Genomic DNA, 41,233 nt, shown 5'->3' on the forward strand with positions numbered 1-41,233 from the left:
GCGGCCCACCGCCAAGCGGAGCGTCGAGGGCCTGATGAGGGCCGGAGTCCGCGTCGTCATGATCACCGGTGACCACCCGAGCACGGCCGAGGCCATCGCCGCCGAGATCAACGCCGTCAACGGCGGCCGGGTCATGACCGGCCCCCAGCTCGACGAGGTGGACGACGGCGCGCTCGAGGAGGTGCTGCGGGACGTCACGGTGTTCGCCCGGGTCACGCCGGAGCACAAGGCGCGCATCGTCGCCGGGCTGCGCCGCATGGGCCGGGTGGTCGCCGTCACCGGCGACGGCGCGAACGACGTGCCCGCCATCCGGCTCGCGGACGTGGGCGTGGCCCTCGGCTCGCGCGCCACCCCGGCGGCCCGCGCCGCCGCCGACATCGTGGTGGTGGACGAGCGCATCGAGACCATCATCGACGCGATCGTGGAGGGCCGGGCGATGTGGGGGTCGGTCCGCGACTCGCTCGGCATGCTGCTCGGCGGGAACATCGGCGAGATCGTCTTCACCCTCGGCTCCAGCCTGCTGACCGGCCGCAGCGCGCTCAACACCCGCCAGCTCCTCCTCGTGAACCTGCTCACCGACATGCTCCCCGCCATGGCCGTGGCGGTCCGGCCGCCGGGCGCCGCCGACCCGGACCGGCTCCTCACCGAAGGGCCGGAGGCGTCGCTGGGCGCCGCCCTGACCCGCGACATCCACCTGCGCGCGATCACCACCGCCGCGGCGGCCACGGCGGCGTGGCTGCTCGGCCGGACGACCGGCACGCGGGGGCGGGCCGACACGATCGGGCTGGTCGGGCTGGTGGCGGCGCAGCTCCTGCAGACGCTCGCCGTGGGCGGGCGGGACCGGCTGGTCATGCTGGCCTCGCTCGCGTCGCTGGCCGTGCTCGCGGTGATCGTCTCGGTGCCGGGGCTGAGCCGGCTGTTCGGGTGCCGCCCGATCGGTCCGCTGGGGTGGGGCATAGCGCTGGGCTGCGCCGCGGCGGCCGTGATCGTGGAGCGGGCCCTGGAACGGGGCCTGGAACAGGGTCTGGAACGCCTGCCCCGCCTGAGCGTCCCTCCCGGCCGGCCGACACCCACGCCGAAGCCCGGGCCCGTGCCCGCCTAGGAAGGCTCCGGTCCGGACGCATGCCGGGCCGGTCATCGCGCGTTCACCCATCGGACACGTAAGATGCCACCCAATGCCAGATTTGTGGTGAAATCTGGCAGTAAATCCTGTTCTCCCCCGTGAGGTGTCTGATGTCCGACTTCCTGGCCTCGCTGCTCGCCAAGGCGGCGATCATGGCCCTGGAGGCGCTGCTCACGCGGCTCATCCACGCTCTGATCACCACGTTCGCCCGGACCGCCGGTGTGACGTTCCTCCAGAACGCCGCCGCGCGACCCGCCTGACGACTCGCCCACCCCGCCCGAACGGCGGCGTGTCGCCGCGCCGACCCCCGTCCCGTGTCGCTACCGTGAGCGGATCGTCTCCGCGAGACCGGTCAACTCGGCACGATCTACCCCTGTGGTCTGATGGAATCTAGTGCTGTGAGTGGTCAGACCTGGCGGTTGGTGCGGCGCGGGAACACGAGGTCCGCCGAGCCACCTGTGCTCGATGAGCACCAGCGTGCCGTGGTCGCCCACGGGAGCGGGCCGCTGCTCGTGCTGGCCGGTCCCGGAACAGGCAAGACGACGACCGTCGTGGAGTCGGTGGTCGACCGCATCGAGCGCCGGGGCATCGACCCCGAGCGGGTGCTGATCCTCACCTTCAGCCGCAAGGCCGCCGGCGAGCTGCGCGAACGCGTCACCGCCCGGCTGCGGCGCACCACCCGCACGCCGCTGGCGCTGACCTTCCACAGCTACGCGTACGCGCTGCTGCGCCGCGAGGCCGTGCTGGCCGGCGAGCCGCCGCCCCGGCTGCTGACCGGCCCCGAGCAGCTGCTGGAGATCCGGCGGCTGCTCCACGGCGAGCTGGAGGACGGCGCGACGCAGTGGCCGCCCTCGCTGCGCGAGGCGCTGAAGACCCGGGGCTTCGCCGAGGAGCTGCGGGACTTCCTGTCGCGCGCCTTCGAGCGCGGCCTCGACGGCGAGCGCGTCGAGGAGCTCGGCCGGCGGTACGGGCGCGACGACTGGGTGGCGGCCGGCGGGTTCGCCCGGCGCTACGAGAGCCGCTTCGACCTCGACCCCGAGCCGGTGCTCGACTACGCCGAGCTCATCAGGGCGGCGGCCGGGCTGCTGGCCGACCCCGACGTCCAGCGCAGGGAGCGGGCCGCGCACGACGTGGTGTTCGTGGACGAGTACCAGGACACCGACCCGGCTCAGGAGCTGCTGCTGTGGCAGCTCGCGGGCGAGGGGCGCGACCTGGTGGCCGTCGGCGACCCGGACCAGTCGATCTACGGGTTCCGGGGCGCGGACGTGCGCGGCATCCTGGGGTTCCCGCAGCGGTTCCGCACGCGCGACGGCCGGGACGCCCCGGTGCTGGCGCTGCGGGTCTGCCGCCGCAGCGGCGCGGGCCTGCTGGAGGCGACCCGCCGCGTCGCCGCCCGCCTCCCGGCCGCCCCCCTCCCCGACCCGGCCCCCGTTCCGAAGGCTCAGGACGCACCGGAGCGGGCGCGGGCTCACGGGCACCGCGAGCTGCTGTCCCTGCCCGACGCCGACCCCGGCGACGTGCGCGTGCTGCTCGCGGACAGCACCAGCCAGGAGGCCGCGGTCGTCGCCGACACGCTGCGCCGGGCCCACCTCGTCGACGGCGTGCCCTGGCACCGGATGGCGGTGCTCGTGCGCTCGGCGATCCGCCAGGTGCCGCTGCTGCGGCGCGCCCTGGTCAGCGCGGGCGTGCCCACGATGGTGGCGGGCGACGAGGTGCCGATCGCCCAGGAGCCCGGCGTACGGCCGCTGCTGACGATGCTGCGCGTGGCCCTCGACCCCGCGACGCTGGACGAGACGGTGGCCGAGGAGCTGCTGATCGGCCCGCTGGGCGGCACCGACATGATCGGCGTCCGGCGCCTGCGCAGGGCCCTGAAGATCGCCGAGAACGAGGCGCACGCCCTGGGCGAGCACCCCCAGGAGGCCACGGAGGACGACGCCGGCGAAGGGCCGCGCACGTCCGGGCAGCTCCTCGTGGCCGCGCTCCGGGACACCCGCGAGCTGACCCGCGTCGAGCCGCACATCGCGCTGCCCGCCGAACGCGTCGCCAAGCTGCTGGTCACCGCCCGCGAGGCCGTGCGCGAGCAGGGCACCGCCGAGGACGTCCTGTGGGCGATCTGGCAGGCGAGCGGCCTGGCCGAGCGGTGGACCGAGCTGAGCCTGACCGGAGGCGCCCGCGGGGCGCAGGCCGACCGCGACCTCGACGCCGTGGTGGCCCTGTTCGACCACGCGGCCCGGTTCGTGGACCGGATGCCCAGGGCCGGGGCCGAGGTGTTCCTGGACGACCTGGCCGCGCAGGAGATCCCGGGCGACACGCTGGCCGACCGGGCGCCCGACGGCGACGCCGTGCGCATCCTGACCGCCCACCGCTCCAAGGGCCTCGAATGGGACGTGGTGGTCGTCGCCGGCGTGCAGGAGGGCGTCTGGCCCGACCTGCGGCTGCGCGGGTCGCTGCTGGGCGCCGACGACCTGGTGGAGCTGACGGAGGGGGCCAGGCCGAACGCCGCGTCCCTGGCCTCCAAGCTGCTGGCCGAGGAGCGGCGGCTGTTCTACGTCGCGGCGACGCGGGCGCGGCGCAGGCTCGTGGTGACGGCCGTGGGCGGCGAGGACACCGACGAGCGGCCGTCACGGTTCCTGGCCGAGCTCATGCCGGGCGCGGTCGAGACGGCCACGGTGGACGACCGGGCGCGCTGGCTGAACATGGCGGCGCTGGTGGCCGACCTGCGCAGCGCGGTCACCGACCCGACCCGGCCCGCGAAGGTGCGCCGCAAGGCCGCCCAGCAGCTCGCCCGCCTGGCCGCCGCCGGGGTGCGCGGCGCCCACCCCAACGAGTGGTACGCCCTGACGACCATGACCGACGACCGGCCGCTGAGCTGGCCGGACGACACCGTCAGCATCTCGCCGTCGGCGGTCGAGAGCTTCACCAAGTGCGGGCTGCGCTGGCTGCTGGAGACGGCCGTCGGGGCGGCGGGCACCAGCACCGCCCAGGGACTCGGCACGATCATCCACGCGCTGGCGGTGCTCGCCTCCACCGACCTGCCGAACGAGGACCTCCTGAGCCGGCGGCTGGACGACATCTGGCACGAGCTGGACTTCGGCGGCGCCTGGTTCAACCGCAAGCAGCGCCAGGTCGCCGAGCAGATGATCGGCAAGTTCCTGCGCTGGCACAAGGAGAACCCGAGGGAGCTGGTCGCCCTGGAGGAGGCGTTCGTCGCCACGGTCGGCGACGGCGTCCAGATCAAGGGCCGCGTCGACCGGGTGGAGCGCGACTCCGACGGCCGAGCTGTGATCATCGATCTGAAGACCGGCGGTTCCAAGCCCCGGCCGGGCGAGCTGGACCGGCACCCGCAGCTCGGCGTCTACCAGCTCGCCGCGCTGCTCGGCGCGTTCGCCCGCCACGGCATGACCGAGCCGGGCGGCGCCGCGCTGGTGCAGCTCGGCAAGGCGGGCGGCCGCAACGACGCGCTGGAGCAGCGGCAGGGCGCGCTGGCCGACGACGCCAACCCCGGCTGGGCGGCCGACCTGGTCGACACCGTGGCGACCGGCATGTCCGGCCCGTTCTTCCAGGCCAAGGCGAACGACGGCTGCCGCACCTGCGCCGCCAAGGCGAGCTGTCCCGTCAACGACAGCGGAGGCCAGGTGTGCTGACCCCCGTCGAGCTGGCCGGGAAGCTCGGCATCCTGCCGCCCACCCCCGAGCAGGCCGGCGTCATCGAGGCGCCGCTCGAACCCATGGTCGTGATGGCCGGCGCCGGCTCCGGCAAGAGCGAGACCATGGCCGGCCGCGTCGTCTGGCTGGTGGCCAACGGCCTGGTCAAGCCGGGCAACGTGCTCGGCCTGACGTTCACCCGCAAGGCCGCCGCCGAGCTGGCCGTCCGCGTCCGGGAACGGCTGAACGGCCTGGCCGAGGCCGGCCTGGTGACGCCGGAGATGCTCGACGAGGAGCCCACCGTCTCCACCTACCACGCCTACGCCGCGCGCCTGGTCACCGACCACGCGCTGCGCGAGGCGCTGGAGCCCACCATGCGGCTGGTCACGCCGGCCGTGTCCTGGCAGCTGGCGTCGCGGGTGGTGGCCGGATACGACGGGCCGATGGACCGCGTCGAGCTCGGCCCGCCGTCCGTGACGGCCGCCGTCCTGGAGCTGGCGGGCGAGCTGTCGGAGCACCTGCGCGGCTCGGGCGACGTGCGCCGGGTGGGCGACTGGCTGCGCGAGCTGCACGGGCGGCTGCCCGGCCGGGTCACGCAGGCCCAGCACCGGCCGCTGAACGTCCAGGCGGCCAGGGAGCAGCTCCTGCCGCTGGTGGAGGCGTACGAGCGGCTGAAGCGGTCGCGGGAGGTCATCGACTACGGCGACCAGATGGCCCTGGCCGCCCGCATCGCGGCCAACCACAAGGAGGTCGGCGAGATCGAGCGCTCCCGCTTCGCCGTGGTGCTGCTCGACGAGTACCAGGACACCAGCCACGCCCAGCTCGTCCTGCTCAGGAGCCTGTTCGGCGGCGGGCACCCGGTCACCGCGGTCGGCGACCCCTGCCAGTCGATCTACGGCTGGCGCGGCGCCTCGGCCGGCAACCTGCGCCGCTTCCCCCGCGACTTCCGCACGGGCGCCGGCGACCCCGCGCCGGTGCGGCAGCTCAGCGTCAGCTTCCGCAACGGCGACCGGGTCCTCGACGTGGCCGCCCGCGTCCAGCTCCCGCTGCGCATGGAGGCCCGCGAGGTGCCCGTCCTCGTGCCCGGCCCGAACCGGGTCGACCGCGGCCGCGTCACCTGCGCCTTCCACGAGACGGCCGAGGACGAGGCCCGGTGGATCGCCGACGGCCTGGCCCGCATGATCGGCAAGGACACCGCCCCCGACGGCATGCCGTGGGGCGAGGGCGAGCGCAAGAAGACCCCCGTCATCCAGCCGCAGGACGTGGCGATCCTGGCGCGCAAGCGCTCGCAGTTCCCGGCGCTGCGCAAGGCGCTGGAGGAGCGCGACATCCCGGTCGAGGTGGTCGGCCTGGGCGGCCTGCTCACGGTCCCCGAGGTCACCGACATCGTCGCCACGCTGCGCGTCCTGTACGACGCGACGGCGGGCGACGCGCTGGCCCGCCTGCTGGCCGGGCCCCGCTGGCGGATCGGCCCCGCCGACCTGCGGGTCCTCGGCCAGTACGCCCGGGAGCTGAACCGCGAGACCCGCCAGGGCCGCTTCGAGAGCGACCCGCTCGACCAGGTGGTGGCCGACCTGGCCGAGGAGCGCGGCAGCCTGGTCGACGCGCTCGACGAGCTGCCCGACCGGGAGGAGTGGCTGGAGGCGTTCTCGCCGCTGGCCGCCACCCGGCTCGTGGCGCTGGCGCAGGAGCTGCGCCAGCTCCGCGCCCACGTCGGGCAGCCGCTGCCCGACCTGATCACCGAGGTGGAGCGGCGGCTCGGCCTCGACATCGAGGTCGCGGCGCGGGGCGGCACGGTCAGCGCGTTCGCCGCCCGCGCCGACCTCGACGCGTTCCTCGACGCGGCGTCCCGGTTCGCGGGCGACTCGGAGGACCCGACGCTGGGCGCGTTCCTCGCCTACCTCCAGGCGGCCGAGAGCGAGGAGTTCGGGCTGGAGGCCGGCAGGGTCGGCGACAGCAACAGCGTCAAGCTGATGACCGTGCACGCCTCCAAGGGGCTGGAGTGGCCGATCGTGGTCGTGCCCGGCCTGTCGCAGCTCGTCAGCTCCAGGGGCACGGTCGCGACCGGCAGCATGTTCCCCGCCACCCCGGTCACCAACAGCCGCTGGACCGAGAACCCCCGCAAGCTGCCCTACCCGCTGCGCGGCGACGCCGCCGACCTGCCCCGGCTGAGCGGCCTGACCAAGGAGGACCTGGCCGGCTTCGACGAGAGCTGCCGCGAGCGCGACCTGATGGAGGAGCGGCGGCTGGCGTACGTGGCCGTCACGCGGGCCCACTACCACCTGATCGCCTCCGGCTACCGGTGGGGGAGCGCCACCAGGCCGCTGGAGCCGTCGGACTTCCTGCTGGAGATCCGCGACACCGCCGACAAGGTGGCCTTCTGGGCGCCCGACCTGGAGGAGGGCGCGTCGAACCCGCTGCTGGCCGAGCCGGCCGCCGCCGTCTGGCCGGTCACCCCCGAGGGCCTGCGCTACGAGTCGGTCCTCGACGGCGCCCGCCTGGTGGAGGAGGCGCTGACCGGCACGCTCGCCCCGGCCGGTGACGAGCCGCTGCGCGCGTTCGACGAGGAGCGGGTGCGCGCCTGGGAACGCGACACCGACCTGCTGCTGCGCGAGCGGGAGCTGCACCGGCGGCGCACCGCCACGACCGTCGAGCTGCCGTCGAAGCTGACCGTGTCGTCGCTGGTCACGCTGGCCGCCGACGCCCGTGAGCTGGCCCGCCGGATCCGCCGCCCGGTGCCGGTCAAGCCCGCCCCGCTGGCCCGCCGCGGCACGTCGTTCCACCGGTGGCTGGAGACCCGCTGGGACCAGCAGCGGCTGCTCGACGACTTCGACCTCGACCTGGTCGAGGAGGTCGAGGAGGCGGACGTGCGGCTGGCCGAGCTCCAGGAGCAGTTCGAGCGCAGCGAGTGGGCCGAGCGCCGGCCCCTCGACCTGGAGGTGCCGTTCGAGACCATGATCGCCGACCGGCTGGTGCGGGGGCGGATGGACGCGGTGTTCGAGCTGCCCGGCGGGCGTTACGAGGTGGTCGACTGGAAGACCGGCCGGCCGCCCAAGGGAAGGAAGGCCCGGGCGGCGTCGGTGCAGCTCGCCGCGTACCGGCTGGCCTGGTCGCACCTGGCGGGGGTGCCGCTCGACCACGTCAGCGCGGCCTTCCACTACGTGCGGGCCAACCGGACCGTCCGCCCCGTGGACCTGCTCGACGCCGACGGCCTGGTGGCGCTCATCGAGGCCGTGCCGGTGAGTCAGGCCGGCCCGGAGGTCAGCCCGTCAGATGACGGAACTCCGGGTGAGGGTGCATGAGGAAGTCGTGGTGGGAGATGTTCCAGGCGTAGGCGCCGGCCATCGCGAACACCACCACGTCGCCGACCCGCACCGAGGTGACGACGTCGCGGGCGAAGACGTCCTTGGGCGTGCAGAGCTGCCCCACCAGCGTCACCGGCTCGTCCGCCACGCCCTCCCCGCGGCCCTGCGGCAGCACCGTGAACGGCTGGTCGTGGCCCTTGGTGACCGGCGTGCGCAGGTGGTGGGTGCCGCCCAGCAGCACCGCGTACGCCCGGCCGCGCACCCGCTTGACGTCCACGACACGGGTCGCGTAGAAGCCGCAGTACGCGGTCAGCGCCCGGCCCGGCTCGATCCGCAGCCGCTGCCCCGGCCGCCGCAGCCCGGCCAGACCCGCGCCGTACTCCTCCCAGCCGAACCTCGCCTCCGGCGCGGCGTAGTCCACGGCCATGCCGCCGCCCAGGTTGATCTCCTCGTACCCGTCGCCGAGCGCGAGCAGCAGGGCGGCCAGGCGCAGCAGCTCGGCCGCCTCCAGGCCGCTGGCCAGGTGCGCGTGCACGCCGCGCTGCCGTACGCGGCCGGTGAACAGCGGCAGGCACTCCGCCACCCCGGCCTCGTCCATCCCGAACGGCCCGCTCATCGTCAGCGCGGCCCCCTCGACCGGGAGGCCGGGGTTGAGCCGCAGCAGCACGTCGGCCTCCAGGCCGGTGCCGAGCAGGCGGCGCAGCTCGCCGGGCGACTCCACGTGCAGGCGGTGGTGCGGCAGCCGCAGCTCCGCGTCGGTCTTGCCGGGCCCGCCGAGCGCCAGCGGCTTGCCCGGGAACAGGGCCGACACGTGGGCGTGCTCGCCGGCCGACGACACCTCGAACCCGTCGACGTGCGGTTCGAGGACGCGCAGCAGCCGCGGGTCGGGGTTGGCCTTGACCGCGTAGTACAGCTCGACGCCCCGGAGCGCCCGCCGTACGGACCGGGCGTGGGCGTCCAGGCCGGGCAGGTCGTACAGGTACGCGGGGGTGTCGCCGAGGCGGGCGGCGGCCTCGCGGACGCGGGCGGGGATCATCAGGCGGGCGGCGGCCTCGCGATCGGGGATCATGCGAGCGGGTTCGCGATCGGCACGTAACCGGCGGCCCGGTCGGCGGCGCGGGCCCAGCGGACCCCGAGGTTGGCCTTCGCGGGCAGCGGCGCGCCGGCCAGCAGGTCGGGCAGGGGCAGCGGCCGGCCCAGCCGGTCGGCCTCGGCGGCGAACACGGCGCGGGCCGCCCGCCACAGCTCGCGCAGCAGCTCGTCGCCGCCCCGCGCCGCGACGGTCGCGGCCACCTCGGTGAGGTGGTTGACCAGCAGGCAGTAGACGACCCGGGCCCAGCCCCGCTCGGCGTCGTAGGTCAGCGCCCCGGCCACCCGGGCCGGCAGCCCGGTCAGGTCGTGGCGGCCGGCGACCAGCTTGGTGCCCTCCAGGTCGCGGAAGACCGCCTCGCGCGGCACGCCGTCGGGGCCGAGGCCGACGAGGACGTTCTGCAGGTGCGGCTCCAGGACCACGCCGTGCGTGAAGAACAGGTCGAGCACGGGCGGCGCCACCGCCGACACGTACGCCGTCCACCACCCGAGCGGGTCCCGTTCCATCGCGTCCGTCCCGTACGGCGCCGGCCCGCCCGCGGCCGGGTCCACGGCGAGGGCCGCCGCCAGCACCGGGACCACGCCGGGCGAGCACACCCGCCACGGGCTGTCCCGGACGATCACCCCGAGCCCTTCGAGCAGGCCCGTGCCGAGGGCGGCCGAGCGGTAGCCCGGCTCCCGCAGCCAGCGCGTGCCCGGGAACACCGCGCTCACCTCGTCGAACACCGGCCCGAGCCGCGAGGTCAGCTCCACCGCCCCGGCCAGCTCGTACCAGGCGTTCTTCCGGACGCAGTTGGTGATCCGCACGTCGAGGCTGAACTTCAGGCACACCCCGGCGTCGGCCGCGTAGACGGTTCGTACCGACGACGTCGGCGACACCAGCGGGCCCGGCCCGAGGTCGGCCAGCGCACCGCCCAGCGGGGGACGCAGCAGGCCGAGCTGCCACGGGTGGGCGGGCAGCAGCCGGTGCCCCGCCGGCGCCTCGCCCAGGGCGTCGAGGGCGGCGACGTCGCCCTCCTCGGCGAGCGCGTCCTCGCGCACCGCGAGCAGCCGCAAGGGGAAGCGGGCGTGCGTCTCGGGCGCGTACCGCGTCCACTCCTCCGCGTCGCCGGCGCGGGCCTTCGGGCTCGGATGGAACGGGTGGCCGAACACCAGCGCCTGCTCGGAGGCCAGCCACGGGTCGGCGGGCGGCTCGGCCACGGCCCGCGCCCGCAGGATCGCGGCCACCGCCTCCCTGCTGGCCGCCACCTGCCCGGCGAACTCCTCGTTGGCCGCGCCGTCCGTCCCGGCGCCGCGCAGCTCGGCCTCGGTCAGCCGGACCAGCTCCCCCGAGGTCAGCGGACGCCACGCGCCGTGCTCCAGCCGCTCCGGCGTCCCGTCGAGGCGCAGCGCCGCGCCGCCGCGCGTGCGCGCCCGCAGCAGCGTGCCCCCCACCCGCAGCAGCACGTACGGCGGCGCCGGCCACACCAGCCCGCGCGGCCCGGCCACCTCCCGCACGCAGCAGCGCAGCAGCGCGGCCAGCGTCGCCTCCTCGGCCGGGGAGCTGGTCGCGCCGAGGACCAGACCGTGCATTCAAGCTCTCCTCAGGTAGTTGGGCCCGCTGGTGCCGTAGAACTTGTTCACGTCGCGGGCGCCCGACCGCTCCTTGGCCACGAGCGTGCCGGCGGTGATCATCGACTTGCCGGTGAGCCGCGCCGCCTCCAGCGTCCGGGCCCGCAGGAGCCGGGCCATGGGGTCGTCGCCGTGCTCGGCGAGGGCCGCGGCCAGCGTGTCGCGCAGCAGGGCGGCGGCCTGCCGGTGCGGCAGGGCGCCGAAGACGACGGCCGCGGCGGCCAGGTGGAGCGTGATGGTGACGAAGACGTCGGCGAGGGCGTGCGGGTCGTCGGTGAGCATGCGCCGGTCGGTGAAGGCGGGCGGGTCGATCCCGGCCGCGGCCAGCCGCGCGGGCGAGGCGAGCAGCCCGTCGTTGTCCTTGACGAGCAGCTCCAGCCGGCGCTCGCGCAGGACGAGCGCCAGGTTCTGCTGGTGGGCCTCCAGGGCTACGCCGTAGCGGACGAACAGCCGCACGTTCCACCCGAGCAGCAGGCGCAGGTACGCGGGCAGCACGTCGCCGCCCAGCCGCTCCTCCAGCCCGGCCAGGACGCCCGGCGCGTTGAGCGCGGCCACGGGCACGACCACGCCCTCGGGCAGCCGCCGCACCATCCAGGCGAGGTACTCGTGGCCCGCGTGGGCGTGGGTCTGCTCGTCGGCGACCAGCACGCCCGGGTCGGCCAGCCGGCGCAGCAGCAGCTCGGCCCGCGCCCCGTCGCCGAGCGTGCCCGGCTTGATCGAGCGCCGGTTGCGGGCGCCGAGGGTGCTCGTGGGGAGGGGCAGCTTCAGGTGGGTGCGGGGGGCGACCTCGACGGTGCGCATGGACAGGGTCGGGCGCACGGTCAGCCACGGCTCGTCCAGCAGCCGCACTCCGTCGATCCGCGCCACCTCGCCCGCGGTCAGCGGGTGCACGGGGAAGAGGGTGGTGTCCGGGCCGGGGGAGGGGAACGGGGGCGCCACGTCCGGCGGCAGCTCAGCCGAGCCCGGGGCCAGCAGGGAGCGGGGCACCGCCGCCCAGCGCAGCTCGAAGGCCGGCGCGAACTCCGGCGCGTACGCGACCAGTTCCTCGGCCGACAGCCCGAGCCGGGCCCGGGACGTCGGGTACACGGGGTGGTCGGCGAACGCCGCCAGCGTCTCGTACGACGGCCCCCCGGCCAGCACCTCTGTGGCCCGCTCGTCGTGCAGCTCCCAGGCGGCCAGGGCCTGGGCGCACTCCTCGGCGAAGACGGCCACTCCCTCGGCGTCGGCCGGGTCGGCGATCATCGTGAGCGTGTCGAGCACCTCGGCCAGCGTGAGCCGTTCGCCGGGCGCGACCACGAAGTCCTGGAACAGCGCGCCGGCCGCCAGCCGCACCACCCGGCCGCCGGCCAGCGTCAGCGCGACGCCGTCGCGGCTGTTGCGGGTGACCCGAGCCGACAGGCGGCCGTAGTCCTCGCGCAGCAGCGCGTTCAGCACCCGCGCCGCGAGCTCCGCCTCCCGTCCCCGTTCTTCGGGGGGTTCGCCGGGGCCGCTCGTCCGGTCGTGCGTCACCCGTTCGTGGACGGCCTTCACCCGGTCCCGCACGGCCTTCATCCGGCCGCCCACCCCCTTCACCCGATCACCCACGGCCGGGTCGCCCGGTAGCCGCCGATGGCCGCCTCCACGCGGTCGCGGTCGGGGCCCACGGCGCGGATCACGCCCAGGTAGTCGCGGTTGGTGTGGGTGCGTTCCACCACCTCGCCCTTGGAGCGCAGCGGCCGGTGCCAGAGCCGCACGCCGCCGGAGACGACGGTCTCGGCCCCGGGGCCCGACACGATCGTGCCGGACCGGTCGGCCACGACGCTGACCGCGCTGCCGTACCCGGTGCCCGCCGGCGCCTCCGGCAGGGCCGACAGCGGCTCGCCGAGGTGGACCCGCAGGATCCACTCGAACAGCGGCACCCCCAGCACGTCGGCGAGCAGGAAGTCGCAGTGGTCGCCGATCACCCGGTAGTTGACCTCGACCAGGCGCGGGCCGTCCGCGGTGAGCACGTACTCGGTGTGGCACGCGCCGAACCCCACGCCGAGGGCCCGCAACGCGGCCAGCACGTGCTCGTGCGGCCCGTCCGGCGCCCAGTCCAGCCGCTCCTCGACGAAGTGCGGCAGCGGCCCCAGCGTGGTCGCGAACCCGCCCAGCACCCGCGTCCGCGACCCGTCGCCCAGCGTCTCCAGCGTGCGCAGCGGCCCCTCCAGGTACTCCTCGACGACCAGGGCCTCGCCCGGCCGCCGCCGCCTGACCTCCGCCACGGCCGCCGCCAGGCCGCTCTCGACCAGCAGCACGTCCTCGCTGGCCACGCCCTCGCGGGGCTTGACGACCAGCGGGTACGGCAGGCCGTCCGGCACGGGGTCGCCCGGGGCCAGCCGTACGGACCGGACCCGTTCGACCCCCGCCTCGGCCAGCGCCCGGCGGGTCAGGAACTTGTTCTTGGCCGACACGCACGCCCGCCAGTCCTTGCCCGGCAGGCCGAAGTAGGCGGCGGCCAGGGCGGTCTCGGCCTGCAGGTGGTCGGAGTTGGAGAAGATCGCGTCGGGCCGGCCCAGGGCGGCGATCGCGTCGATGAGCGCGCGCGGGTCGCGCACGTCGCAGCCGACGGCATGGGGATGCCGGTCGGGGCGGTCGGTGAGGATCGTCACCTCGCAGCCCAGCGCTCGGGCGGCCGGGAGGAACCCGTCGGTCACCGAGTCGGTCGGCTTGAGAGCGGTCAGGTACAGCCGCAACGCGTGGCACCCCCGGGTGATCAGGTAAGGCTAACCTAACCGCAGATCCTAGCCTCTCGGAGATCACTTCCGAGCCGGTACGTCGCAACCTCAGGCTAACGCCGGGGTCATAGGATGACATCCGGAACTTGGAAGGGTGGGGCCGTGGAGACGAGAGCGGAAGAGCAACTGATCGGACCGCTGCTCCTCGCACGCGGCACCATCGACCGGTCGTCGGCGCTGCGCGCCGACGCCGCGTGGCTGGAACGTGCCTGGGCCGCGCCGACGACCCGGGTGCTCGTGATCCAGGACGGGCAGACCCTGGTCCGGCGCACGGGCGACGAGGTGCGGGCGGTGCTGTTCGGCCCGGACGAGGCGCCGCCCGGCGAGCGCTACCTGCTCGGCGTCGAGGGCGACGTGGCCTACTTCGCGGTCGCGGCGCCGCTGCCGGGCGCGGCCACCGGCGACCTCAACGGCCGGGTCACGGTCCCGATGAGCCTGCTCGACGCGCCCGAGGGCGAGACCGTCGCCGCCGGCCTGCGCCAGGCGGGCGGCCTGCTCGGCGACCGTGACGCGGGGCTGCTCGTCTACGCGGTGGCGCTGGAGGCGTGGCACTCGGCCCACGAGCACTGCCCCCGCTGCGGCAGCCGCACCGAGGTGCGCGCGGGCGGCCACATCCGGGTCTGCCCGCGCGACTCCAGCCAGCACTTCCCGCGCGTCGACCCGGCCGTGATCATGCTGGTGCGCGACCGGGACGACCGCTGCCTGCTGGCCCGCGGCCCGCAGTGGCCGGAGGGCCGCCTGTCCATCCTGGCCGGCTTCGTGGAACCGGGGGAGTCGCTGGAGCACGCGGTGATCCGGGAGGTGGCCGAGGAGGTCGGGGTCCAGGTCGCCAACCCGCGCTACCTCGGCAGCCAGCCCTGGCCGTTCCCGCGCAGCCTCATGCTCGGCTTCTTCGCCGAGGCCCTGACGACCACGCTCACGCCCGACGCCGAGGAGATCGCCGAGGCCCGCTGGTTCTCCCGCGAGGAGCTCGCCGAGGCCCTGGCGTCCGGCGAGGTGCGCCTCCCGCCGCCCGTCTCCATCGCCCGCCGCCTCATCGAGACCTGGTACGGCGAACCCCTCACGGGCGACTGGTAAGCCGTCGCTACTTAGCGTAGATTCGAAGACACCTTCGGTAGCGAGAGGCTAAAGTCATGGCCATGAACGACTCTCACATGCAGGAGATCCTCGATCTCGAGCGCCAGAAGATCGCCATCCAGCACTCCGCGGCTGAGGCGCGTATGGACGTCAAGATCGAGGCCTCCGAGAAGCGCATCATCCACGCCGTCACCAACGCCATCACCGATGCGGTCGTAGAGCTCAAGAGGGAGATCATAGGCGTCCGCGTCGAGCTCAAGAGCGAGATCGCAAGTGTCCGCACCGAGCTCAAGCAGGAGATCGCGAGCGTCCGCACCGAGCTCAAGAGCGAGATAGCGGACGTCCGTAGGGAGCTCAAGAGTGACATAGCCCGCCTGGAGCACAAGCTCGACTGCCACGCCCACTAGACGAGGACCTGGGTGAATCTGGCACCCAGGTCCTCAGGACCAGTTCTACCACTGTCCTTCGTCTCTCGGCAGAGCAGGGACGAAGGACAGTGCCGGTCAGGCCGCTTCGAGCAGGGCCTTGACCTCGCGGGCCGACGGGTTGGTGCGGACGATGCGGCCCGACGGCGTCTCGATCACGACCGTCGGCACGGTCTGGTTGCCGTTGTTGACGCTCATCACGAACTCCGCCGCCGCGGGGTCACGCTCGATGTCGACCTCTGTGAACGGAATGCCCTCCCGGGTGAGCTGCGACTTCAGCCACTTGCAGGGCCCGCACCACGTGGTGCTGTAGACGGTGAGCGCCATGTCGGACGAATCCCTCCAAGGTCAAGGAGACGGGGCGCTCCGTTCAACACGGCCGGGCCCGCGCTCATTCCTCGCCGGCGCCACCTCGGGTCAGAGCTGGCCGCCGAGCCGGTCCGCGATCCACTGGTGCACCTGCTCGGCGATGCCCGGCAGCCGGTACAGCGGCGCGCTGTGCGCCGTGCCCGGCGCCGTGACGACCGTCACCGGCACCCCGACCTGGCCGAGCATCTGCTTGAGGAGCTGGCTCTGCGCGGGCGGCACGAACTCGTCCTCGGAGTGGACCGTCAGCATCGGCGCGTCGTGGCGGCTGGCGTGCCAGGCCACCTCCATGCTGGCCCAGACGCGCGAGCAGCGGCCCTTGGGCTCGCAGCCGCCGGCCAGCTTGATCGCGGCGGCGCGCAGCCGGCGCTTGTACGGGTCGGTGGAGACGGCGCCGTCGGTGTAGGCGCGCAGCGGCGACACGATGGGGGACAGGCCGACCACGCCCTTGAGCCCGTTCATGCCGTCGCCGTACGTGCCGACCGAGGCCGCCAGGTGACCACCGGCCGAGAAGCCGACGATCACGAAGTTCTTCATGTCGAAGCCCCAGCGCTCGGCGTGCTTGCGGGCCAGCTGGATGGCCGCCAGCACGTCGGTGCGCTGCGCGGGCCAGGCCGCCTGCCCGGAGAGCCGGTAGTTGAGGTTGAAGACGGTGTAGCCGAGGTCGGCGTAGCCGCGGGCGATCGTGGTCATCTGCCGCTTGTCGCCGGCGGACCACCAGCCGCCGTGGATGAGGAAGATCCCGGGCCGCTGCTCGCCGTCCGCCTTCCACCAGACGTCCATGTCCTGGCGGCGCTGCTCGCCGTACTCGACGGTCTCGTACGCGAGGGTGGGCAGCGCGGACGGGTCGGGCGTGGTGACCGGACCCGGTGTCGGGTCCTTGGCCACGACGGCGGGCCCGGCGACGGCCGTCACGGCGGCGGCGGGCGCGGCGACGGCCGAGGTGGTGACGGTGACGGTGGCGAATGCGAGCGCCCCCACGAGAACCGCTGTGCGCACGGTCTTCCTTTCCCCCATGCACGTGGTCGGCCCCATTGTGAGGGAAAAGACCAGTTCTTTGCATCTCGGTGACGTTGAACGGATGACGGCCCGCATGTTGCCAGAATGGGACGGTCAGCGCCACCGGCTGGGAGGATTGACAGGTGAGCAGCGTGGACGACGTCCTGTCCGGCCTCGACCCGGAGCAGCGCGCGGTCGCCGAGGCCGTGCGCGGCCCCGTGTGCGTTCTGGCTGGTGCGGGCACCGGCAAGACCCGCGCGATCACCCATCGCATCGCGCACGCAGTGCGCAGCGGGGTGGTCGACGCGCCGAGCGTGCTGGCCGTGACATTCACCACACGGGCGGCCGGCGAGCTGCGGCAGCGGCTGCGCGCGCTGGGCGCGCCGGGGGTGCAGGCGCGCACGTTCCACGCGGCGGCGCTGCGCCAGCTCACCTACTTCTGGCCGCGGGTGATCGGCGGTGAGGCGCCGTCGGTGATCGAGTCCAAGCTGCCGGTGCTGTCGGAGGCGTGCCGCCGGCTGCGCCGGGGCGCCGACCGGTCGGAGCTGCGCGACATCGCCTCCGAGGTCGAGTGGGCCAAGGTCACCCAGATCGGCCCCGAGGACTACGTCGCGGCGGCGGCCAAGTACCACCGCACCCCGCCGGTGCCGGCCGAGGAGCTGGCCCGGCTCTACGACGCGTACGAGCAGATCCGGCGCGAGCGGCACCTGGTCGACTTCGAGACGATCCTGGAGCTGACCGCGGCGGTGATGACCGAGCACCAGGAGGTGGCGGCGCAGATCCGCCAGCAGTACCGCTACTTCGTCGTCGACGAGTACCAGGACGTCAACCCGCTGCAGAAGCTGCTGCTCGACACCTGGCTCGGCGGGCGCGACGACCTGTGCGTGGTCGGCGACCCCAACCAGACGATCTACTCCTTCACCGGCGCCACGCCCCGCTACCTGACCGGGTTCGCCGTCGAGTACCCCGACGCGGCCGTGATCAAGCTGGTGCGCGACTACCGCTCGACCCCGCAGGTGGTGGACCTGGCCAACCTCGTCATCGCCAAGGGCCGCTCGCCGCACCGCCTGGAGCTGGTCGCGCAGCGGCCCGACGGACCCCGGCCGGGCTTCCACGAGTACGACGACGAGCCGGCCGAGGCCGCCGGGGTCGCCCGGGCGATCAGGAAGCTGCTCGACCAGGGCGTGCCGTCCCGCGAGATCGCCGTGCTGTTCCGCACCAACTCCCAGTCGGAGGCCTACGAGGAGGCCCTGGCCAAGGCGGAGCTGCCGTACGTGGTGCGCGGCGGCGAGCGCTTCTTCGAGCGCCCCGAGGTGCGCCAGGCCGTCGTCCTACTGCGCGGGGCGGCCCGGTCGGCCTCGGAGGAGCCGCTGGCCTCGGAGGTCCACCACATCCTCGCCGGCCTCGGCCTGACCCCGGCGCCGCCCGGCGGCGGCAAGGCCCGCGAGAAGTGGGAGTCGCTGCGTGCGCTGGCCGACCTGGCCGAGGACATGGCGGCCGACGGGGCCGACCTGCACGGGTTCGTCGCGGAGCTGGAGCGGCGCGCCTCCGAGCAGCACGCGCCGCCGGTGGAGGGCGTCACGCTGGCCTCCTTGCACGCCGCCAAGGGCCTGGAGTGGGACGCGGTCTTCCTGGTGGGCCTGACCGACGGCATGCTGCCGATCGTCTACGCGGAGACGCCCGAGCAGATCGAGGAGGAGCGCCGCCTTCTCTACGTGGGCATCACCCGGGCCCGCCGGCACCTGGCCCTTTCATGGGCGCTGTCGCGGACGCCCGGCGGGCGCAAGGGGCGCCGGCCGTCCCGCTTCCTCGACGGCCTGACCGGGCGCGCCTCCTCCGCCGCCGCGCGGACGTCGGCCCCGCCGCGCGAGCGCCGCCAGGTGGCCGCTCCGGTGAGCTGCCGGGTCTGCGCGAAGACGCTCGTGGCGGCGGCCGAGCAGAAGCTGGGCCGCTGCGCCACCTGCCCGGCCGACTACGACGAGGAGCTGCTGGAGAGCCTGAAGGCGTGGCGCACGGCCACGGCCAAGGAGGGCAAGATCCCGCCGTACGTCGTCTTCACGGACGTGACGCTGCAGGCGATCGCCGAGCGGGTGCCGCGCACCGAGCAGGAGCTGCTGTCGATCGCCGGTGTCGGCCGGGTCAAGCTCGACCGGTACGGCGAGGCTGTTCTGTCCTTGTGCCGCTCCGCCTCATGACCGACCCGGTTTGGGGGAGAGCTGGCCGACAAGTCAGACTTGCCGTACCAAACTTGCTCATCCTGAGGGGGACCCGTGAACGAGGCGCTGAAGGAGCTGCTCGACCTGCTCGACCTTGAGCAGATCGAGCTCGACATCTTCCGCGGGCGCAGCCCCGAGGAGCGCATCCAGCGGGTCTTCGGCGGCCAGGTCGCCGCGCAGGCGCTCGTCGCGGCCGGCCGCACGGCGCCGCCGGACCGGGCGGTCCACTCGCTGCACGCCTACTTCATCAGGCCCGGCGACCCCTCCGTCCCGATCGTGTACAACGTCGAGCGGGTGCGCGACGGGCGCTCCTTCACCACGCGCCGCGTCGTGGCCATCCAGCACGGCAAGGCCATCTTCACGATGTCGGCCTCGTTCCACATCTTCGAGGAGGGGCTGGAGCATCAGGCGTCGGCCATGCCGGAGGTGCCCGACCCCGAGACGCTGCCGACGTTCCAGGACCGCATGCACGAGCTGGTGGGCGACCGGCCGGAGTACCGCGACTGGCTCTCCCGGCCCCGGCCGGTGGACGCCCGCTACGCCACGCCGCTGACCTGGGAGGCGCACCGCAACCCCGAGCTGCGCAGCGCCAAGACCAACGTGTGGTTCCGCTACGACGCCGACCTGCCCGACGACCCGCTGCTGCACGTGGTGCTGGCGGCCTACGCCTCCGACTTCACGCTCGTCGACACGGTGCTGCTCGCCCACGGCATGGCGTGGGGCGCCTCCGACCTCCAGGGGGCCTCGCTGGACCACGCCATGTGGTTCCACCGGCCGTTCCGCGCCGACGACTGGCTGCTGTACGCGCAGCAGTCGCCGTGGGCGGGAGGGGCCCGGGGGCTCGCGCGCGGTGAGATGTTCACCGCGTCCGGTGACCTTGTCGTGTCCGTCGTTCAGGAGGCGATGATCCGTGTCACGAAGTCGTGAAATCGCAGGTAGAAAATAGGTTGCCGGTTTCTGCGTTCCCGGTTTAGGGTCATGGTCAAGCAAGTCGGACGGTCCTGTCCGGCGATCCCAAGACGGAGGTGAGTCCCAGTGATCAGCATCAACATGTCGGCCACGCAGTGGCTCGCTTCCGCGTGCCGTGACACGGTGCGGCTCGCCGATGGGCCGGCCAAGCTGCGGCAGGAGAAGTCTGCCCGCAGCCAGGCTCCCGTCTACGCGCGCGTCCACCTGGGCGCCGCCGCCCCGAGTGCCCCGGCCTTCGCCGCAGGCGCCGACGTGCCGACCCAGCAGATCACCAAGGGTGGAATGCGCGGTCCGCAACCCTGGAGGGATGCTCCGGTCACAACCTGACCGGCACAGAGCAGCCCCCAGGCCGCGGATCCGCATCAAGGATCCGCGGCCTTCTTGTTTGTCCGTGATCCCCGACCACCTACGAGGTGCCCGACCAAGATCAACAGGATCGAATCAAAGGAGACACAGATGGGGGCCAAGACGATCATGGACCTGATCGACGAAGCCAAGATCCCCTGTCGTACCGACCCTGACCTGTGGTTCGCCGAATCGCCGCAGGACGTGGAGTTCGCCAAGGCGCTCTGCGGCGGCTGCCCCATCCAGAAGGCCTGCCTGGCCCGCGCGCTCGAGCGCGAGGAGCCGTGGGGCGTCTGGGGCGGCGAGCTGATCCTCCGGGGCGTCATCGTGCCCCGTAAGCGGCCCCGCGGGCGTCCCCGCAAGCACCCGGTCGCTGCCTGACACACCTTTCCGCACCGAAGTACTTCACCAGAAAGCAGACAAAGCAATGAGCATCGGAATCATCCACAGCCTCGAAGTGCCGCATCTGAGCCATGACCTGGTCAATGACCGAATACAAACCCTCCACCGTGAGGCGGAGGAGCAGCGGCTGATCGCCAGCGTCCAGCGTGTGGAGCGGGCGCGGCGACAGGTCCGGCGAGCCAACGACCGGCTGCGCAGGGCTCTGAACCGCCAGGTGTGACGCGGAGATCCTGCCGCCGGCGCAGGATCTCCCGTCCATGCCGGGCCGCCGCATGGACCTCCCGTCCATGCGGGGCCACCCCAGGAATGACCGGGGCCGGGCGCGAACCGTCGCGCCCGGCCCCTCCCCGTCTCTCCGCTGTCAGAAGTAGCGGGACGTCAGATCCGTCGTCGGCCACGTCCTCACGGCGCTTGCGGCCTGCCCGAGGATCGGGTCGATCGAGTCGAAGTCGGGGCTCCCCGTCTCCTCGCGCCGATTGAAGATCGCGCAGTAGCTGATGCCGTTCTGGATGCGCGCGAAGAAGCTGAACGTGCCCGGCATCGACCCGGTGTGCCAGGTGTTGAGCGTGCCCACGTTGTTGTTGCGCACGCTCCACCCGAAGCCGTACCAGGAGCCGTTCGCGTTCATGCCGATCTCCGGCTTGGCGAAGATCCGCGACAGCGACGTGGAGTTGAGCACCGTCCCGGCCTTGTCGAAGACGAAGCCCCACTTGACGATGTCCACGGCCGAGGCCAGCCAGCCGCCGTTCGCGTCCTGGTTGGGCATGTTGAACCCGCCGTACGGGTACGGCACGACGGTGCCCGAGTCGTCGAGCACGGTCTTGTTGGTGAACTTCGAGCTGTAGACGACCTCGCTCGTCCCGGTCTCCGCCAGGAGGCTGCGGCCCAGCTTCATCCGGGTGATGCCGGCCGGCGCCAGCAGCTTCTGCTTGACGTACGCCTCGTAGCTCATCCCGGACACCTTCTCGATGATCCGGCCGAGCAGCATGTAGCCGTAGTTGCTGTAGGCGTACTTCGTGCCCGGGTCGTAGTCGAGCTTCCTGGCCGTGGCCCACTTCATGATGTCGGCGTGGTCGATCGGCAGCGAGATCCCGAGCGAGGCGGCGATCGTGTGGTCGGCCCAGAGCTGGTCCGGCGACACCGCGCGGTCCCAGCCGCCCAGGTGCTGGAGCAGGCGGGTCACGGTCACCTGGGCCAGCCGGGGGTCGGCGTCGGCCGACAGGCCCAGCAGCGTCGTGACCGGCGCCGTGAGGCTCAGCTTGCCGTCCTGGGCGAGCCGGGCGATGGCCGCGCCGGTGATGTTCTTGCTCAGGCTCGCGATCCGGAACAACGACGTCGGCTGCACCATGGAGATGAACCGGGGCCTGCCGGGCAGGATCTTGCTGTACGTGCCGTAGCCGCGGGCCAGCAGGATCTTGCCGTTCTTGGCGACCGCGAGCTGGGCGCAGCCGATCTCCCGCTCGGTGACGTACTTCTGCATCGCCTGGTCGAAGACGGCCAGTGAGCTCGGCACGACCCCGGTGGCCGGCAAGGAGGACGCCGCCCGCGCGGGCTGCGCTCCGAGCGCGATGGCGGGCACCGCCGCGGCACCTGTCTGGAGCAGGCGTCGTCGGCTCAACGTAGTCATATTGTCCCCTCTTGCCTCAACTGCAACATCGGGGACCTTTACTACCACCTTTCGGGCGATCACCCGGAACCGGCGTAGGATCCCGGGGTTCGCCGATCATCCCCGGCCCGAAGGGATCTCTGTCACGTGACCACGCGACGCCTCCTGCCGCCGCCCACGGCGCGGCTCTCCTTCCGCGAGCTGACCCCGGACGACCTCGACGACATGGCCGCCCTGCTGGGCGACCCGGAGGTGATGCGCTACTACCCCCGCACCCGCACCCGGGAGGAGTCCCTGCGCTGGATCGAGTCCAGTCAGCGCAGCTACGCCGAGCACGGACACGGGCTCTGGGCGCTCACGGTGCGCGAGACCGGCCAGTTCGCCGGCAACTGCGGCCTGACCCGGCAACCGGTGGAGGACGAGGTTCTCACCGAGGTCGGCTATCTGGTCCCGGCCGCGCTCCAGGGCCGGGGCTACGCCACCGAGGCCGCCCTCGCCTGCCGCGACCTCGCGCGCGACGTCCTCAAGGTGGACCGGCTGATCTCGATCATACACCCGGACAACGTGCCCTCCCAGCGCGTGGCCGAGAAGCTGGGGCTCACGCGGGAGCGCACGGCCCTGTACCACGGCCTGCCGCGCAGCATCTATTCGACGACCTTCGGCGAAGGCTGACCTCGCACAGGGAATGCGGACGCGCGCAAAAAACAGAGGCCCGGAGACAATTCTCCGAGCCTCTGTCAGTGGTAGCGGGGGCAGGATTTGAACCTACGACCTCTGGGTTATGAGCCCAGCGAGCTACCGAACTGCTCCACCCCGCGTCGTTGTGTTTCCAGATTATCGGCAGGGCTGTGCGGTGGCAAATCAACACCGAAGCCGCTTTCCCGGATAGCCCATATTTCACGTATTTGTGTGACGTATCACATCAAGCGGTTCGAAGCGGGGGGCTCGCGGCATCCCCGGCCGGGTAGGGGCCGCGGCGGAACCGATCACCGGAAAAAGCAGAGGCCCGGAGGAAATCCTCCGGGCCTCTGATCTGGTAGCGGGGGCAGGATTTGAACCTGCGACCTCTGGGTTATGAGCCCAGCGAGCTACCGAACTGCTCCACCCCGCGTCGGTGTGTGTCTAAAGACTATAGGGATCGCGGGGCAGTGGCAAATCGCCGGCGCCACGTGGCGGCTACGTGCCACCTTGCGGGCTCGCCGAGGCCGACCCCGTGGGCGTCGAGCTCGGCGAGGGCGAGGGCGAGGCGGAGGCCGAAGGCGTCGCCGTCGGCGCCGGGGTGCCCGTGGGCGCCGGCGCCGTGGTGGGCACCTGGGCCCCCAGGCCCTGCAGCGCCTTCAGGGCGTCGTCCAGGCGCTTCTGCGCCTTGCCGTACGCGTCCCAGTCGGGCGGGCTGGCCTTCAGGGCGTTCTGGGCGTCCTGGTAGGCCTTCTGCGCCGTGGTGATGGCCTGGGCGAGAGCCGACGTCTGCTGGTTGGGCTGCGACTGCTGCGGTTGCTGCTGGTTGGGCTGGGTGTTCTGCTGCGTCTCGCTGAAGACCTGCGCCAGCGCGTCCTCCAGCTTGTCGCCCGAGCCCACCTTGTTGCCGAACGCCACCAGCACGCGCCGCAGGATCGGGTACGGCTCCTGGCCGGTGCCGGCCTTGGTCTGGACGTACACGGGCTCGATGTAGATGAGCCCGCCCGCGTAGGGCAGCGTCAGCAGGTTGCCGTACCGGACGTTGGCGTTGCCCAGGCCCAGCGGGCCCAGCTCGCCGGAGAACTTGTTCTGGAAGTTGTTCTGCGCCTGGCCCGGACCCGGGATGGCGGTGTTGGACGGCATGCGCAGGATGCGCAGCTTGCCGTAGTCCTGGCCCCAGGTGGAGCCGGCCGCCATGAACGCCGCGAGGTTCGGCCCCTCCTTGGGCACGAACGTCGTCGTCAGCGAGAACGACGGCTTGGCGTCCTGGACCGGCATCGTCGTGGTCAGGTAGTACGGCGGCTGCTTGATCGACTGGTTGCCCTGCGACGGGTCGCTCGGGACGTTCCAGAAGTCCTGGCCGTTGTAGAAGGCCGAGGCGTTGGTGATGTGGTAGCGCGAGAGCGTGTAGCGCTGCACCTTGAACAGGTCCTCGGGGTAGCGCACGTGGCTCAGCAGGTCGGGGCTCATCTTCGAGACCGGCTGCAGGATCCCGGGGAACGCCTTGCTCCACGTCCGCAGCACCGGGTCCTTCTCGTCCCAGGCGTACAGGGTGACCGTGCCGTCGTAGGCGTCGACCGTGGCCTTCACCGAGTTGCGGATGTAGTTGATCTTGTCCTGGGGCTGCTGCGCGACCACGCGCCGGTCGACGGCCGTGTCCCGGGTCATGTCGCCCAGGCTCTCGCTCTGGGAGTACGGGTACTCGTTGGAGGTCGTGTAGCCGTCGATGATCCAGGTGACGCGCCCGTTCACGACCGCCGGGTACGGGTTGCCGTCGAGGGTCAGGAACGGCGCCACCTTCCGGACCCGCTCGCGCGGGTTGCGCTCGTACAGGATCTTGGAGTTGTCGTTGATGTCGCCCGACAGCAGGATGTTCTTCTCGCCGTACTTGGCCGCGTAGACCAGCCGGTTGACGAACGAGCCGACCGGCACGCCGCCCTTGCCGGCGTAGGTGGTGTTCTTCTGGCCGGTGCCCCCGGTGTCGGGGTAGTCGAGCTCCTGCGGCTTGCTCGGGTCGCCGCCGGCGATGACGTACTCGCTGGAGTTGATCTCGCCGAAGTAGACGCGCGACTCCTTCAGCCCCGTAGAACCGGCCAGCGGGCCGGTGACCGGCATGTCCTTGGCGTCGTAGGCGGGCAGGCCGCCGGGATCGACCTCGTTGCCGGGCGCGGCCACGATGCCGTAGCCGTGGGTGTAGACCAGCGCCTGGTTGATCCAGTTGCCCGGGCCGTCGGGGGAGTTGAGCAGCTCCCGCACGCCCACGACGTGGTCCACCAGCTTGCCGCTGGCGTCCTTGTAGCGGTCGACGTCGAGCTGGTCGGAGAAGCCGTAGAAGCCGCGGATGCGCTGCGTCTGGTCGAACGTCGCCGACACCAGCGCCGGGTCCAGCAGGCGCACGCCGCTCACCGACGCGTCGCCGTCGGTCTTCACCTTGGCCGGGTCGGACTCCGCGGAGTACTGCAGGATCTCGGCGTCGTCCACCCCGTACGCCTCACGGGTGGCCTTGATGTTGCGGTCGATGTAGGCCGCTTCCTTGAGCTGCTGGTTGGGCTTGACCTGGAACTGCTCGACCAGCGCCGGGTAGACGCCGCCGATCAGCACCGCCGACAGCACCAGCAGGCCGAACGACACGCCGGGCAGCATGCCGCCGGGCCGCACCACGCCCGCGAAGAACAGCGCGGCGCAGATCAGCGCGATGATGGCCAGGATGGTCTTGGCCGGGAGGACGGCGTTGACGTCGGTGTAGGACGCCCCGTCGACGTAGCCCCGGTCGGAGAACACCAGCCCGAACCGGTCCACCCAGTAGGCCACGGCCTTGAGCAGCACGAACACGCCGAGCAGCACCGACAGGTGCACCCGCGCGGCGCGCGAGGCGTGGACACCGGGCGACTGGAGCCGGAACCCGCCGTACAGGTAGTGCGTGATCGCCGCCAGGACGATCGAGATGATCACGGCGGTGAACAGGAAGTTCAGCACCATCCGGATGAACGGATAGTCGAACATGAAGAACGACATGTCCTTGCCGAACAACGGGTCCGTCTTGCCGACGGTCGCCCCGTTGGCGAACTCCAGCCACGTCTGCCATTCCCCCGCGATGGAGGAGCCCGCGAACAGCGCGAGCATGCCCATGCCGACAATGAAGATCAGCTTGCGGTGGGGGTCGAGCGCCATCCGGTAGCGGTCGGCGCCGCTGCCCCCGCCGAACACGGCGGGCCCGAACATCGGCCGGGTGCGGTAGGCCAGCAGCATGTTGCCGCCCACGATGCCGACCATCAGCACCGCCCCGATGAGGAACAGCACGATCTCCGTCAGCAGCACACCGGAGAACACCGAGGTGTAGTCGACCGAGTCGAACCACAGATAGTCGGTGTAGATGCCGGAGAAGAGGAAGAACAACGCCACGATCGCCACGAGCGCGATCGCGACGGGCAGGAGCAGTCTCGGCCGGCGGGGCAAGCGCATCGCCCGACCGGCTCCTGGGGTCCGGAAGCTCAAGGCCAACCCCTCGTCGTGGTGAACAAACGGTCCGTGTCTGGCAACCTACACCGCTGTGCCAGCCCTTCGACTAACGCACGGCGATCGGCGGAAGTTTCATCAGGCGTCATCCGGCGGAGCAGGCCGGCACCTGTCCCTTACCCGTGCGGAGGGCGTCCAGAGCCTGCACCGCCTCATGCAGTGAAGTGGCCTTGACCAGGCGCAACCCGTCGGGAACGGCCTTCATGGCCTCCGCGCAGTTGTCGGCCGGCGTCAGGAAGACGGTCGCCCCGGCCTTGCGCGCGCCGACCATCTTCTGAGCGATCCCGCCGATCGGGCCGACCGCGCCGGACGGGTCGATGGTGCCGGTCCCGGCGATGTCCTTGCCGCCGGTCAGCTCGCCCGGCGTGAGCTTGTCGAGGATGCCGAGCGAGAACATCAGCCCCGCGCTCGGCCCGCCCACGTCGCCCACGTTGATCTCGACGTCGAACGGGAACTTGTACTTCGCCTGCATCACCATGCCCACGACGGTCTTGCCCCCGGCGCCCCGCACGGTCGGCACGGTGACGTCGAGCTTCTCCTGGCCGCGGGTGATGGCGAACGTCACCTCGCGGCCGGGCTCGACCGCCTTGACCGCCTCGGAGATGCCCTCCACGTCGCTGACCGGCTTGCCGCCGACCGCGGTGATCTCGTCGCCCTTGCGCAGCCGGCCGTCGGCGGGCTTGCCCTTCTCGGTGGACACCACCGACACGGCCGTGCCGTACGGGATCTTCAGCTCCGTGAGCGCCGCGGCCTTGGCGTAGTCCTGCGAGTTGGCCATCTCGACGGTGTTCTCCTCCTCGACCTGCTGCTGCGAGCGGGTCTCGGGGAAGATCGTCGACTCGGGCACCACGGCGACGGTCGGGTCCAGCCAGCCGCGCAGCGCGGTCAGCAGGTCGATCTGGCTGCTCGGACCGCCCTGGTAGGCGACGGTGACGAGGTTGAGCCGGCCGCTGGTCGGATAGGTCTGCCGGCCGGTGATGGTGATCACCGGTTTCTTGTCGACCTCGCCGATCGTGTTCTCGGTCGGCCCCGGGCTCAGCACCACGTACGGCACCTTCATCACCGCGCCCATGACGCCGAGCGAGAGCACGAGGAAGCCCGCAACCAGCAGGGTCAAGGCGCGACGCGACATGGAGACGAGCTTATTCGCAGGCGCCGACCCACTCGGCCGAGCCGTCGGCGAACACCTGATGTTTCCAGATCGGCACCTCGGCCTTGAGGTCGTCTATGAGTCTGCGGGAGGCGGCGAACGCCTCCCCGCGGTGCGGCGCCGTCACGGCGACGATCACTGCGATGTCGCCCAGCTCCAGGTCGCCGACCCGGTGGACGGCCGCGAGCGCCGTGACGGGGAAGTCGGCCGCGACCTTCTCGGCCACGCGCCGCAGCTCGGCCTCGGCCGTCGGGTGCGCGGAGTAGGACAGGCGGGTCACCGGCTTGCCGTGGTCCTGCTCGCGTACGGTGCCGACGAACAGCGTCGTTCCCCCGGCCGCGTGGTCACCCACGGAGGCGAGCACCTCCTCCACGGACAGCGAGGTGTCACGTATGCCGAGCAACCGGATGACGTCCACGACGAAAGCCTACCGAACCGGTCCGGCCCTCACCGGCGGCACACGCGCCGGATCTGCGGACACCGCCGGGTCACTGGCGGCGTCTGCACCGGGTGGGCACCGCCGCTCATCGGCGGCGTCCGCGCCGGACTCCGTGGGCACGGCCGCTCACTGGCGGCGCTTGCGGCGGACCTGGCGGACGATGGCGGCCGTGCCGATGACGGCGACCGTCGCGCCCGCCGCGGTGAGCGTCGCCTCCTTGACCGGCAGACGCCTGCCGACCACGGTCGTCGCCTTCTCGCGCAGCTCCAGCAGCTGCCGGAACGCGGCCTCGTTGGTCCACGACGGCTTCCAGCCCGCCTCGCGCAGCCGCGCGCAGTCGACCACCCACGGGTAGACGACGTAGTGCAGGTCGGTGGCCGGCGCCGGGGTGATGCCCAGCCGGTGCAGCCGCTGGGCGGTGCCGAACGTCAGCCCGGCCGGCAGCTCGAACCTGCGCAGCCCCGACAGCTCCTCGACCTGCTCCTGCTCCAGCCAGCCGTCGGAGCCGACCCCGACCACCCCCGTCACCACGCCCCGCGCCGCCAGTTCCAGCGCCGACACCAGGTCGTCCACGTGGCAGAACTGCCAGCGCGGCGAGCAGCCCTTGACCGTCAGCAGCCGCGGCGACTCGAAATGGCGCGTGATGACCGTGTCGACGCCGGGCCCCACGACCGCCGCGGGCCGCAGCACCGTCACCTCCAGGCCGGGATGGCTGCGCAGCGACCGCCGCGCGAGCGCCTCGATCTCCAGGTAGTCGCCCACGACACCCGTGTCGGGCTCGGCCGCCACGGCGGCGTCCTCCGGCAACGGGACGTCGTTCTCCGGCGCCGCCCCGTACACCATCGCGCTCGTCACGAGCACCACCCGCCGCACGCGCGCGGCGGCTGCGGCCGTGAGCACGGTCTGCGCGGCCCTCAGGTTGTACGCGCGGCGCTCACGCGGGTCGGAGTCGACCGCGTAGTCACCGGCGAGGTGGACGATGACGTCGATGTCGGAGATGCGGTTCGCCAAGAGCGGATCGCGGACGTCGATGACTCTCCAGGTCGCCTCCCGGACGTCGCCGCGCTCCTCGTCAATGGCCACCACCCTGCGGAAATCCGCGGAGGATACGAGCCTTGCGAGCAGCTCGCGGCCCAGCCCTGAGGCCGCGCCCGTGACGGCGACGACTGGTTGGCGCGGGCGTTTCGAGGTAGGCACCAGGTCCTCACTTTGCACTGATCCGCCGCAGGACGACTAACGTGGCGGATGTGGACTCCTCCATCCTGCACGAGGTAGAGCGGTGACTGACCTGCCAGGTCGCGAAAACGACCCCAACGAAAACCCGTTCGCCATGTTCGGCGACCCTGAGCAGATGGCTCAGGCGATGCGCCAGTTCGCCGACATGCTGTCGGCGCCCCAGGGATCCGGCCCGGTCAACTGGGACATGGCCAAGAACATCGCCCGGCACGCCGTGGTGGCCGAGGGCGACCCCAGCGTCATGGAGGGCGAGCGCCGGCAGATCGTCGAGGCCCTGCGCCTCGCCGACCTGTGGCTCAACGAGGCCACCACGCTGCCCAGCGGCGTCGGCGCCCCCGAGGCGTGGAGCCGCTCCGAGTGGATCGAGAACACGATCCCCGTCTGGCGCACCCTGTGCGAGCCCATCGCCGCGCGCATGGTCGAGACCATGGGCGGCGCGCTCGGCGGCTCGGGCCTGCCGCCCGAGGCCCAGCAGATGGCCGGGCCGCTCATGGGCATGCTCAAGCAGATGGGCGGCATGATGGTCGGCCAGCAGATCGGCCAGGCCCTCGGCTCCCTGGCGCGCGAGGTGATCGGCACCACCGACATCGGCCTGCCGCTGTCCGACCGGGCCGCGCTGCTGCCCGGCGGCATCGCCTCCTTCAGCCAGGGGCTGGAGCTGCCGTCCGACGAGATCCGCATCTACCTGGCGCTGCGCGAGGCCGCGCACCACCGGCTGTTCCAGCACGTGCCGTGGCTGCGCGCCCACCTGCTGGGCGCGGTCGAGGAGTACGCGCGGGGCATCACGGTCGACACCTCCGCCCTGGAGGAGCAGATCCGCGGGCTCGACGTCAGCAACCCCCAGGCCATCCAGGAGGCTCTGAGCGGCGGCGCGCTGCTCAAGCCCGAGGAGACCGAGCGGCAGAAGGCCGCTCTGGCCCGCCTGGAGACCGCGCTCGCCCTGGTCGAGGGCTGGGTCGCCACCGTGGCCGGCCAGGCCGCCGAGGGCAAGCTGCCCTCCGCCGGCGCCCTGGCCGAGACCGTGCGCCGGCGCCGCGCCACCGGCGGCCCGGCCGAGCTCACCTTCGGCACCCTCGTGGGCCTCGAACTGCGGCCCCGGCGGCTGCGCGAGGCCGCCGCGCTGTGGGAGGCGGTCCGCGAGGCGCGCGGCGTCGACGGGCGCGACGCGCTGTGGTCCCACCCCGACCTCATGCCGTCGGCCGACGACCTCGACGACCCCGAGGCGTTCGTCCGCGGCGAGTCGGCGTGGGACATCTCACAGCTCGAAGGCGGGCAGGCAGAAGGCGGGCAGGAAGCGGCGAAGGACGAGGAGAAGGGCGAGGACGACCAGAAGTGAGCCTGCACGGCGACGCGGTGGCCGTCCTGTCCGGCTGGACCGCGCCCACCGCCGAGGAGGAACGGCTCCGCGTCGGGTTCCTCGACCACCTGCGTGACCACGACGACGCGATGCTGCGCGCCTGCGTGCCCGGCCACCTCACGGCCACCACGGCGGTGCTGTCGCACGACGGCGGGCGGGTGCTGCTCACCCTGCATCCCAAGGCCGGCATGTGGCTGCCGATGGGCGGCCACTGCGAGGCGGCCGACTCCTCGCTGGCCGCCGTCGCCCTGCGCGAGGCCACCGAGGAGTCCGGCATCCCGGACCTTGAGCTGCTGCCGGGCCCGCTGGCGCTCGACCGGCACGAGGTCTGGTGCCACCCGCCGCGCAGCTGGCACCTCGACGTCGAGTACGCCGCCGTGGCGCCGCCCGGCGCCGAGGCGGTCATCAGCGAGGAGTCGCTGGACCTGCGCTGGTTCCCCGTGGACGAGATCCCGGAGCTGTCGGACGAGGCCACCCGCCGCCTGGCGGCCCGCGGAAGGGACACTCTCCTGTCACGCCTTACACCGCGTTCACAGGTATCCGGCTAGAGTCCGTACCGTTCCACGCCTGCGGCGTCCGGCCCGGATTCGGAACGCTCCAAAGGGGAAGATGTGGGGATCTCAGCCGACAGCACCGTCGGAGGCACGATCGTCACCGCGGCCAAGCGGCGCCGCCGGCTGCCCGCCGCGCTGACGTGGCTGGCCGTGACGCCGTTCGCGGCGTGGGCCGTGACCAGGGTCGCGGGCCTCGAACGCGGCTCGCTGCCGACGCAGCTCATGACCGCCACGCCGTACGCCGCGGCCGGTTCCCTCGTCCCGCTCCTCATGGCCGCGCTCGGCCGCAGGCGCGCCGCCACCGCCGTCGCCCTCGTCGCGACGGCCGCCCTCGGCGCGAGCGTCCTGCCCCGGGCACTCGGCACGGCCGACGCCACCCCCGGCCGGCCGCTGCGGGTGCTCACCCTCAACATGCTGTTCGGCCGGGCCGACCCGTACGCCGTCATGGACCTGGTCCACCGCCTCGACCCCGACGTGCTGAGCACGCAGGAGCTCACGCCCGGTGCCGTCGAGGAGCTCGACACGCTGGGCCTCAAGGCCCTGATGCCGCACCGGGTGCTGCAGGCGGAGTGGAGCGCCACCGGGAGCGGCCTGTTCTCCAAGCACCCGCTGGAGGCGATGCCCGAGCTCGCGCCGACCGTCGGCCACCACATGCCGGCGGCCAGGATCGCGCTGCCGGGCGGCGCGGCGATCGAGTTCGTCGACGTCCACCCCTACCCGCCGCTGGGGCCCCAGGCCGTGGAGTGGAGCGAGGCCCTGGGCCGGCTGCCGTCGGCCTCCAAGGACGTGGTGCGCGTGCTGGCCGGCGACTTCAACGCCTCGCTCGACCACGCGCCGATGCGCGGGGTGCTGTCGCGCGGCTACAAGGACGCCGCCGACCAGGTGGGAGCCGGGCTGGTCCCGACGTGGCCGGCCAACAAGAAGGTGCCGCCGATCATCACGATCGACCACGTGCTGGTGGACCACCGGGTGGGGGTGCGCGAGGTCAGCGTCCACACGGTGCCGGGCACCGACCACCGTGCGGTCTTCGCCGAGCTGGCCGTACCCTGACGCGCGTCGTGGCATGTGCACGGCGGGTCAGGCGGGAAACAGGGGCCCGGTCAGGGGAGCGAGGACAGACCTGACCCGGACAACAGCGCTCGGGTGTTGTCCCACCCCTCCAGCCCCGGATCGAGCCGCATCAGGTCGTCGGCGGTCCGCAGCCGGTGCCAGCCCGGCACCGTGGCCACCATCCGCCTGCCCGGCGCCGCCGCGCGCAACGCAGCGACCGGTTCGTCGTCGTCGAGCCCGGCACCCGCCCACGCGGGCATCGGCAGCCCGAACGCCATCGCGACCGCCCCGCCGCCGTCGGCGGGACACACGCTCACCAGAGCCCGGCCCAGCTCGCGGAACAGCTTGCCGATCAGCAGCGGCGGCAGGTCGGGCGCGTCGGCGGACAGCACCACGGCCTGGTCGCCGTCTAGCCGCCCCGCGATACCCGCCAGGGGCTCGTCCTCGGGCACCTCGATCACCTCGGTGCCCGGCCACACCAGGTGGTCGAGCCCCGGAACGCAGGTCACCAGGACGGGCGTCACCAGGTCGAGACCGGCGACCACCTCGTAGGCGTCCTCGGCGAGCGCCTCCAGGAACTCCCTCGGGTCCACGTCGTCAGGGGCAGCCGCGGACATGCTGCGCCGTACGAGAACCGCGGCTGTCCGCCTCAACACTCCTCCGGCGGGGTCTGGGCGGCGGCCGAGAAGCCCTCCAGGAACCCGCGCGCCCGCTCGGCCCGCGGATACTGCTCCACCAGCCTCCAGAACGCGGGGCCGTGGCTCGGCACCAGCAGGTGCACCAGCTCATGGATGATCACATAGTCGATCACCCATTCGGGCAGGCCCTTGAGCCGGGTCGAGATGCGGATCGTGCCGTTCTCCGGGGTGCAGGAGCCCCACCGGTGCTGCTGGTTGTCGACCCAGCGCACGCTCGCCGGATCGGCCTTGCCGTCGAGGAACTTCGCCGACAGCTCCCTGGCCCGGGCGAGCAGCCCCTCGTCGGTCGGCCTCCTCCGGCGCTCCCTGGCCGCAAGCCGATCGAGCATCCGGCTCACCCATTCGTCCGCGTCTTGACCGGTCAGCCAGGCGGGCAGGAGCACGATCGTCTTGTCGCCGTCGCGGTATGCGGAGACCGTACGCCGGCGACGAGAACTCCGACGGACCTCGACTGTCTCGGGGGGCACATATGCACGTTAGCCGACACCGGCGAAATTCCACAGAGGGCAGTGCTTGTTTCTCCTGGTCAGATGATTAAGACCCGGTGAATTTGGGCACGCGCCTTTCCCGCCGCGCCGCCAGGCCCTCCATCAGGTCGGCGGAAGCCATGGTCACGGGCTGTGCGAGCGCCTCCCAGCGCAGCGCGGCCTCGAGATCCGCGTGGCCGGCGGCCAGCGCGACTTTGGTCAGCCGGGTGGCGACGGGAGCGTTCCTGATGATCTCTCCCGCCACGGCGGACACTTCCGTCATGAGGTCAGCTCGCGGAAATGAACGATTTACCAAACCTTTAATCTCCGCTTCCCTGCCCGAAATAGCCCGCCCGGTCAGCAGCATCTCCCGCGCCAGCGCGACGCCCGCCCTGGCGGGCAGCAGGTACGTGGCGGCCATGCCCGGGTGCAGCCCGAGCGAGGTGAACGGCGCCAGCAGCCGGGCGTCGTCGGCCGCGTACACGAGGTCGCACGCCAGCGCCAGGCAGAGCCCCGCGCCGACGGCCGGCCCGTTGACGGCCGCGATCGTCGGCACCTCCAGCGCCGTGATCGACAGCCAGGAGCGGTAGAACTCCAGCATCCGGTCGCGCAGTTCGGGGACGGGCTCGACGTTCCGCTCGCCCAGCCACGACAGGTCACCGCCGGCGGAGAACGCGGACCCGGCCCCGGTGACGACCACGCAGCGCACGTCCCGGTCGCGGACCAGCTCGGCCATGGTGGCGCGCCACTGCTCGGTCATGCCGTCGGTCATGGCGTTGCGCCGGTCGGGACGGTTCAGGGTCAGCCGCACGACACCGTCGGGGTCGCGCTCGACGAGAAGCTCACTCATGCGGGGAGCGTACGACGGCGGGGCGGTCGCGTCCGAGGAGTGGGAGGAGTGCGTGAGATCCCGCTTCTGACGGCTGCCCTTCGCTTGTCCGTCGCTGTAACGCCGGACTTCGGCGGATTGGAGCGCGGACCACGCCGTGCCCGTGGCGATTCGTCAACGGGCGCTCAAGGAGGGGGCGCGCCCTCTCCGGGCAGCCCCTTCGGACAACATTCCGCGCAACGCCGGGGGAAGTCCGGCGGCCCCACAGCATTCCGCACGACCCGGGGGAGCGGCGACCTCACACCCGCAGTGCTTTCCAGGCCCTCCTCGCTGTCCTTACTGTCCTTGCTGTCTTCCTCTTCCTCCACGTTTTCCACAACCGCCGTCCCACCTCGCCGACTTATCCACAGCCTGCGAGAACGCGGCACCCGAAGCGACCGCGACGTGGAAACCTTCCGCCCATGAGGCCACGTGTGAAGCCCGCCCTCCGCCGCATCCTCCGCGACGAGCACACCCTGCAGATCGGGGCGCACCCCGCCAGAGCGGTCATCCTGACCGGTCTCACCGCCCCGGTCCGGCGATGGCTGGCCCTGCTCGACGGCACGCGCGACATGCGGCAGGTGCTGCGCGCCGCGTCCGCGGCCGGCCTGGACGAGCCGATGGCCCGCGCGCTGCTCGACCAGCTCATTGCCCGCAGGGTGCTCCACGACGCCTCAGCTGACCACGTGTCACTGCGCGGGCTGTCCCTGACCGAGCGCGACCGGCTGGAGCCTGACGTGGACGCCCTCGACCTGGCGTCCGCGGGCTCCGACGGCGGCTCCGCCGCGTTCGCGGCGAGGAGACGAGCGCGGGTGCGCGTCTACGGAGCGGGCCGGGTCGGGGCGCAGATCGTCACCCTGCTGGCCTCGTGCGGAGTGGGCGACATCCGGGTGTTCGACCCGGGCCCCGTCCGACCCCGCGACCTCACGCCCGGGGGCCTGACGTGGAGCGAGCTCGGCCTCAGCCGCCAGGGCGGCGCCGTGGCCACCGCCCGCCGCCTCACCTCCGGCGGCGCTTCCCCAAGCCGGCAAGCGAACGGCACACCGAGCCGGCAAGTGAACGGCGCTCCGAGCCAGGAAGCGAACGGGACGCCTGGCCAGACAGCGAGGGGGACGCCGCCGTCGAACAACCCTCCGACGGCCGGTCGCCCCACCCCCACCCCGCCGATCCCGAGCCGGCGGGGCCCGCACCCTCGCGCGAAGCACATTTCCTCGACCACCGTCCCCCCTCTCGCCCGCCCGAAGCAGACGAGCACACCTTCTCTCCGACCCGGCGACCACCCACCAACGGCAGCCGGATTCACTCAGCCCCCGAACCCGCACCCACCATCGGCCCCGGCCCAAGACAACGCACCATCAGCCCGCGGCCAAGGCGACCCACCCAAGGTTGGCCAGCCCGACGATCGCCCACCAACGGCACCAGACGACGTCCACGCCCACCCCGCCAGCCCAAGAAGGAGCCTCCAACCGGCGCGAGATCACGCCCGCCCCCACCCGACCATCACCCCGCCGGCCCCTCCCGGCACCCCGTCCACCCTGGTGCAAGCCGGCGGCCCCTATCTCGGCGACGGGACGCACCGCCCCGACCTCGTCATCCTGGCACCCGTCGACCCGCTCGACTTCGTCCTGGTCAACGAGCTGGCCGAGCTGGGCATCCCGCACCTGCTGGCCTCCGCGTTCGAGGGACACGGGTCCGTGGGGCCGCTCGTCCTGCCGGGCCGTACGGCGTGCCTGCACTGCCTCGACCTGACCCGGCGCGACCGCGACCCCGGATGGGCGATGGTGACGGCCCGCCTCGGCGGCTACCCGCCAGGCGAGCTCGCCTGCGACACCACCCTGGCCACGGCCGTGGCCGCCGCCGCGACAGGCCACGCGCTGGCGTATCTGGACGGCCGCCCGTCCGCTGTGACGAACTGCACAACCGACGTGACCCCCGACGGACGCTGGTGCAGCGCGCCCTGGACGCGTCATCCTGAATGTCGTTGTATGCGAAACAATCCTTATTCGCTAAGAATGGTCGTGTCGCCCGAGGGCGACTGAGGTGTCCCGGCGCCGACCGTCGAAAGGGGGAGCGGTTTCTCGCCGAGAGAGGCCGCGCATCAGTGTGAGCGATCTTCCGCGCCGCGCCGTCACGCGCTCCGCCAAGCTGGCCACCCTTCCTCTGGGGTTCGCCGGCCGCGCCGCCCTTGGACTCGGCAAGCGGATCGGCGGCAAGCCGGCCGAGACGGTCGCCCTGGAGATCCAGCAACGGACGGCCGAGCAGATCTTCAAGGTGCTCGGCGAACTCAAGGGCGGAGCGATGAAGGTGGGACAGGCTCTGTCCATCTTCGAGGCCGCCCTGCCCCAGGAGATCGCGGGCCCCTACCGTGCCACCCTGACCCGGTTGCAGGAGGCGGCGCCCCCGCTGCCCGCGGCCACCGTTCACAAGGTGCTGGCCGAGCAGCTCGGCGACGACTGGCGCGACCACTTCATCTCGTTCGACGACAAGCCCACGGCCGCCGCGTCGATCGGCCAGGTTCACCGGGCTGTCTGGCACGACGGCCGGGAGGCCGCCGTCAAGATCCAGTACCCGGGGGCGGGCAAGGCGCTGCTCGGTGACTTCGCCCAGCTCGCCCGGCTCGGCAAGCTGTTCGGGGTCATGCTGCCGGGCCTGGACATCAAGGCCGTGCTGGCGGAGCTGCGCGAGCGCATCGCCGAGGAGCTGGACTACCTCCGCGAGGCGGAGGCGCAGCACGCCTTCGCCCTGGAGTTCATGGACGACCCCGACTTCCACGTCCCCGATGTGATCGCCGCCAACGAGATGGTGCTCGTCAGCGAGTGGATGGAGGGCACGCCGCTGTCCCGGATCATCGCCGAGGGCACCAAGGAGGAGCGCGACCGGATGGGGCTGCTGTTCGTCCGCTTTCTCTTCTCCTCGCCGTCGCGCGTCGGCATGCTCCACGCCGACCCGCATCCGGGCAACTTCCGCATGCTGCCGAACGGCAAGCTGGGCATTCTCGACTTCGGCGCCGTCAACCGGCTGCCGGACGGCTACCCGAAGGCGTTCGGCCAATTGACCCGGATCTTCAACCAGGGCGACATGCAGACCGTGGTCGACGGTCTGAGGGAAGAGGGCTTCATCCGCCCGGAGATAGAGGTGGACCCGGACGCGTTGCGCGCGTTCCTCGCCCCGTACGTCGAGCCCACGGCGGTGGAGGAGTTCACGTTCAGCCGGGAATGGCTCCAGGCGCAGGCCGCCACCGCCACCGACCTGCGCCCGACGAACGTGGTGCGTCAGCTCAACCTTCCGGTGTCGTACGTCCTCATCCACCGTGTCCACGCGGCCGGTGTCGGCGTCTTGTGCCAGCTCAACACGACGGCCCGGTTTCGCGACGAGGTCATCCGCTGGGTCCCCGGCTTCGCGGACGACCCGAACGACGAGGCCCTCGCCATCGGCTGACCCGACGCCCGCGTGCGGGGTCGCCGAATCTGCCCGGACCCCGGGTCCTGACGCCCGGCAGACCGACGCCGCTCGTACAGCGTGGGAACCACCGAGCTCAGCGGGAAGCTTCGCCGAACACCTCACACCGCCCGAAAAGTCAGTAGATAGCGCCAGAACAACAGCCGCCTGATCCGCGCCCCGGGCAGCAGCGTCGCGGCCTCCCCCTTGACTTCCGCCAAGGTCATGCTCGGCGCAGCCACCGGCGCGTCGACCTCCGGAGCGGGACGTCCGATCAACGCGAGCCGCATCGCGGCGTTGGCGGGGATGGCCAGCAGGTCGAACAGGTAATCCGAAGGAGCGCTCGCCCGGTAGCACCCCAGCACGGCCAGCACCCCGCCGGGCGCCAGCGCCGCCCTCAACGTGCGTACGGTGTCGAACGGCACATGGTGCAGGCTCGCCAGGCACGAGATGTAGTCGTAGCGGCCGGGTTCCAGCTCCATGGTCGTGATGTCGCCGTGGATGTAACGGATGCCTTGCCCCGTCGCGGCGTCGATGACGGCCTTGTCGGGATCGACCGCCTCCACGTCCAGCCCTCGGGCCGCGAGCGTCCGCGCGAATCGCCCCGTTCCGCACCCCACGTCGAGCGCCCGGCGGGCTCCGGGAGGAATCTGCCTGGTCAGCAAGGAGTGGTAGTGATCATTGTGGTTGAAGGCCATCCGAAGATTGTCCAGGCTTCGCGTCGCGCTGGGGCGTTCTCGCGATGAAGGGATGAGCGGCGAAGCCCTTCACAGGTGACCGGCGTGCCGCCCGACTGCGCGAGTTGCCCCTGGTGCGTGAGCTGCGAGCAAGGTGAGCCCCGAACCATGCGACCGGTGCGCGGAGCCGAACGTGCCACCTGTCCGTGAGGTGCAGACGTACCTGCGAGGTGAAGACCTGCGTGCGGGGTGAAGGCGCGGAGAAGTCGGCGCCCGCGTGCGACACCCTCGTCATGGACGTGGCGCCTGCTGGACGGCATTCTCCATCCAGAGCCGTCCAGATCCTGCGCCTTCGGGCTGTACCTTCGGGCTTGCTCCGCCGTCGGCGGCATGTCCTCGGAATGGGGTTGAGCTGCTTCAGCACTACCTGATTACATGATTACGTGACAGATGAGACAGTGCCGACCCTCTTCGAGTGGGCGGGCGGAACGGAGGCGCTGGAGCGCCTCACGGAAGCTTTCTACGCGCAAGTCGTGAAGGACGATCTGGTCGGCCCGCTGTTCCGGCACATGGATCCTGAGCACCCCCGCTATGTCGCGATGTGGCTGGCGGAGGTGTTCGGCGGTCCCGACCGCTACACGAAGGAGCGCGGCGGTTATCCCCACATGCTGTCCATGCACCTGGGCAAGGCGATCACCGAACCACAGCGGCGCCGCTGGGTGAGCCTGCTCATGGACGCCGCCGACGAGGTGGGCTTGCCGGACGATCCCGAGTTCAGGGCGGCGTTCGCCGGCTACATCGAATGGGGAACCAGGTTGGCCCTGCACAACTCCCAGCCGGACGCCGAACCGATGAAGAGCGCACCGGTGCCGCGATGGGGCTGGGGCGTCGCGCCGCCGTACCAGCCCTGAGAGACCGACGAGGTCGAAGGTTCAGCCCACCCCGCCCCGATCGTCTTCCTCGAAGTACGATCGGGGCTCTTCCAGCAGGTCCACGTGCGCGTCGGACTCACGCGGGTCCTCCTCGTGGACCCAACGCGAGATGCCGCGCGCGACCTCGTCATCGATCTCCGCGATGCGATGCCGCTCCGGGAACCTGTCGCGATACATGGCGACCCACGATTCCTGTACGTCGTCGCCCATGTCATGGCTGATTTCGTAGAGTTGCTCGCTCATGGCACTCACGCTCTGATGATCATTGTGGCGGCCCTTTGGACGGCCCAACCGGTGAGGAGCAGGCCGAAGATCGTCTCCCCGGCGCGCATCCAGAGGGCGGATTGGGCGTCCGCGTAAATCACTACGCCAACCCACATTAGGCCGAATATCCCCACAAAGGCGACTGCCGCCCAATTCAACCCTCGCTGCCACATACGCGCAGTCTGACAGCACTAGCACCAAGGGTGGGTATGTGCGAAGTCGTCATCCAGTCACCCCGCGAGGGCGCCTCACACAGCTTCCGCCGTTGGTCACGGCGGGCTGAGCGCCCCCTCCGGATGTGAACGGCGTGACGGGGCACGCATCCTGGACGCCCGGCGGGGGCGAGTTCCGTTGCCGATCTGGTGCCGCAGCCCGGAAGGACTGAGACGCCATAGCCTCGCGACGGCCAGGCCCGTCCAGGACAAGCACTGCCTGCCGCAACCGAGCAGCGTAGACGGGGGGATGCGCGCAACCGCTCAGCAGGTGACAACCGATGGCGTTGACCGTGCAGCGCAGGCGGGCGCCCACTCAAGAGCTAAGTCGAGGCCCCGGCCGGTCACCGGCGCCTTGCGGAAGCTCAGAACTCTTCACGGGAGCTCGGGCACTTCGCGGACGCAGCTGGCGAACCGGGCACGGAGTCCCTATGGCCGTCCATGACAGGCCGGGACGTAGCGCACACATGAGTGCTGTTGCCGGGCGAGCGCAGAGACGGCGGCAGCCGGTCGCGAGGGGCGGGCCGTGGGTGGACCTGGAGGTGTTCGGGACCGGGCTGGAGCGGTTCGAGCGAGCATTCGGCGATGCGCTGAACGCGCTCGTGCGGGTGGCCGGTCAGACAGGAACGATGGCCGATCAGAGCGCAGCGGCGGCCGGGCGGACGGGATGGTGGTTGGTCGGCACGACGCCGAGAGTCCGTCAATGGTCCGAGGTGCCGGCCCAGCCGATCAGGCGGAGTAAATGGTCCGTCAGACGCGAGCCCAGCCGATCAGAAGGAGTCGATGGCCCTTCAGACGGCAGTACGGCCGGTCAGCGTGAGTCGATGTCCGTCAGGCGACAGTACGGCTGGTCAGCAGGGGTCGATGGTCTGCGGCAGCTGCTGCCGGTCGGCGGGAAGTCCGTGACCGGTCGGTGGGAGAGGCTGCTCAGTGGGACAGCCGTCGGCCGGTGCCGACGCACCGGCGCAGGCGCATGCCCTGGGGGCGCTGCCGCTGACCGTTCTGCTCCAGGCAGGCGAGCAACGCCTCGGCCGCCCGCGCGTCGGACAGGATGCGCTGCACCGCCTCGCCCTCCTCGGGGAGCTGGCCGTGCTCGGCGAGCTCGTGCTTGAGGAAGACCAACGGATCGGGCGAACCGACCGTGTCGGCCGCCACGGTGGCGCGCGCCGCGGTGAGGAGACGCAGGTAGTACGTCCGCAGGATGGCCTCACGCATGCGGACGTGCTCCAGGTCGTCGATCAGAGTCCGGGCGACCCGCAGCAGGTCGCCGCCGTGGGTCGCCTCGTCGGCGAGGAAGGCGCGGATGTCATCGAACTCCGAGCGGGTCATGGGGGACACCTCCGAGGGTGCAGAGTGCTCGTGAGTACTTCGTACCGTCACGCGATTGCGAATGGGTTGACGTCGGCTTGCCGCGCGACCAAGCCGGCCCGTCATCCGAACAGGTGAGGTCATGCCGAGGTTTGAGTGACCTGAGGGGAGGGAAGGACCATGTGATTACCCGAGTGGCGCGAAGCAGGCGCTCGGGGCTGCTAGAGTTGTCCGCGCAGGGCGGCCAGGGGCTCGAGAGAGCCTCGGAGATGCCCGGCAACTCCCCTCATCTTCTGGCTCGGTCCGGACGATTCGCATGTGTCTGGATCGGCTGGTAAGTTAGAGGGGTTGCCCCGGAGACGGGGTGCGGTCGGAATTCCGAAAGCGCCGAATTTGACAGAGAATACGGTCGCTGAAAGAATAAAGACACAACGAACGAAACGAAACGAAAAGCGC

Annotated in this window: 35 protein-coding genes and 2 tRNA genes (1 of these 37 running past the window's edge); 18 read left to right on the forward strand and 19 right to left on the reverse strand. The window is 72.0% G+C overall.

What is annotated here, in order from left to right:
- From HT134_RS47390 to HT134_RS41140, 4 genes are all read left to right on the forward strand, one after another.
- Positions 1 to 1,102 carry the 3' portion of a cation-translocating P-type ATPase gene (locus HT134_RS47390; RefSeq protein ID WP_175605916.1) on the forward strand. 3,914 nt of this gene lie to the left of the window's left edge, so 1,102 of the gene's 5,016 nt are visible here — the last part of the coding sequence; its start codon lies off the left edge, out of view; it ends in the stop codon at positions 1,100 to 1,102.
- Positions 1,103 to 1,233: 131 nt separating this feature from the next.
- Positions 1,234 to 1,383 carry a hypothetical protein gene (locus HT134_RS41130; protein WP_175605917.1) on the forward strand — a complete coding sequence of 50 codons (150 nt, stop codon included), beginning with the start codon at positions 1,234 to 1,236 and terminating at the stop codon, positions 1,381 to 1,383.
- A gap of 198 nt (positions 1,384 to 1,581) precedes the next feature.
- The gene (locus HT134_RS41135) at positions 1,582 to 4,767 is read left to right on the forward strand and encodes an ATP-dependent helicase (RefSeq protein WP_312888820.1); all 3,186 of its coding nucleotides are present in this window, start codon (positions 1,582 to 1,584) and stop codon (positions 4,765 to 4,767) included.
- Positions 4,761 to 8,069 (forward strand): ATP-dependent helicase, encoded by a 3,309-nt coding sequence (locus HT134_RS41140; protein ID WP_175605919.1) that lies wholly within the window; start codon positions 4,761 to 4,763, stop codon positions 8,067 to 8,069. The genes HT134_RS41135 and HT134_RS41140 overlap by 7 nt, the downstream gene beginning before the upstream one ends.
- Here the strand turns inward: HT134_RS41140 and HT134_RS41145 are convergent.
- Genes HT134_RS41145 through HT134_RS41160 form a run of 4 tightly spaced genes read right to left on the reverse strand, consistent with a single transcriptional unit; the run spans position 8,029 to position 13,486 of the window.
- The gene (locus tag HT134_RS41145; protein ID WP_246366445.1) at positions 8,029 to 9,141 is read right to left on the reverse strand and encodes a type III PLP-dependent enzyme domain-containing protein; all 1,113 of its coding nucleotides are present in this window, start codon (positions 9,139 to 9,141) and stop codon (positions 8,029 to 8,031) included. The genes HT134_RS41140 and HT134_RS41145 overlap by 41 nt on opposite strands.
- Positions 9,138 to 10,733, reverse strand: coding sequence for an IucA/IucC family protein (locus HT134_RS41150; RefSeq protein WP_175605920.1), 1,596 nt, complete (start codon positions 10,731 to 10,733; stop codon positions 9,138 to 9,140). The genes HT134_RS41145 and HT134_RS41150 overlap by 4 nt, the downstream gene beginning before the upstream one ends.
- Positions 10,734 to 12,344: an IucA/IucC family protein gene (locus HT134_RS41155; protein ID WP_312888821.1), complete on the reverse strand. Its 1,611-nt coding sequence runs from the start codon at positions 12,342 to 12,344 to the stop codon at positions 10,734 to 10,736.
- Positions 12,341 to 13,486 (reverse strand): ATP-grasp domain-containing protein, encoded by a 1,146-nt coding sequence (locus HT134_RS41160; protein WP_175605921.1) that lies wholly within the window; start codon positions 13,484 to 13,486, stop codon positions 12,341 to 12,343. Before HT134_RS41160 ends, HT134_RS41155 begins: the two co-directional genes overlap by 4 nt.
- A 144-nt stretch (positions 13,487 to 13,630) precedes the next feature.
- Between HT134_RS41160 and nudC the strand changes: the two genes are divergently transcribed.
- Positions 13,631 to 14,605: an NAD(+) diphosphatase gene (gene nudC, locus HT134_RS41165; RefSeq protein ID WP_312888822.1), complete on the forward strand. Its 975-nt coding sequence runs from the start codon at positions 13,631 to 13,633 to the stop codon at positions 14,603 to 14,605.
- A gap of 62 nt (positions 14,606 to 14,667) precedes the next feature.
- On the forward strand, positions 14,668 to 15,012 hold the full coding sequence (locus HT134_RS41170; RefSeq protein WP_175605923.1) for a hypothetical protein: 345 nt from the start codon (positions 14,668 to 14,670) through the stop codon (positions 15,010 to 15,012).
- Positions 15,013 to 15,108: 96 nt separating this feature from the next.
- On the opposite strand, the gene HT134_RS41175 is transcribed toward HT134_RS41170, so the two are convergent.
- Complete coding sequence (locus HT134_RS41175) at positions 15,109 to 15,357, reverse strand: mycoredoxin (protein WP_175592642.1); 249 nt, start codon at positions 15,355 to 15,357, stop codon at positions 15,109 to 15,111.
- Positions 15,358 to 15,447: 90 nt separating this feature from the next.
- Positions 15,448 to 16,395, reverse strand: coding sequence for an alpha/beta hydrolase (locus tag HT134_RS41180; protein ID WP_312888823.1), 948 nt, complete (start codon positions 16,393 to 16,395; stop codon positions 15,448 to 15,450).
- 152 nt (positions 16,396 to 16,547) lie between these two features.
- Between HT134_RS41180 and HT134_RS41185 the strand changes: the two genes are divergently transcribed.
- From HT134_RS41185 to HT134_RS41205, 5 genes are all read left to right on the forward strand, one after another.
- The gene (locus HT134_RS41185) at positions 16,548 to 18,590 is read left to right on the forward strand and encodes an ATP-dependent DNA helicase UvrD2 (RefSeq protein ID WP_175605963.1); all 2,043 of its coding nucleotides are present in this window, start codon (positions 16,548 to 16,550) and stop codon (positions 18,588 to 18,590) included.
- A gap of 75 nt (positions 18,591 to 18,665) precedes the next feature.
- Positions 18,666 to 19,538 (forward strand): acyl-CoA thioesterase, encoded by an 873-nt coding sequence (locus HT134_RS41190; protein ID WP_175605925.1) that lies wholly within the window; start codon positions 18,666 to 18,668, stop codon positions 19,536 to 19,538.
- Between the two features lie 108 nt (positions 19,539 to 19,646).
- Positions 19,647 to 19,907 carry a hypothetical protein gene (locus HT134_RS41195; protein WP_175605926.1) on the forward strand — a complete coding sequence of 87 codons (261 nt, stop codon included), beginning with the start codon at positions 19,647 to 19,649 and terminating at the stop codon, positions 19,905 to 19,907.
- Between the two features lie 129 nt (positions 19,908 to 20,036).
- A complete protein-coding gene (locus HT134_RS41200; RefSeq protein WP_175605927.1) occupies positions 20,037 to 20,306 on the forward strand; it encodes a WhiB family transcriptional regulator in 270 nt (89 codons plus the stop codon).
- Positions 20,307 to 20,352: 46 nt separating this feature from the next.
- The gene (locus HT134_RS41205; RefSeq protein WP_175605831.1) at positions 20,353 to 20,547 is read left to right on the forward strand and encodes a hypothetical protein; all 195 of its coding nucleotides are present in this window, start codon (positions 20,353 to 20,355) and stop codon (positions 20,545 to 20,547) included.
- A 141-nt stretch (positions 20,548 to 20,688) separates the two neighbouring features.
- On the opposite strand, the gene HT134_RS41210 is transcribed toward HT134_RS41205, so the two are convergent.
- On the reverse strand, positions 20,689 to 21,954 hold the full coding sequence (locus HT134_RS41210) for a serine hydrolase domain-containing protein (protein WP_175605928.1): 1,266 nt from the start codon (positions 21,952 to 21,954) through the stop codon (positions 20,689 to 20,691).
- A gap of 126 nt (positions 21,955 to 22,080) precedes the next feature.
- Here HT134_RS41210 and HT134_RS41215 point away from each other — a divergent pair, with 126 nt between their 5' ends.
- A complete protein-coding gene (locus HT134_RS41215) occupies positions 22,081 to 22,605 on the forward strand; it encodes a GNAT family N-acetyltransferase (protein WP_175605929.1) in 525 nt (174 codons plus the stop codon).
- 69 nt (positions 22,606 to 22,674) lie between these two features.
- Here the strand turns inward: HT134_RS41215 and HT134_RS41220 are convergent.
- The 6 genes from HT134_RS41220 to HT134_RS41245 all read right to left on the reverse strand — a co-directional run bounded on the left by HT134_RS41220 (position 22,675) and on the right by HT134_RS41245 (position 28,916).
- Positions 22,675 to 22,751, reverse strand: a tRNA-Met gene (locus tag HT134_RS41220).
- Positions 22,752 to 22,967: 216 nt separating this feature from the next.
- Positions 22,968 to 23,044, reverse strand: a tRNA-Met gene (locus HT134_RS41225).
- A gap of 65 nt (positions 23,045 to 23,109) precedes the next feature.
- Positions 23,110 to 26,073, reverse strand: a complete 2,964-nt coding sequence (locus HT134_RS41230; protein ID WP_175605930.1) for a UPF0182 family membrane protein — start codon at positions 26,071 to 26,073, stop codon at positions 23,110 to 23,112.
- A gap of 139 nt (positions 26,074 to 26,212) precedes the next feature.
- Complete coding sequence (locus tag HT134_RS41235) at positions 26,213 to 27,259, reverse strand: YlbL family protein (RefSeq protein WP_175605931.1); 1,047 nt, start codon at positions 27,257 to 27,259, stop codon at positions 26,213 to 26,215.
- Positions 27,260 to 27,269: 10 nt separating this feature from the next.
- A complete protein-coding gene (locus HT134_RS41240; protein WP_175605932.1) occupies positions 27,270 to 27,695 on the reverse strand; it encodes a molybdenum cofactor biosynthesis protein MoaE in 426 nt (141 codons plus the stop codon).
- A 147-nt stretch (positions 27,696 to 27,842) separates the two neighbouring features.
- Positions 27,843 to 28,916: an NAD-dependent epimerase/dehydratase family protein gene (locus HT134_RS41245; protein WP_175605964.1), complete on the reverse strand. Its 1,074-nt coding sequence runs from the start codon at positions 28,914 to 28,916 to the stop codon at positions 27,843 to 27,845.
- Positions 28,917 to 29,046: 130 nt separating this feature from the next.
- Here HT134_RS41245 and HT134_RS41250 point away from each other — a divergent pair, with 130 nt between their 5' ends.
- From HT134_RS41250 to HT134_RS41260, 3 genes are all read left to right on the forward strand, one after another.
- Positions 29,047 to 30,288: a zinc-dependent metalloprotease gene (locus tag HT134_RS41250; RefSeq protein WP_217708987.1), complete on the forward strand. Its 1,242-nt coding sequence runs from the start codon at positions 29,047 to 29,049 to the stop codon at positions 30,286 to 30,288.
- Positions 30,285 to 30,857, forward strand: coding sequence for an NUDIX hydrolase (locus HT134_RS41255; RefSeq protein WP_175605934.1), 573 nt, complete (start codon positions 30,285 to 30,287; stop codon positions 30,855 to 30,857). Before HT134_RS41250 ends, HT134_RS41255 begins: the two co-directional genes overlap by 4 nt.
- Positions 30,858 to 30,920: 63 nt before the next feature.
- The gene (locus HT134_RS41260; protein ID WP_175605935.1) at positions 30,921 to 31,913 is read left to right on the forward strand and encodes an endonuclease/exonuclease/phosphatase family protein; all 993 of its coding nucleotides are present in this window, start codon (positions 30,921 to 30,923) and stop codon (positions 31,911 to 31,913) included.
- Between the two features lie 50 nt (positions 31,914 to 31,963).
- Here HT134_RS41260 and HT134_RS41265 read toward each other — a convergent pair whose 3' ends face one another.
- From HT134_RS41265 to HT134_RS41275, 3 genes are all read right to left on the reverse strand, one after another.
- Positions 31,964 to 32,566, reverse strand: a complete 603-nt coding sequence (locus tag HT134_RS41265; RefSeq protein ID WP_217708957.1) for a hypothetical protein — start codon at positions 32,564 to 32,566, stop codon at positions 31,964 to 31,966.
- Positions 32,563 to 32,940, reverse strand: coding sequence for a M48 metallopeptidase family protein (locus HT134_RS41270; RefSeq protein ID WP_312888825.1), 378 nt, complete (start codon positions 32,938 to 32,940; stop codon positions 32,563 to 32,565). Before HT134_RS41270 ends, HT134_RS41265 begins: the two co-directional genes overlap by 4 nt.
- A 205-nt stretch (positions 32,941 to 33,145) precedes the next feature.
- Entirely contained in the window at positions 33,146 to 33,928 is a 783-nt protein-coding gene (locus tag HT134_RS41275; RefSeq protein WP_175605938.1) for an enoyl-CoA hydratase/isomerase family protein, read from the reverse strand.
- Positions 33,929 to 34,368: 440 nt separating this feature from the next.
- Between HT134_RS41275 and HT134_RS41280 the strand changes: the two genes are divergently transcribed.
- Both HT134_RS41280 and HT134_RS41285 read left to right on the forward strand, forming a co-directional pair.
- On the forward strand, positions 34,369 to 35,985 hold the full coding sequence (locus tag HT134_RS41280; RefSeq protein WP_175605939.1) for a ThiF family adenylyltransferase: 1,617 nt from the start codon (positions 34,369 to 34,371) through the stop codon (positions 35,983 to 35,985).
- Positions 35,986 to 36,049: 64 nt separating this feature from the next.
- Positions 36,050 to 37,384 carry an ABC1 kinase family protein gene (locus HT134_RS41285; RefSeq protein ID WP_175605940.1) on the forward strand — a complete coding sequence of 445 codons (1,335 nt, stop codon included), beginning with the start codon at positions 36,050 to 36,052 and terminating at the stop codon, positions 37,382 to 37,384.
- Positions 37,385 to 37,506: 122 nt separating this feature from the next.
- On the opposite strand, the gene HT134_RS41290 is transcribed toward HT134_RS41285, so the two are convergent.
- Complete coding sequence (locus tag HT134_RS41290; protein WP_175605941.1) at positions 37,507 to 38,082, reverse strand: class I SAM-dependent methyltransferase; 576 nt, start codon at positions 38,080 to 38,082, stop codon at positions 37,507 to 37,509.
- Between the two features lie 422 nt (positions 38,083 to 38,504).
- On the opposite strand from HT134_RS41290, the gene HT134_RS41295 reads away from it, so the two are divergent.
- Complete coding sequence (locus HT134_RS41295; RefSeq protein ID WP_175605942.1) at positions 38,505 to 38,972, forward strand: group II truncated hemoglobin; 468 nt, start codon at positions 38,505 to 38,507, stop codon at positions 38,970 to 38,972.
- A 21-nt stretch (positions 38,973 to 38,993) separates the two neighbouring features.
- Here the strand turns inward: HT134_RS41295 and HT134_RS41300 are convergent, their stop codons facing one another.
- Complete coding sequence (locus HT134_RS41300; protein WP_175605943.1) at positions 38,994 to 39,236, reverse strand: hypothetical protein; 243 nt, start codon at positions 39,234 to 39,236, stop codon at positions 38,994 to 38,996.
- Positions 39,237 to 40,396: 1,160 nt separating this feature from the next.
- Positions 40,397 to 40,798, reverse strand: coding sequence for a hypothetical protein (locus HT134_RS41305; RefSeq protein ID WP_175605944.1), 402 nt, complete (start codon positions 40,796 to 40,798; stop codon positions 40,397 to 40,399).
- Between the last annotated feature and the right edge of the window lie 435 nt (positions 40,799 to 41,233).

The sequence above is a fragment of the Nonomuraea rhodomycinica genome (genome assembly GCF_013363995.1).
Lineage (GTDB): Bacteria > Actinomycetota > Actinomycetes > Streptosporangiales > Streptosporangiaceae > Nonomuraea > Nonomuraea rhodomycinica.

Coding starts and splice junctions, on each gene's coding strand:
- HT134_RS41130 (WP_175605917.1), top strand. CDS start 1,234: ATGTCCGACTTCCTGGCCTCGCTGCTCGCCAAGGCGGCGATCATGGCC.
- HT134_RS41145 (WP_246366445.1), bottom strand. CDS start 9,141: ATGATCCCCGATCGCGAGGCCGCCGCCCGCCTGATGATCCCCGCCCGC.
- HT134_RS41150 (WP_175605920.1), bottom strand. CDS start 10,733: ATGCACGGTCTGGTCCTCGGCGCGACCAGCTCCCCGGCCGAGGAGGCG.
- HT134_RS41170 (WP_175605923.1), top strand. CDS start 14,668: ATGAACGACTCTCACATGCAGGAGATCCTCGATCTCGAGCGCCAGAAG.
- HT134_RS41175 (WP_175592642.1), bottom strand. CDS start 15,357: ATGGCGCTCACCGTCTACAGCACCACGTGGTGCGGGCCCTGCAAGTGG.
- HT134_RS41200 (WP_175605927.1), top strand. CDS start 20,037: ATGGGGGCCAAGACGATCATGGACCTGATCGACGAAGCCAAGATCCCC.
- HT134_RS41205 (WP_175605831.1), top strand. CDS start 20,353: ATGAGCATCGGAATCATCCACAGCCTCGAAGTGCCGCATCTGAGCCAT.
- HT134_RS41210 (WP_175605928.1), bottom strand. CDS start 21,954: ATGACTACGTTGAGCCGACGACGCCTGCTCCAGACAGGTGCCGCGGCG.
- HT134_RS41230 (WP_175605930.1), bottom strand. CDS start 26,073: ATGCGCTTGCCCCGCCGGCCGAGACTGCTCCTGCCCGTCGCGATCGCG.
- HT134_RS41235 (WP_175605931.1), bottom strand. CDS start 27,259: ATGTCGCGTCGCGCCTTGACCCTGCTGGTTGCGGGCTTCCTCGTGCTC.
- HT134_RS41250 (WP_217708987.1), top strand. CDS start 29,047: ATGTTCGGCGACCCTGAGCAGATGGCTCAGGCGATGCGCCAGTTCGCC.
- HT134_RS41270 (WP_312888825.1), bottom strand. CDS start 32,940: ATGCTCGATCGGCTTGCGGCCAGGGAGCGCCGGAGGAGGCCGACCGAC.
- HT134_RS41275 (WP_175605938.1), bottom strand. CDS start 33,928: ATGAGTGAGCTTCTCGTCGAGCGCGACCCCGACGGTGTCGTGCGGCTG.
- HT134_RS41280 (WP_175605939.1), top strand. CDS start 34,369: ATGAGGCCACGTGTGAAGCCCGCCCTCCGCCGCATCCTCCGCGACGAG.
- HT134_RS41290 (WP_175605941.1), bottom strand. CDS start 38,082: ATGGCCTTCAACCACAATGATCACTACCACTCCTTGCTGACCAGGCAG.
- HT134_RS41300 (WP_175605943.1), bottom strand. CDS start 39,236: ATGAGCGAGCAACTCTACGAAATCAGCCATGACATGGGCGACGACGTA.
- HT134_RS41305 (WP_175605944.1), bottom strand. CDS start 40,798: ATGACCCGCTCGGAGTTCGATGACATCCGCGCCTTCCTCGCCGACGAG.